We start from the raw sequence: 57,671 nt of genomic DNA, 5'->3' as shown, positions 1-57,671 counted from the left end.
GGTGCAAGAAGCTTCCATTGCCGCGATCCGGAAGGTCACGTCATCCAGCCTCTTTATCATCCCGAGATTTCACACCAGACCATCATTTAGTTTTGATCAACCCCAATGCTTTGAGCTTTCGATAAACGGTGTTCCGGCTGATTCCCAGCACTCGGGACACCTTGCTAACATTACCATTGTGCGCATGGTAGGTATCAACCAATGTGCTATTCAGCGTTGATTTCAAATCCTGTTCTACCACTTCACTTTGCACCGGAGTGTTTTCTAACAATGGCTGGGCAAAGTGAGTAGGTACGTGCTCAATGCTGATTTCTTCTACATCGCTAGCAATCAAGCTGGTGACTTTGAGAAGGTTATCCAACTCTCTCAGATTGCCTGGCCAACGATAATTGAGCAATAACTGCATTAGCGACGCCGAGATTTGTTGAGAGTTTTGTTGGTGTTTTGCGTGAATTGCCCGAATCAATGCGGCTTTGTCTTCGCGCTGATACAATGAAGGTAAAGTAATCACTAAGCCATTCAATCGATAATAGAGATCCTGCCTAAAGCGTCCCTGAGCGACCAGTTGGTTTAAATCCTGATGCGTTGCGGCAATCACCTGAATGTCCACTTGATAGGATTGAGCCGAACCCACAGGCATAACCACTTTGTCTTGCAGGACAGATAGCAAACGGCACTGCGCATCAAGCGGCATTTCTCCAATTTCATCCAGAAATAAGATACCTTTATCCGCTTGTCTCACCCGCCCTGAATAGCCATGCTTACTCGCCCCAGTGAACGCTCCAGACGCATGACCAAATAGCTCAGATTCAATCAAATCTTTAGGTAGTGCCCCGCAATTAACAGTGACAAGCGGCTGCTTACATCGGGCACTGTGTTTGTGTAGCGCTTTAACGAATTCGCCTTTACCTACCCCCGTTTCTCCGAGAATTAACAAATTAATATCACAATCCAGTACTTTATTTACCTGTTGCCACGCCTGTTCAACTTGGTGATCACCATAGTGAAGCTCACTCGATACGCTGAGCCATTTTTTCTGGACCGGCTTCTGGCCTAAGGTCCGTTTTTCGAAGACGAACTGCGTGCTCTGCTCTGGCTGCTTGAGAAGGCTCTCGACATGCTCTCCGACAAGTGCAGCCTTAGGAATAAGTTGAGTAGCAACCTGGTTGTGTGCCACCACCTGACCATTTTCATCAGCAATCACTATGCCTTGCCAACCACTCTTCAAAACTGACTCATTGTGCGCAAGGTTGATTTGCAAAACCCCTTCAGGGATTTGCGTCAGCAGGTAGTTTTCAATCAGCTGCACCATGTTCTGGACCAACAGCTGCGTAGTCACATCATGTTTGCTTTGCTCACTGGTTATATCGAGAATGCCAACCAGCTCACCACGATGGTTAAATAACGGGCTCGCCGAGCAACTAATGAAACGATGCTGTTTGATAAAGTGCTGCTCACCAATAATAGACACTGCTTTCTTTTCGAACAGTGCCGTTCCAATCGCATTCGTCCCTTTCAGCCTTTCCTGCCAGCAACTGCCTGAATCCAGCGCTATCGACATCAACTTTTCTCGGAATCTTTCCTGCCCCCAACTCGCAAGAACGACCCCTTCATCATCCGTCAAAATCAACCGGCTATCTGTTCGAGAACGAACTTGATTAAACAAAGGCAAAGCGCACTGCTCCACAGCCTCAATCACGCCTTGAGCTTTATAACGTCGCTCTTTAAGCAGCGCATTAGACACATTAATGTCTTCAGGTTTCTTTACCTGTTTGAGGCCCGCATTCGTACTTCTCTGCCATGAGGACATGAGCCAGCTGTCTGGTTGATGGGTTTGTAGTTCCATACCTGTTCCACTCTTGAGCATTTGGGGTGTGCCATTTTGGAACAGGTGAACATTTTGTTAACACCCAATTCCATCTCCATGCGTTTAAAACAACACAGTCTAAGCCTTGAACACTCTAGCGCCAGAACAAAGTCACAACAAGTTTTTAACAATTGGTCTGTGATTTGCGTTAGTTAGATGAATGGTAACTGAAGTGTTCACCTGTTGGTGACAGCTTCAAACATAACTTGAACGAGAAAATAATAAGGATATTTCTATGATTTACGCACAACCAGGCAGTCAGGATTCGGTGGTTAACTTCAAAACCCATTACGACAACTACATTGGTGGAGAATGGGTGAAGCCTGTGTCTGGCGAATACTTTGACAACACTTCACCAGTCAATGGGCAAGCTTACTGTAAGGTGGCTCGTTCAGGTGAGGCAGACATCAACCTGGCACTTGATGCGGCTCATAATGTCAGAGCGAGCTGGGCAGCCACGAGTGTAACAGAGCGTTCCAATATTCTCCTCAAGATTGCCGATCGCATTGAGCAGCACCTTGAAGAACTTGCTGTGGCAGAAACATGGGAAAACGGCAAACCAGTGCGTGAAACCCTTGCGGCAGATCTTCCTCTTGTAGTCGACCATTTCCGCTATTTTGCGGGCTGTATCCGCGCTCAAGAAGGCAGCGCAGCCGAGCTTGATGTGAATACCGCGAGCTACCATTTCCCTGAACCTATTGGTGTTGTCGGCCAGATCATTCCGTGGAACTTCCCTATGCTGATGGCAGCATGGAAACTGGCTCCAGCGCTCGCGGCAGGTTGTTGTGTGATTTTGAAACCGGCTGAGCAAACCCCAACTTCTATCTTGCTTTTGATGGAAAAGATCGGTGATTTGATTCCAGCAGGCGTGGTAAACGTCGTCAACGGATTTGGTAGTGAAGCAGGCCAAGCGCTTGCCACCAGTAACCGTATTGCCAAGATCGCTTTCACAGGCTCGACTCAAGTCGGTAACCACATTCTTAAATGTGCAGCCGATAGCCTAATTCCTTCAACTGTGGAACTGGGCGGTAAGTCACCTAACATCTATTTCCCGGACATCTTCGACCATGAAGACGAATACTTGGAGAAGTGTATCGAAGGTACGCTATTGGCCTTCTTCAACCAAGGCGAAGTCTGTACCTGCCCTTCACGTGTATTGGTGCATGAGTCCGTGTACGACAAGTTCATCGCCAAAGTGGCCGAACGTGCAAAGAGCATCCAGCAAGGTAATCCGCTGGATACAGACACTCAGGTAGGTGCACAAGCTTCTCAGGAACAATTTGATAAGATCCTGAGCTACCTAGAGATAGGCCGCCAAGAAGGCGCGAAAGTTGTGTTCGGTGGTGAAGTCGCTCAGCAAAAAGACGATATCGAATCGGGTTACTACATTCAGCCAACGCTTCTTGAAGGCAACAATAAGATGCGCGTCTTCCAAGAAGAGATCTTTGGCCCAGTTATCGCCATTACTAAGTTTAAAGACGAAGCCGAAGCACTGGCCATTGCGAACGATACCGAATATGGCTTAGGCGCAGGTGTCTGGACGCGAGATGCCAATCTAGCCTACCGCATGGGTCGCAACATCGAAGCGGGTCGTATTTGGGTGAACTGTTACCATGCCTACCCAGCACACGCTGCCTTCGGTGGTTATAAGAAGTCAGGTATTGGCCGTGAAACACATAAGATGATGCTGGATCACTACCAGAACACCAAAAACTTACTTATTAGCTACGACGTTAACCCACTCGGTTTCTTCTAAACATAAAGAGCGCCCTAGGGCGCTCTTTTACTATCAGGCTTCTTCGTGTTTGTCGCTTTCTTTACGCTTGTCATTCCAATACAACATGCCACTGGCGATCAACGCTACCACTGAAACGGTGAACAAAGCCGGCATCTTTAAAATCCAGGCAAAGGTTGCCGCCAGAAAAGCAATAAATGTTACCATTCTGCTGCCTGACATCACACGACCTAGTTTTCTGTCCATAACTCCTCCTACCAAGAGAAAAGAAAGGGAAAAAGTGAGGTAGGTAGAGCGCGCTTTTTCTACACAGTCATTGTGGCACTTTCGGGCAAAAATTAACCTAAATCCTTATCAAAACATCTAACAATGTGATTCATAATTGCGCTTCGATCACGAAGCCATAGCGTCTACCGCTTCGGCTCGATCAACATAAGCGGCACGAATATCGAGAAACAGATCGAGGTTAGACACTAAAACCCTGACACACTGTGGATCGAATATAACGCCCTCATTTTCTTCGATATATTCCACTACTTGCTCCACAGACCACGCTGGCTTATAGGCTCTTTTACTGAGCAACGCATCAAAAACATCCGCCAGTGTGACAATCCGAGCTTCTAGCGGAATCGACTCACCTTTCAAGCCATCAGGGAGCCCTTTTCCATTAAAGTGTTCATGGTGATGACGGACAATATTCTTGATAAACGCGATTTCTTCACTCGAAACGGAGTTCACACTCGATAACGAAATTACATCGTCGATAATGCCTTCACCATAAACCGTGTGGCGGTTCATTATTTCTCGCTCCTGAGGTGTATATCGACGATTGCTGTACAGAATCTCATCAGGAATCATGTACTTGCCAATATCATGAAAGGGCGCATACAAACGGATACGATGAATAAATGGGTGTGTCACTTCAGCAACGGTTTCTGACAGTAGACGGGCAATCAACTCACTGTACATTCCCATCCGCGTCAGATGCTCTTGTGTTTCGGGATCACGAGCGTGCCCCATATTCAACGCAACCGCCAAGGTAGACTGAAAATGTTTCTGGTTTTCATACAATTGGACAAACAAGCCTGCAATGAGCTGCGACAGGTAGGCAAAGTCTCGTTGACTGTCGCTAAGGCTGAAAAAACCATCTTCAGAAGCATTGAAAAATATGAAGCCAATCGTTTTTCCCTGATAAGAAATGGGAAAGGTGTAGCTGCTACTATGACCGAGTTTAATCAGCTCCTTGATTCGCTCTGTCTGAAGCATGTCGCGCAAACAGTCGACAATTCGAATATTGGCGGTAAATGCAATACTGGTAAGTGACGAGTTTTCTCTTAGTTCTTGCTCAAGATAATCATATCGACCGATGTCTGCCAGCTTGTCTCTGACATAATAATTAGACACGGTATTATTACCAATCAAGGCGATGGAAAAACGGGAGAGCGGTGGGTAAGACTTCATTGCCAGAGCATAGATTTCGTTCAGCTTGGAGATGATGTCCTGATTTTGAGCAGCCGTCTGGTTGAACGCTGTGTAATCAAACATGCAATGAGTAACCTTTGTTGTTGTGATAATTTGAAGCAGTTTCTCAGTATAGAAACTAAACGTATCAAATATTTAACAACTTGCTTACCAACACATCAGCAAACTTAGAATTTCATCATAATTTATGTGGTTATTTATGAGACACAACATGACTAACTATGATCTGTCGATTCATTCACGCCCAATAAACATCGTAGAAAAAGTATGTGGTCATCAAAACGCTCGATATCGCCACAAAACCTTTGACGTACTGCTGAGGCACATTACGCGATACCCGTGCAGCGGCGTAACCTCCAGATAGCGTCCCTAGCATCACGACAATCCCTCTAGGCCAGTCAATTGAGCCATCCAGAACAAATACTAAGATGGCCGTTAGAGAAACGCAGGAAGACACCAAAAGCTTAAGGCCATTCATTTGGTTAATGTCTTTGTACCCAGCAAGAACCAAATAACTCAGTACGATGACCCCTAGCCCAGCGTTGAAGAAGCCTCCATATGCGGAGACCAAAACCAAAAACAAGGAAAGTGCGATGGTCGACCAAACGGGGCTTACAGAGCCCTTACGAACCAGTTTTCCAGACCACTCACTGATTTTGTTGCCGAATAAGAACAACACTGTCGCAAACAACAGCAACCAAGGGATCGCTTCTAGAAACAGAGATTCAGACACGCTCAGCAATAGGTAAGCCCCTAAAGCGCCACCGATTAAGCTCAGGATAACTGTAAACAGAATGGTTTGAGGATGTTTACCGATGTCTTGACGAAACCCGTAAGCGCCACTGACGTAACCAGCACAAGCGGCAAAAGTATTAGTTGCGTTGGCGATAACAGGAGGCACGCCAACAAACAGTAAACTAGGAAACGTGATGAAGCTACCACCACCTGCAACGCTGTTAAGAATTCCGCCAAGCACTCCGGCTACAAACAATAGAATCCATTCCATCTTTTTGATTCAGTTGAGGATTATTAGCCCAATGTAGCGGCGTTCTCTCCTCAGGTAAACTAAAGGGGCAAATTTTTTGCCCCTTTGGAATACGATGAAATGGCTTACTACGCCAACTAGATCACTGAATATCGAGTGCTATGTTTTTCCAATCACGCAGCTCTTGGCGGTAATACGCGGTCTGTTCGTCTGTCACTGAGTTTATGATTTTAACCAAATACTTATCGGCGACCGCCTTGTTATGGCCGATCTTTTGCTCCAACTCCGTCGAATAAAAACTAGCGGGATTAAACATCAGTTGCTGGAAGTGAGGTTGAAAATATCCAACTTGCATACGATTGGTAAGCAAAGCATTCATTTCCACTCGCATTTTGGTTTGATGGTCTATCCAATCATATGAAGTTACATAAAGTTGGGAGGTCCACTCCTGAATCATCCTTTCTTGTTCCGGCGTTATAGAACCTAGCCAGTCATCAAAATTCTCAGTGATTTTTTCTTCATAGTTTTCACGAATTTTGTCTTCAGTGAGCTTCTGATATTTCTTTTTATAACGTGTATGTCGAACACGAATATTATCCATTAACTCTTCCGCTTGGTCATCAGACAGCTCACTCGCTAAAGTGAACATTTCTGGCGCTATCTGACTGACCAGCCTTTGAGTATGGTTCTGGAATTGCGCTTCTTGCTGCTTTAAGTCATCTTCAGTAAACGATTTAGGATCAAGCGCAATGAGCTGATCCAAATGCTGGATATAATTTGGAATCTCTTCCCGTCGATGCCAATCGCTGAGCACTTCAATTTTTTCACTGACCAGCTCTTCTTGCTCGTCATTTAATTCAACAAAATCTTCCAGATACTCTACCAACAACCAATCCATATTGTTATAAACAAACTTGGTACTACAGCCAGTTAAAGCAAAACAGAGCGCTGTTAATAATCCCCATTTCTTCATCATCCATTCCTCTGCCCAACACTGCTGAGAACATTATAATTATAGCTCTCACACCTGTAGAGAAGTGTGCACTGATTAAATTACCAGCAAATTAAATACCAGAATTTTAAAATGCGCTTTAGCTGGCTGATATTCCATAGAAACCTCTGACAACCATCTATCCTGACTTCACGCATTAGCTCGTATCGCACTTAAAAGCGGCAACACCTTTCCTCATGCCCAACTCTGACCTAAATTTAACGTATTGAACGTCTAAATATCTATGATTAATTGAACGGAAGCCACGCACTCTAAGTAATAGATTGACCCAAGCTTCGCTTACATTCTTAACATCAAGGCACAATAATAATGAACAGAACTTTTGCTTCGTCAGTGATCTCTGTGTTGGTACTTGCAGGCTGTGCTACACAATCGCAGCCCAAGCCGGAACAGGAACTCGCTCAAAATCCAATATGCATGGAAAAAGGGTTGCCTGGTGGATGGTCGACCTCAAGCATAACGCCTGAAGTCATGAGGGCGATGGATACCATTCTGGGCCAGATGAACACCGAGTCCCCCGTCAAACAAATCAATCAGGTGAGGACCCAAGTGGTCAGCGGGATGAATTACGCCATTGAATTTACCCTCGAAAATGGCGAAGTGTGGCATGCCGTGGTCAATCGCAACCTTCGGGATGATTATATGATTGAGCGAATAGCTAAACCTGGGCCGCTTTGCCCATAACTTCATTACATAAATCAAAAAAGCGGAGCCCATTACCGGCTCCGCCTTTTGTGATTATTAGATAACCTGAAGCACTACTGCTTTACTCAAACTTCTCTTCTATTTTTTTGCAAATATATTCGCCAATCGGAATGGCTGAGGTAGCTGCAGGGCTAGGTGCGTTGCAGACGTGAAGGCTTCGAACACTTTCAGAAAACAAAAAGTCATGTACCAGAGTACCGTCTTCTAGCACAGCCTGAGCACGCACACCTGCTGTATAGGGTTGCAAATCTTCCAATACCACTGCAGGACAATATTTATTGATTAACTTGAGATAGCCCGGCTTCCACCACGAGTTTTTAAACTCTTCTAGCCCAGTATTTAAGTGTTTCGCTGAGACACGCCAAAAACCTTTAAACAACAACATTTGCAACGTATCACGTAGGCTGAAGTTAAACCTCGAATACCCTTCTCTCTTCCAGCCTTGCACCGCATTGGGCCCTACCGTCACACTACCATCTATCATGCGAGTAAGGTGTACCCCAAGAAACGGTAACTCAGGGTCAGGAACGGGGTAAATCAGGTGATTAACGATTTGATTGTGTTTCTCAGGTAATTGGTAGTATTCGCCTCGATAGGGGATGATTTGAAAATCAGTTTTAATCCCCAACATTCGCGTCATTCTGTCTGCCATTAAACCACTGCAAGTGATCAGATGTCGGGTATTAAGCTGCATTGTTTGCCCATCTGCGACACACGTAAGCTGAATCTCCTCTTCAAGCTCTTGCGCGGCTACGACTCTCGTTCTCAACCCAATCAACCCACCAGAGGCCGTGAATTCTTCAACCATGCATTGAGCAACTTTCTTGTAATCGACAATGCTTGTCTGCTTAACGTAGATAGCACCTAAGCCCGTAATGTTGGGCTCTGCCAACTTCAGTTGAGCTTGGTCGAGCAATTCAACATCAATTTCGTTTTGCTGGCAACGTTCAAAAAGCGCTTCCATCCGTTCTAATTCAGCGTCTGTCGTTGCGACAATGAGCTTCCCGCAGTTTTCTACGTCGATACCGTGACGCTGACAGAAGTCGATGGTCGCCTGCACACCACGCTTACAGAAGTCCGCTTTGAGACTTCCGGGTTGATAGTAAACGCCAGCATGAATCACACCACTATTGTGCCCTGTCTGATGCTGCGCAAAATCAGCTTCTTTCTCTAGCAGAAGTATTCGTTTAGCTGGGTATTTTTGTTTTAGTTGCCATGCAGTAGACGCCCCCACTATGCCCCCACCAACAATAATATAATCGTGCACGACGTCCCTTTCTCTTAGCCCATATCAAGACAGCATCTTAATCACAATTGTGCCTAATTGCGCATAGGTGGAGCACAGTCACAGCAATGTCTAATAGTTAAGCCAGATTAATCGTGCGATTTGTGACTTGCCATCCAATATATTGGCAGAAGAAAAGTAATGAATGGATTGAAACATTTGACCAATAACGTAGGGGTTGGTCATCTTGAACGAAATGTGGGAATAGCAGAAACAAAAAAGGAGAGCCGAAGCTCCCCTTTTCTTAATCCTAATAACTAACTCTAATTAAAGAGCAGCTTTCGCTTTTTCAACTAGAACTGCGAATGCAGCTTTGTCGAATACCGCGATGTCAGCAAGGATCTTACGGTCGATCTCGATAGATGCTTTCTTAAGACCGTTGATGAAACGGCTGTAAGATAGACCATTCTGACGAGATGCCGCGTTGATACGTGCAATCCATAGTTGACGGAATTGACGCTTCTTGTTGCGACGGTCACGGTAAGCGTATTGACCAGCTTTAGTAACTGCTTGGAAAGCTACGCGGTAAACACGTGAACGTGCACCGTAGTAACCTTTAGCTTGTTTTAGAACTTTCTTATGACGTGCACGAGCTTGTACACCACGTTTTACGCGAGGCATTATGCTTCTCCTAAACTAAACGATAAATAAACTAAAAAGAATTAAGCGTATGGCATCATACGAACAACTGCAGCCACTTCACACTTAGGAAGGATTGCGTTTGGACGTAGTTGACGCTTGTTCTTAGTAGTACGCTTAGTCAGGATGTGACGTTTAGTAGCGTGCTTGAACTTAATACCACCAGCAGTTTTCTTGAAACGCTTAGCAGCACCTTTGTTGGTTTTCATCTTAGGCATGATGAATAACTCCGCATTGTAGTAGTTTAATAAACATGTAATCAGGGCGAATAAAACCCCGCCGTTTAAAAACGGCAGGGTTTAATTACTTGTAAGCCGTTAATTACTTCTTTTTAGGGGCAAGAACCATGATCATCTGACGACCTTCGATCTTCTTAGGGAAAGATTCCACTACTGCTAAATCAACAGTGTCTTCCTTAAGACGATTTAGAACGTCAACACCGATCTCTTGGTGTGCCATTTCTCGGCCACGGAAGCGAATTGTTACCTTCACTTTGTTGCCTTCTTCAAGGAAACGCGTCAGGTTGCGTAGTTTTACCTGATAGTCTCCAATATCAGTTCCAGGACGGAATTTTACTTCCTTAATCTGAACCTGTTTTTGCTTCTTCTTCTGCTCTTTAGCAGATTTGCTCTTCTCAAAGAGGAATTTACCGTAGTCCATTACTCGACATACTGGTGGCTCAGCGTTTGGACTGATTTCTACTAGATCCATACCCGCTTCTTCAGCTGCTGCTACTGCTTCTTGAATAGAAACAACGCCAACTGATTCGCCATCAGCGCCAGTCAAACGAACTTCACGAACGCCACGAATTTCACCGTTTAAACGATGAGCATTTTGTTTGGCCGGTACTTGGCCGCGTCTTCCGCCTTTAATAGTTTATTCCTCCAGATTGAGCTTACGGCTTGAAATCTCGTCTTGGATGTATGAAACAAAGTCATCCACTTTAAACTTGCCGAGATCCTTACCTTTACGAGTACGTACTGCAATCTCTCCAGCTTCCATCTCTTGGTCGCCACAAACCAGCATATACGGTACACGCTTCAAAGTGTGTTCGCGGATTTTAAAGCCAATCTTCTCATTTCTCAAGTCTGCTTTAGCTCTAATTCCACATTTTTGTAGTTTTTGGGCCACTTCCTGAGCATAATCCGATTGCTTATCAGTAATATTCATAATTACTGCTTGCTCCGGAGATAGCCAAGTCGGGAAGAAACCGAAGTATTCTTCAATCAGAATACCAATGAATCGTTCTAGTGAACCTAGGATAGCACGGTGAATCATTACAGGAACTTGACGTTCGTTGTTTTCATCCACGTAAGTCGCCCCTAAACGGCCTGGTAGGTTGAAGTCTAGCTGAACCGTACCACACTGCCATGCACGATCTAAACAGTCATGCAGTGTAAATTCAATTTTAGGGCCATAGAATGCACCTTCGCCTTCCTGAAGCTCATATTCAATATTCATTGCTTCAAGAGACTGCTTAAGCGCTTCTTCAGATTGGTCCCAGATCTCATCTGAGCCGACACGTTTTTCAGGGCGAGTTGATAGTTTAACGACGATGTTATCGAAACCAAATGTTTGATACGTATCGTAAACCATCTTGATACAGCTAGTCACTTCCTCTTGGATTTGACTCTCAGTACAGAAGATGTGTGCATCATCCTGAGTGAAGCCACGTACACGCATAATACCGTGTAGCGCACCAGAAGGTTCGTTACGGTGACACGAACCAAATTCCGCCATACGTAGCGGTAGATCACGGTATGATTTAAGACCTTGGTTAAAGATCTGAACGTGACCTGGGCAGTTCATTGGCTTGATCGCGTATTCACGGTTCTCAGAAGAAGTCGTGAACATCGCATCTGCGTATTTGTCCCAGTGACCAGAACGTTCCCAAAGTACTCGGTCCATCATCAATGGGCCTTTTACTTCTTGGTAACCATATTCATCTAGCTTAGCTCGGATGAAGACTTCCAGATCACGGAAGATAGACCAACCATTGTGGTGCCAGAACACCATACCCGGTGCTTCTTGCTGCATGTGGAACAGGTCTAGCTGTTTACCGATCTTACGGTGGTCACGCTTCGCCGCTTCTTCTAAACGAGTTAGGTGCGCTTTCAGCGCTTTTTTGTCGTGGAATGCAGTACCGTAGATACGCTGAAGCATCTTGTTATCGCTGTTACCACGCCAGTAAGCACCAGCTACGTTAAGTAGTGTGAAGTGCTGACAGAAACCCATATGTGGTACGTGAGGACCACGACACATATCGATATATTCTTCATGATGGTACAAGCCTGGACGATCGTCACGCGATACGTTTTCGTCAAGGATTTCAATCTTGTACGTTTCACCGCGAGCTTCAAATGCATCGCGAGCTTCCTGCCAGCTAACCTTTTTCTTGATTACTTGGTATTTGGTCTTAGCCAGCTCTTTCATGCGCTTTTCGATCTTATCCAGATCTTCTTGCGTTAGAGAGTGCTCTAGATCGATATCGTAGTAGAAACCATTGTCGATAGTTGGACCAATCGCCATTTTCGCTTCAGGGAAAAGCTGCTTGATCGCGTGACCAAGTAGGTGAGCACAAGAGTGGCGAACGATTTCTAGACCATCTACTTCGTCTTTAACTGTGATGATTTCTAGGCTTGCATCTTGTTCGATAAGATCGCATGCATCAACACGGTTACCATCTACACGACCAGCGATGGTTGCTTTCGCAAGACCAGGACCGATAGATTGAGCGACTTCAAGAGTAGAAACTGGGTTGTCAAATTGACGCTGACTGCCGTCAGGAAGAGTAATAATAGGCATTTAACTGTCCTTTACAGTGGTGTTGCACACCAAGCAACACATGCAATTTAAAATCATGTCTTTAACTGAGAAAACAATAGGTTAAAGACGAGAGTTTTGTCCTTTTCTGCGCAAATACGAATGCACAATTCAGGAGCGAACGAGCATTGTAACCAAATCAAATAAAATAACAATCCATGTCACAGAAATGTCTTAAATAAGAAGAAGGGCTGATGATCGCTCAACAGCCCTTTGGAATGAAAACAATGACAACTTAAAGCTTGAAGAAAGAAAGCTGCGCTTTCTGTTTTTCTGCCAACTGTGACAGCTCCGAGCTAGCACTCGCGCTTTGGCTAATGCCCGTTACGTTTTGGTTAACCAACTCAGACATGTTCACCACGTTTCGGTTGATATCCTGAGTGACCTGAGACTGCTGCTCCGCTGCTGTGGCCACCTGAGTATTGGTATCATTGATATTGACAACCGACTCGGTAATACCGACCAGCGCTTCGTTGGCTTGTTTCGCAAGCTGGTTGTTTTTATCTAACATTTCCAAACTCACCTGCATACTGTCATTCGCTAAACCAGATTGCTTCTGCAGCTCTTCAATGATTGCCTGAATTTCACCAGTCGATTCTTGAGTACGAGCTGCTAACATTCGGACTTCATCCGCGACTACAGCAAATCCTCGGCCTGACTCCCCTGCTCGCGCCGCTTCAATAGCTGCGTTCAGCGCTAGCAAGTTTGTCTGTTCAGAGACGCCACGAATCACTTCAATCACATCACTGATTTGCTCTGATTGCTCTTTAAGAGTCAGTACAACCTGAGCCGCATTATTCAGTGCATGACTCATCTGTGCGCTGGCTTCACTACTCTCTTGGAAGATTTGTAGCCCAGATTTTGCCAGTTGATCAGCTTCACGTGCCGTGGAGTCAGCGAGCTGAGCATTGCCACTGACATTATCTGCTGTACTAGCCAGTTCGTTGACAGCAGAAGCCACTTGCTCAATCTCCGCCAGCTCTTGTTGAGCATTACCTTCAGCTTGCGTCATCACTGCCGCTAGTTCAGTAGATGCCGATGCTACTTCTTCACTAATACGCATCAACTCGTCTACCGTCATGTGCAGTTGTTCAGCCGTGGAATTTACATCTTTGCTTAGCTGAGCGACTTCGTTTTCACCTTCAGAATCCGCACGAGCGCTCAAGTTACCTTGAGCAATTTCGCGCATCACCGATTGTAACTTTTGGATAGGCGTTACGATCATGCCTGATAACAGCCAAGCGACAAAAAGAGAAGCCGCCAAAACAGCCAATACCGTATACATCGCAGTGTTCTGAACTTTCTCGTTATTACGAGTGCTCTGTTCCATTGCTTTACCAGCAAATTCATTCACTTTTTGAGATAATGTATTGATTGCACCGACCATTTCATTACCAGCGTTACGGTACTGAGCAATGAAGTTGTTGTATTCCTGCTCACTGACCGCACCGTTATCACGACGAGTAAACAATTCAACCGAGCGATTGGAAAAACTGACGTAATTCTCAATGGCACGGCGTACCACATTCACATCATCACGAAATGTTTTTCTTGATGCCATCATGTCGAGGTCTTTTTGAATCTGAGCCATTCCAGCTCTCAATTCGTTCAGGAAGACTTCGCGACGAGAAGCATCATAAATCGCATACACGGCACTGATTCTCAGCGGGTATACCTGATCATCGATATTTGCCAGCGTATCTTTATAAAAGATTAGAGAATCTGTGTTAGAGGCAGTCGTTGCTTGCTCTTCTTGCAAGTTGTTCTTTGTAATCCAAAGGGCAACGAGCAGAGTAATCGTTGTTAGTAAGACAGGTAATAAAACCTGACGGCGAATAGACAAGTTCTTTAATGATTGTTGCATTGAATTAATCTCAATCAATTAGTTAGCGTCTTCCTTGATTCGGGAATATTCCCATATAAAATCAGGCGGCAATTCTAGAGATAAAATGTGACCAAGTCCACACTATTATTTGTTTAATTTCATATAGTTACAGACATATAAATCAATGATATTTAATTAACAAAACAAATATATCTAGTTAAAGAAAACGCCGAGATTAATTAATGTTTATTTAAATTATCTGCAATAAAAAAAGCCAAGCTAATGCCTGGCTTCGATTCAGATGAAGACGTCTGATTCGTGACAATAAAAATAGCCAACTCATAGCATTAGCTCTTCATGGGGTGACTTTTACAGCTTAATGAAATTGGTGAGTGGTATTATTCGGAAAAACTGATGTTATTAGCGTTCATCTTTAGGTGTATCCATCACCACCATAGTGGTAATAGAGTTCACCTGTCGGCACTCACCAAGCACATCGGCGTGAAACTTCTTGTAGCTAGGAAGATCCTTAGTCTCAACTCTAAGCAGGTACTCGTTTGAGCCAGTAATGTTGTGGCACTCTACGACTTCGTCAACAAATCTGACATGCTCTTCAAACTCTAACTGAGCTTGTTTTCTGTGACTCGCCAAACCAATGGAAACATAGGCAGCAAATCCAACACCCAGTTGGCTGCTATCCAATACAGCACGATAGCCTTTAATAACGCCTTGTTTTTCTAATTCCTGCACTCTTCGCAATGTTGCTGAAGGTGATAAACCAATCCGTTCAGCGAGCTCAACATTGGAGATCCTTCCGTCCAATTTCAGCTCGTGCAATATTCTTTCGTCAAACTTATCCATGTCGCCTCTATATTGTGCAATTTCAGGTTAGCCTTCGAATAAAAACACAAAATTGCGCCCTAATCCACCTAATATAGAACTCGACCGGTCAGACAATTCATTCAACGCAATAATCTTGCTTCTCCAAGCAAGAACAGGAGTCCATCATGGAATTAGAACAACTTGGCGCTCTGGTGCTTTTTGCCTTTGTCTCGACTTTCACTCCGGGGCCTAACAACATTATGCTGATGACCTCAGGAGCAAATGTAGGTTACAGACGAACTCTACCTCATATGTCAGGAGTAGCCTTTGGGTTTGCTTTTATGGTGATGTTGGTCGGTATTGGTCTGACGGGCATTTTTGAAGCTTATCCAGTGACTCACCAAATTCTCAAATATGTTAGCCTAACTTACCTTGGCTATCTGGCTATTAAAATTGCCCTTAGTGGTAAAGCGAAAGACGTCGAAGACTTCAAGCCAATGACCTTTTTGGGTGCAGCCAGTTTCCAGTGGGTAAATCCCAAAGGCTGGTCAATGGCGCTAAGCTCAGTCACTTTGTACAGTAACGGCGGCGGTTGGTTTGAGCTCTCGATCATCGCTTGTACCTTCTTATTGGTAAATTTTCCATCGGGAAGCTTCTGGATCATTGCTGGTCGTGAGCTCCAGCGCTGGTTAACAAGCAATATTAGAGTGAGAAGTTTTAATGTGCTTATGGCGGCATTGTTGGTCGGTTCAACCTTGCCGATGCTGTGATCAGGCGCTTCAATGTAAATAATGTTAAAGATGCTGTCTCGCTGACGAAAGTGCTGTTAATCTAAATGCGAAAGAGAATAGTTATCGAGTAGAAGTATGAAGAAGCCATCAGCAAAATCACTTACCGTCCAGTCAACACAAGCAATCACTCCGAACATGCAACGTATTTCGCTGCATGGCTCAGAGTTAGCTGAATTTCCAGCCGATTGCACTGGCGGCTACATCAAGCTCCTGTTTAATCGAGAAGGTGGTACAGATTTAAGTCAACTAGGTGAAGAAGAACGCCCCGTGATGCGAACTTACACAATTCGCCATTTTGACCCAGTAGCCTGTACAGTTGAAGTCGATTTTGTTCGCCACATCACTCAGGATTTACAGTGTGGTTTCGCTGCACGTTGGGCAATGCAAGCTCAGGTTAATGACAACATCGCTATTGCAGGGCCAGGTTCCATTTCGGCCTTAAATCTGGAAGCAGATTGGTTCTTTATGGTCGCCGACATGACGGCTCTGCCAGCTTTAAGTGTTAAAGTTCGAAGCCTACCTGAACAGGCAAAAGGTTACGCTGTTATTCAGGTTGAATCAGAAGCAGATGTTCAGCCAATTGAGGCTCCAGAAAACGTCAAGGTTATCTGGCTCACTGCGTCACAATCTCTTGAAGATCAAGTACGAAGCCTGCCTTGGTTAGAGGGCAACGCTTCCGTTTGGTGTGCATGTGAATTTGATTCAATGCGCAAACTAAGGAAGTACTTCCGTAATGAAAAGGAAGTGGCTCGCGAGAATATCTACATCAGCAGTTACTGGAAACAAGGTGTGTCAGAAGATGGCCATAAGGTAATCAAGCGACAAGACGCCGACGAAAATCAATAATCAAAAAAGCGAAGCTCGATAGCTTCGCTTTTTCGTTTTATTAGATTTCGTAACTCAGACCGAAATTGATTTTGTAGTCGTCTTTTTCTGGTACGACGCCATCCGAATCAGCCTTGGTTTGCGAGACGTGATCCCAAGTGGCTTTGATACTGAATTCCAGATCGCCGACTAAGTCGATATCAAATCCAAGATCATTTTTATGGCGCATACCACCCGCGTCATCACTTGCCCAATCTAGGTTATAGGTGTAGCTAAAGTCGATGTCCTTGGTCAACTCGTATTCGAAGTTTGATTCTAAGGTCAAAATCGTACTGCTGGCACTTGAGTCCTCGCCCTCTTCTACTGTTGAAAACTCACTGTACTGCATACCCGGACCAATCGATACATCCCACTCTGTATCAGAGTTGGCGATAAAGAAGTAACCCACCTGCATCGAAGCGTTTACCTGATAATCCAAGTTCTGAAATTCGTCACTCAACGCTGAGAACTTGATCGGCCTGAAAAACAGTCGATTGTTGATATAAATATCGTAAGAGCCGTCAAACTGACTCTTCTGAGCCGTTTTCTCTTTGTTGGATTCAGACACTTCATGGCGTGCATTAAGCTTGGTTCTAGACTCCACCGTATTTCGCTCAGCCTCGACTTCACCCAACATCGAAAACTCATCAGTGTTCCCTTTGCTGATATCTAGACCAAAGAATAAATCCGCAGTCCAATAATCCGAATCTTTCTCAGAGCCTCGGTAAATAGAAACCACCTGAGTAACCGGGAATGATTGTTCCTGATCGCCTTTTTTCAGATAGAGCTTGTTATCTCGGATTGATAAATAGCCGTCATGAATCTCTCCGCTAGCCGTGCGGATAGTGAAATAACTTGCTGTCTCAAGGACAGAGACATCTTCAAGTTCAATTTCCTGATCGCCAAGGTCATCGCTGTCGAATTCGATTTCCTGATCGTATGAGTTAGATTCCTTTTTAACAGTTCCAGTCAATTCACCTTTTAGCACTTCACCGGATTTCAATTTCACCCAATCGTCACTTTCATCGATGTAAACAGTTTGGCTATTAAGCTCTTCTGTCACTTCTTCGGCCGCAAAGGCATTTGGCTGGGCAACAACAGTGGCAATACAAAAAGCCGTTACTTTAAGTTTCATCTGTACCTTTTCTGTCTGGTAGGAACCAATCGCATTGCGCATAAGATAATGAGGCAATAAACACTCAATGTCAGAAGCGAGACAGGCGATTGTCAATGTTAATTGGCATGATAATTAAACAAGATGATGTAAAAAAGCGAAGTAGTGCAATCTCGATATGCGAGATTGGTCATATAAGCATTGAGACAATAAAGCAACCAAACCATAACAATCCATTTACAACCCTCTTGTAAATGGCTCTTTTTTGCTTTTAAATCAATTGTTATGACTATCGCAGCGACACTCCGGCCACTAGCACTACTTTTCATCAGCTCATTCTTGCTGATGAGTAGTCATGGCTTGAGCGGTATCCTACTCCCGGTTTCACTTGCGGAAGCGAATATCAGCATCCAGTCGATAGGTTTCGTCCTCTCAATGTATTCCGTCGGATTTCTGCTCGGTGCAATCCTAGGAAAACGTATTCTACGTAACATAGGCTTAGTGCGAACTTTTGCTATGTGCGGCAGCCTCGGAGCCAGTGCGATTCTTATCATGGGGCTAAATTCCGATGTCTGGATGTGGGCAATAATGCGGGCTGTGATGGGCTTTTGTATCGCTTGTGCAACGACCACTTTAGACACTTGGTTCAATAGTGTGTCGACCGAATCCAACCGCGGGAAAATTCTTGCGGTCAATCAGGTGGTTATTCTCAGCGCAATTACACTCGGCCAGTTTGGCCTCGCCATTGCACCGCCAAATGAAACCACCCTGTTTATTTTATGCGGTGTGCTTTTCAGTATTTCAGTCACCCCAGTGGTCTTCATTTCCCAGTTCGAGCCACAGATCGAGCAATCGGACTCCATCCCCCTCAAGTCCATTTACATTCTTTCTCCGCTGGGCTTTGTCACCTGTTTCGTGTGTGGCATCTTATACTCCACCATTGCCAACATGCTGCCGATATACGCAGACGGCTTAGGTATCACTGGCTTCCAGCTTTCTGTCTTTATGGGCGCAGCGACAGCCGGCGGGATCTTATTACAGCTGCCAATGGGGTATTTATCTGATCGATTTGAGCGGCGCAAAGTTATTCTTGGCAGCTGTTTTGTACTCGCTATTGTCAGTTTTGCGCTGCCTGTTTCGATTGAATGGCAATGGTCGATCACTCCACTGATTTTGGTCGCGCTGACCATGGGCCTCATTGCCTGTCTCTATCCTTTGAGTATTTCCGAAACCTTTGACCGAGCTACGAAAGCGCAGCTTGTGCCAGTATTGTCAGGTTTACTTTGTATCTATGCGATCGGCTCCATTGCTGGCCCCTACACTGCCTCCATATTAATGGAGCGACTCGATAACAGTGCACTATTTACGTTCCTAATCATGGTGGACTTAGGCCTTATCGTATTCACTATTTATCGGATGTCAGTTCGCGAGGCACTGCCAGTGGAAGAACAAGAAAGCTTTGTCATGCATACACCCGCCTCTATTCATGGTGAACTAGACCCTCGAACTGAGTATCAGGAACACTCGTTGTATGTAGAAGAGGCTTTAGAACAGGTAGAAGAACTAGCAGCATCACACCCTTCCAATGCAATTACCTTTATTCGCAGCCTTGCTAACAAGCAACCCGAATGGGCTGTGACAATTGCAGAGCGTGCAGCACAGATCGAAAGTATAGACACCGTCCTGCTTTTCAGAGCCATGACTCTGACCAACCCAGAGCTTTCAGTGGATATAGCGAAGCGCCTGGCTGAGTCTGACGACAACCAGATAGAAGAGCTCGTAGAATGGCTGGTTGAGAAAGAACCGGAAAATGCCATGTCGATCATCGCCGCCATTACCGAATCAATGGAATCAGACCCAACCAAGGTAATTGAAACGCTCGCAGAGCATGACCCTGACAAACTAGTCGAAGTGAGTCAGGAGCTGGTGGCCAACATGGTAGAAAACAGCAGCAATTTGAGACCCGCTGACCGTGACGACGCTAACCTGACGGAATCGGTTGAAGAATGGGTCAATGCAGTATCTGAAACAGCTCCTGAACAGGCCGAGGAAATAGCCGAAATGGTCGAGCAATCCATTCAAGATGCAGACTTAGATTCCAGTACTCCCACCTAGCTTTTCGGCCAGAAAATCAATCAACAGACGAACTTTAGGTGACAGGTTTCTGTTTTGAGGATACAAAGCCCAGATCCCTTCTCGATCATCCCGATAGTCAGACAATACTTCAATCAGCTCACCAGAATCCAAGCCTTCTCGCACGTAATAATCGGGAAGCTGCACTAGCCCCAACCCTCGTTTTGCAGCATCCAATAAAGCGGAGCCAGAATTGCAATGAATACGGCCGGAAACTCGTAGAGATTTTTCACGCTTGCTCTCTTTGAAGCGCCAATAATCAATAGAGCCAACTAAACACTGGTGATTCTCCAGTTCAGATAAAGTATGCGGTTCGCCATAGCGCGCTAAGTAATCAGGACTGCCACAAACATACAATTGGCGACTGGATAATCTCTTGGCTACCAAACTAGAATCTTGCAAACGACCCAATCGAATCGCCACATCCACACCCATTTCTATCAGATCGATTTTTTGGTTCGTCAGGTTAAGGTCCAAATCAACCTGAGGGTAAGACTCTAGAAAGTCGAGCAGTAACGGCGCTAAATGCGTTTCACCATATGTCACCGGCGCCGTCACTTTAAGCAGCCCTTTGGGTGTAGATTGCATTTGAGTCACAGCCAGCTCCGCCAACTCTAAGCCTTCGACCAAATGCTTACACTGTTGGTAGTAAACCTGCCCCGCTTCGGTAACTGAGACTTTTCGCGTCGTGCGGTTAAGCAGTTTGACAGCCAGCCTCTCTTCCAGCGCAGAAACCCGCCTGCTGATCTGCGCGACAGAGGTATCTAGTTTCTTTGCTGCTGCGGTAAATGACTGTGTTTCTACGACTGCGACAAACTCACTCACTCCGTCCCAATTGGCCATACTGTTTCCCTTAGTAAATCTAACCGTGACACTCTACCATTATTACATATACGTAAAAATCATTTTCAAATTAATGGGATTATCAAATTTTAAGAAATATTTAGAATAGTCACCAACAAAGCGAAACAGCGAGAAGAGAGTTCCTCGTCTACGCTTAGAACGACAAAAACAATTACACATAAAGGAACATCCAATGGCACTTGATATCAAACCAGGTCAAACATCTATCAAATCAAAAGCAATGGTGGCATGGGCTGCTGGCGAGCCACTAAAAATGGAAGAAGTTGATGTACAACTTCCAAAAGCAGGTGAAGTGCTAGTACGCATCGTAGCAACCGGTGTTTGTCACACGGACGCATTCACACTATCAGGTGACGATCCAGAAGGTATCTTCCCTTCAATCCTTGGTCACGAAGGTGGTGGTATTGTTGAAATGGTTGGTGAAGGCGTAACAAGCGTTGAAGTTGGCGACCACGTTATTCCTCTATACACCGCTGAGTGTGGCGAGTGTAAGTTCTGTACTTCAGGTAAAACTAACCTGTGCCAAGCAGTGCGTGAAACTCAAGGTAAAGGCCTGATGCCAGATGGAACAAGCCGCTTCTCCATCAATGGAGAAACTATATTCCACTACATGGGCTGTTCGACTTTCTCTGAGTACACAGTTCTCCCAGAAATCTCACTAGCGAAAGTAAACAAAGAAGCACCGCTTGAGGAAGTATGTCTTCTAGGTTGCGGGGTAACAACCGGTATGGGTGCAGTTCTTAACACTGCTAAAGTAGAAAAAGGCGATACGGTTGCTATCTTCGGTCTTGGCGGTATTGGTCTATCTGCAATCATCGGTGCTCGTATGGCTGGTGCAAGTCGCATCATTGGCATAGACATCAATGAAAGCAAATTCGATCTAGCGAAGCAGCTTGGCGCGACTGACTGTATCAACCCGCAAAAATTCGACAAACCAATCCAAGAAGTTATCGTTGAGATGACAGACGGTGGCGTAGATTACTCATTTGAATGTATCGGTAACGTTAACGTAATGCGTCAAGCGCTTGAATGTTGCCACAAAGGTTGGGGTGAATCGGTAATCATCGGTGTTGCGGGTGCAGGTCAAGAGATCTCAACTCGTCCATTCCAGCTGGTAACCGGTCGTGTATGGCGTGGCAGTGCTTTTGGTGGTGTTAAAGGCCGCTCTGAGCTTCCTGAAATTGTTGAACGTTACATGGCGGGTGAGTTTGGTCTTCAGGAGTTCATTACCCACACTATGGGTCTTGATGCCGTCAATGACGCCTTTGACTTAATGCACGAAGGTAAGAGCATCCGTACTGTTATCCATATGGATCAGTAATCCTAGATTAAGCCATTAATAAGTCGCCACATCATCCGATGTGGCGACTTTATCTGAGAGAGTATCAATGAGTTTATCCAACATCAGTCAGAATAAAGTCGCAGGCGGTTGGCACAAGCAGTACACCCATGATTCTGCAACACTAAACTGCACTATGCGTTTTGCTATCTTCCTGCCGCCAAATGCAAGCAAGGAGTCTCCCGTTCCTGTGTTGTACTGGTTATCCGGCTTGACTTGTAGCGATGAAAACTTCATGCAAAAAGCAGGAGCTTTCAAGAAGGCTGCAGAACTAGGCATAGCAATCGTTGCTCCTGACACTAGCCCACGTGGTGACGACGTTGCTGACGACGAAGGCTATGATCTGGGCAAAGGCGCAGGGTTCTACCTCAATGCGACCCAGAAGCCGTGGTCTACGCACTACCGTATGTACGACTATATCATTCAAGAGCTACCTAGCGTCATTGAAGCTAACTTCCCAGTCTCAACTGTCAAGGCCATCTCTGGTCACAGCATGGGCGGGCATGGTGCGCTAACTATCGGCCTGAAAAACGCAGAGCAATTCACGTCAATTTCTGCCTTCAGTCCAATCTGCAATCCAATCCAATGCCCATGGGGTCAGAAAGCCTTCAATGCTTATCTGGGGAACGATTTTGAAAGCTGGAAAGAATACGACTCTAGCGAGCTTCTCAAACTAGCCAAGTCATCTTTACCAATTCTTGTCGATCAAGGTGATGCAGATAACTTTCTTGTTGAGCAGCTAAAGCCCGAAAATCTGGTAGTCGCATCGGAAACCCACGGTTCAGACTTAGAACTGCGTATGCAGACTGGGTACGACCACAGCTATTATTTCATCTCTAGTTTTATTGATGAACACCTGATGTTCCACGCGAAACACATGTTCAAATAAACATAAATCACCAAATAAAAATCCCCTCAACCTTCTAAGTTGAGGGGATTTTTCTATTCATATCGCTATATCACCAAATTTAGCTTTGACGGTGACACGTAGCTGAACGTGAATGATACGTCTAAATACCGAGCTTTCCACCATCATAACGAGAGATAACCACAGTACTTGAACGCGCTCGCCACGTACGACCGTCTTGTGGCGTCTCAACCGAAGCGTTCATTGCTTCATGCGGCCAGTTCGCGGGGTGCTGAACATTGGTGAACATATGACGGTAATCTGGAGTGAACGTAATCCCCGTCGACTCTGCCCCTTTTGGTACCACTGCAAACCGTTTTAGATGGTCTTGGTTACTCACATTGAGCACGGGCGCCCCATCAACCGATTGACCCAGGCCGTCTGGAACGACAGCAAGAATCTGGTTGTCCACACTAATATCCTCTTTGCTACTGGAATCGGTCTGTAGCCATAAGATACCTCGTTGATCAAAGCAAATACCATCAGCTGACGAAAATTCATTATCATCCGTTAATCCTGACATATTGATACTAGAAGCATCCGCTTCTGCGGAGGAACCAAAGATAAAGAACTCCCACTCAAACTCCGTCACGACTGCGCCCTCCTTCCAACGAATGATATGGCCGAACTCATTGTAAGGACGCGGGTTGGCGGCATTCACATCTTGGTCAGTGCGATCGGTATTGTTGGTCAGAGCCAAGTAGACTAGCCCTGTGTCATAATCAACCGCCGTCCATTCCGGGCGATCCATCGGTGTAGCGCCCATAGCGTCAGCCGCACCAATCGTGTTTCTGATGATGTTAGCCTGATTACCAATAGTGTCACCAAGGCGATTTCCACTTAAATCGATCGAGTCTTCTGTCAATGGCAACCACTCACCTTTCCCCTGCTCATCAAAACGCGCAACGTAAAGTGTGCCGTGGTCCATATACTTAGCACCAATCGCCATGCGATCGGTACCAACAGGCAAGTTTTCACTCGCGTCGTTCTCGTCCCACAATGCGTCAGAAACAAATTTGTATACGTACTCATATCGACCATCATGCCCACTGTAGAATACAACGGGTTTACCTGGTTCGATTGCACCATAAGTACAATCTTCATGACGGAAACGCCCTAATGACGAACGCTTAGCGGGTTTAGCATTTGGCGAGTACGGATCGATTTCAACAATGTAACCAAAACCATTATCGTAGTTTCGGTAGTCCTCTGCAGGGCTAGCCTCTAGAACGGAAATATCCCAACGTTTAAACTCACCGATAAAGGCCTCATCACTCTCATCGGGTGTATCCCAATCATTAAAAGCCTCATCTGTAGTCGTGCCATAACGAGATTGAACATCATCAGGTTCCGACGTAATTTTAAAGTGTCCCGGCCAGTTTTCTTCACAAGTTAGGTACGTGCCCCATGGAGTAAAACCATTACCACAGTTGTTGTAAGTACCGTGCGTCACGTTAGATTTATTGTTTTCAGTAGTAAACTTAGTTGTGAGTAAATCACCGTCGGTAATAGCGCCTGTTACGTCCATTTCGGTAGATAAATGAATTCTTCTGTTGTATGGACTATCAATTACTACCTGCCAAATACTTTGCTCAAGTTTAATATGAACAACCGAAACACCATGAGCATAATATTCTTTACGGACATAATCAGGCAATCGGCGACCTTGCGCATCTACCTCTGGATAACCATCTTCATGGAGAATATCATTTTTTATGAATTCGTGATTCATACATAAAATACCTTGGGTATCATCCAGCGGGAAATAATGCATTCCATCGTGCATTTGGCCAACCGAGTGAAGCTGATCAATATGACTGTTCGTCCCGTCCTGTTTAAAGGGATGAATAATGTCACCATGTGAGGAAACTGAAAATAATCGAGTTCCCCATGGCGCTAATACCTGTGCAAAGTGGCCTTCCGGCACAGTAAACGCATCCTTACTTTCTGCGCTTATGGAATCGAAACCCAGAGAGTTAACACGATCAGACACATCTACTGTAGCTTCGTCTGTACCACAACCCGTCAAGCCTATAGAGCTCATGGCGCCAAATGCTGCTACCCCGCCAGTCCCTTTTAGCATGGTTCGTCTTGATAACGCTTTCGACATAATTTCAGAAAGTGTTGTTTGCTTACTTTTATTAAAAATCTCATCAGTAGTTGTACAACGACTCATAATACGGCCTTTTATTTCCTATCTATTACTCGAGCATCTGCTCCCTGTGTGGAAATTATTAATAGGCATGAATTGTTAAGGTTTCGTTTAATTTAAAAGAAAGAAATAAAAACCAAGAAAGCTTTGGAACCAAAATGAATAATTAATTTATTAATTACTTTTTGGAAAATAAAAGCATAAAACTCGTTAATTTAACTATAGCTTACATTTGCCACCACAATAAATAATACATTCAACAGCAAGGAGGATTGGTAAATAATTATTTTACGTATATATAGGTTTAAATAATCACCAATTGAGATTTGAGCCTAATTCAGCCAAAGGTTTCAAATGCTAGCTTTACTTTGTTTAATCTACATCAACGGAGAAAGTGGAGTTTCAAGCTACTATCCACTCATTGTCATTGTCTGTGCTAAGCTATCGCCTCAACTTGGATAACAAATAACACCATGTCTAAAGTCAAACTTTCACTACTTTCCTTGGTAACTGTACTAGGGTTACTGCTTGCCTATGTCTTTATTCCTACCCATGTACGCCTTGGGCAAGAGATCCTCAGTCAGCCCATCGGCGATGGCTTTCAGTTAGTCGGGTACAAAGCCATCTCTACTGAGCCAACAGATGGCAAACTCAACCACTACTATCTCGTCGCACAGGGTGAATCAGTGAAAGAAGCACAACCTTTCCTTATTTCTTCGGATCCATTTATCCGCGTGGAAAATGTTGTCGGCAATAAGCTGGACGTCACCATCGTTGGTCGCGTAAAAACCTTCGACAACGACTTATGGATCACCAAAGCTGACGGCACAGCACATCACTGGTTGATCAGCGCCACCATCAAGTACGTTCGATAGCCTTTCAGTGTTTTAGCTTCAGCCTGAGTTGGGCTGAAGCTTCTTCCCCTTTCCACACTGGTAATCACACTCCAAACAGGTACAATCTCGCCTTCTGTTTTTTCGTCACGACGGCAAGCTGAAATGCATCAACCTGAAAATTTGTTTACTCCGTTCAACACCCCAATTGATGGTTATAGCTTGCCTGACAAGTTCACCTTCCCGTTTTTCTATCAGCCGCATCCCCTGTGTGAACTTGCTGCACAAGAATTGCAGCAGCACTTAGTAGAGCAAACTGATTGGAAGCATGACTTCGGTATCGATGGAAACCAAAGTGGTACAGGCAAAATGTTCGGCGTATTGCTAGTCGAGTCCCCTCAGGGTGAAGTGGGTTACCTTTCAGCATTCTCGGGCAAGATAGCAGACCAAAACTTACTACCTGGCTTTGTCCCACCCGTTTTCGATATGCTGGCAGAAGAAAGTTTCTTTCGGGCAGAAACCGCTGAGATCATGGCGGCAAATCAGAAGTTCAATCAATTAAAAAACAACCCTCGCATTGCCGAGCTGACCGACAAGATAAGCTTGCTGAACTCTGAGTATCAGCAGCAGGAACAGTTACAACGCGAGACTATGATTGCAGGCAGAGCAGAGCGCAAAGCACAACGTAAACTCGCTGAATCCTCATTGGCAGGAGAAGCGCTAAAAAGCAGGCTCGATGAACTGGCGAAGCAGAGCGTTGCGGAAAAAAACGTACTTAAATATCTCAAGCTTGAGTGGGATGAAAAAATCGCCGTCTTACAACGCGAGCTAGACGAATTAAATACCAACTTAAATGCATTGAAAGAGCAGCGTAAAACCCTGTCTAATACGTTGCAAAATAAGCTGTTTGATAACTACCGCTTTCTGAATATCAGAGGGGAAGAGAAATCCCTCAACGCAATATTCAAACCGACCAGTGCTCCCGTACCACCAGCAGGCGCTGGCGAATGTGCCGCGCCAAAGCTGCTGCACTTTGCCTTTAAACATGGCTTTAAGCCGCTGGCATTAGCCGAGTTCTGGTGGGGTGTCTCGCCTAAATCAGAAGTTCGCCAGCACGGAAAATTCTACCCTTCCTGCCATAGTAAGTGCTTCCCTATTTTGGGCCACATGCTGGAAGGAATGGCCGTTGATGATAATCCGCTGGAAGAAAACTGGGCAGAAGATAAAGAGCTAGAGATCTTATTTGAAGATGAAGCGATGGTGGTCGTCAACAAACCTTCAGGGCTATTGTCAGTCCCTGGCAAAACCATCAAGGACTCGGCGTACACACGCCTGCAGCAACGCTACCCAGATGTAGAAGGCCCCTTCGTGATTCATCGACTGGATATGGCGACATCAGGGTTGCTGGTTTTCGCTCTGACAAAACGTGCGAACAAGAGCCTACAGAAACAATTCATTTCGCGTTCAGTGCAAAAGCGCTATGTAGCATTGCTTGAAGGAGAGGTAAACCAAACCAGTGGTCAGATAGAGTTACCAATGCGTGGCGATCCTGATGATCGCCCCCGACAGCTCGTCTGTTTTGAACATGGGAAACCAGCTGAAACCTATTGGGAACTGATTGAATCTCGTGATGGTCGCTCCAAGCTCTACCTTTACCCAAAAACAGGTCGAACGCATCAGCTAAGAGTGCACTGTGCTCATCATCTTGGGCTTAATTTACCTATGGTTGGCGATGGTCTCTATGGTCAACGTTCCGATAGATTGCACTTACACGCACAGCGATTAGAGATCGAACATCCTTACAGTAAACAGCCCATGACTTTCGAAGCGGAATGCGAGTTCTGATCCTTCCAAAAGCGTCATATAGTGGCGCTTTTTTGGTTTGCCTTCCTTAATAGACCTTAGGTTTACCAGCACAAATACCCTTAAACTTTTTGGTGATATCTTTATCAGCAACTATTCTTTTATTGAATCTATTTGCATGTTTAAGGAAGAAAAAATGCGCAGCTTAATTAAAACCTTTTTATGTCTGACCGTTTCTCTGCTCTTTGCCAGCCTTGCTCAAGCTAACACCGTTAAACTCGCCAATGGTGAGTGGGCGCCGTATCAATCCAAATCACTTAAAAACGGCGGCTTCATGACTCAAATTGTCAGAGAAGCCTTTGAAGCAGAGGGCTATCAAGTTGAGTTTACTTATATGCCGTGGAAGCGTGGCTTCGAAGAATCCAAAGCTGGTAACTTTGATGGCTCATTGATATGGAGTAAAAACCCTGACAGAGAGCAGTTTTTCCACTATACCGACTCCGTTATTACGTTAAGTACTGGCTTGTTCCAACAAAAAAGTAAACCTGTAAGCTGGAGCAGCAAAGAAGACCTTAAGAACTTCAAAATCGGTGGTGTAACAGGTTATGCCTATGGGGTCGAGGATATGGAAAAAGCCGGAGAAATCAACATACAGCGTATCGCCAGTGCTGAAAACAACTACAAAAAACTCAGCGCAGGCCGACTAGACATTGTATTGGAAGATATGGATGTTGGTATGGAGACCATCACTAAACTCAATTTAACCGATAAAATTGAGCCGAATGCCAAAACACTGTCGGCAAGAGACTACTTCGTTATCATTTCAAAAAAATCCCCACGTTCACAGGAACTGGTTGATGCCTTCAACCGAGGACTAGCGAAACTCAAAGCGGAAGGCAAACTGGATGCTTACCGCGAAGCCTCAATCCGAGGCGAGTATAAATAGTGCTTATTGACTGCAATACGAATCGATATTTCTAAAAAGGGATGGCTAGTGCCATCCCTTTTAGTTTTCTTTACCTTTCACCCAAAAACTCGTTTTTGACTATTTATTCACCTGATACAGCTTTCAATTTCCTTGATGCATCAAGCGTAAACAAACACGATAAATGTCAGCAGTCCTGACGCCTCGCCTCAAATCTCCAAAAACAATCTCAAGCCCACTTAATGATTATTAATCATCTAGAAAACAATTTATATGCAACTAGATTTAAACGCATGTTCGACGCGTCCTGAACTAACACTCAATTTTAATCAACTTTTTAAACGAGGAACTAATGAAACCTACACTACGAACTCTCTCCGCTTTAGCGCTTATTACTTTAAGCTACAACGCTCTCGCGAAAGACCTTTACTTAGTCAGCAGTTATGATGATAAGCCTTACAATGAGCTGCAGATACTCGATCTCGATACCAAAGAAACGAGTAAGTTAGCAGATATTAATTATGGCGGTCGTTTGGCAGTCACAGAGAATTCAATCTATGTGACGACAAGTTCTCCGAGTACTCAAGCCTTGTCGCGTGTCACTTTGGACGGTCAAAAATACCGGATGGTGAACAGAATTCCTATGACTGGTGACATTCCGGTTGTGGTCGATAAAGAAACTGGGCAAGTGTATACCTCCAGTATCACTCAAGACACTGTGGTTGAGGTTTATCCGGACTACACAGACTCGCCAGGAGCGCCAATTGAGGGAGAAGATTTCCGGTTTATATTCGGAGATACGATGGAAGAGTGTGGTATTGCCTACTGTGCGAACAACACTGCATTGGCTATCGATAACGCTAACGAGCGGATGTACATGGCACTAGGCGTTAACCAAGAAACGGAAGTCATCAGCTTTCCATTAGGTGAACACTCAACTGTAGACAGACGCCAAGAATTATCGGTTGAAGACGGTATCGACCACTACGAGGATTGGCACAAAATCATCGCAATGCATTTAGATCCGAAAGACAAGTTCCTTTACTTTGCTAATGAACATGGCATTTATCGCGCAAACATCAAAGGAGAGTCGAGAAAGGTCGAAAAAATCCTTTCAATTGACGAAAGTAACGGATTTGAAGGCGTTGTAGATATGGAAGTCGATTTCGATGCAGGTAAGCTTTACTGGGTACAGATCGGAAAGCCAGAAATCTACTCTGCTGATCTCTCAGGCGAAAACGTAAAAGTTGAGTACGTTACTCAAGGTGGAACCACATTTGAATTAGCCTTTATGGACTAGTACTTTCACACAAACCAAAAGGCCTAACATATGTTAGGCCTTTGATTGTTTCGGTTAGTCTCCCCAAACCATGTTGACGAACTCTGGGTGGTCAACATATGGGTTACGGTTACCTTGGAAATTGTACACCGCGTTGTTGCGATCAATTTCCTTCTGGTCGACTGGGTCATTGGCATGCCAACGTTTTAACATAGCCAAAACCCAAGGTTCAAATACCGTCGTATTAGTACCGTTGAGCACAGCGTTGGAGTTATCACTATTCCCTTCCCAATTAGCGATTTCGTTTTCGTAGCGTGTCGCCATGTAGAAGTACGCACGGGCCAAATCACCTTTGAACTCATCAATAGGTTCAAACACAGTACCAGAGTACCCTAGACTAGAAGCTGCAGAACCAACTTTTGAGCCGTTAGAAGACGTGTACGTCGCGCTGCCAACTTCACCGAATGGCCAGTTGCTGCGTTTCGCATTCACGTAACCATCTGTCGCATACAAGTGGTGACCATCCGAGTTCATTGGTTCCACTTTTCCACCAAACCAACTCTTAGGGAAAGAGTGTTCGCGGTTGTAACAGTCACCTTCTTTACTGTACTGGCCGCATTGGTCTGTCACTTTAGTAAAGTTAATCGAATCACTGCCAGATACCTTCTCTGAGTAGATATCGAGAATCGTCCCGTCCTTCTCATAGTAGTTGTCGATATCAGCGGTTTTGACTAAATCCCAAACAGCAGAGTAGCCTTGCGAGTTGTGGTTATTGATGATGTTATACAGCGCAGTCTTCAACGTATAGCCTGTCTTACCTTCGGCTGATTTGTAGTAGTCACCGAGCACTGGTGGTTCTGGATCAGGGTCGCTACCACCAAGCGTAAAGGAGTGCTGAGAAGAGTTGGTAAAGTCGCCACCAGACGCAAGAGTTTGACCGTTAGACGTTAGCGTGTAAGACCCATTTCCAGAGCTACAGCAGATGCCATCGCCATAGGAATCAACTATTTCAAACACATACGGGCCTGATTCAACACACATCGCCTTTTCATAGCTGGTGTTATTACCGTAGTCAGAGCCAGAGAATAGAGTCTGATTGCTGCTGTTTTTCAACGTCCAGCTTGTTTCAGATCCATAACTGTCCGTCGTCAGGTTGAGTGTGACTTCATGATTGCTACAAGTTGTCGGAGGCGGTGTTACAGCACCATCAGATGGCTGGAAGTTATCTATGTAGACGACTTCGGAACCATCAAATCCAGACTCGTCATAGAAGCGCAGCCCAACGTTTATGCTCTTGGTGCTGCTGGCCGTGTACGAATAAGCAATATCCTGCCATTGACCGGTTTGGCTAGGTACGCTGTAATTTTGGTATCCATCCACATACAGGCGTGCTTTAACATTGCCTTCAGTGTGATAAACAGACACAGAAAAATTATACGTCTGCCCTGATACCACACTTACAGACTGCTGAAAGTCCGTGTTGCTTTGCGTACCGGTATTGACCGTCACTTTTGCTGCATTGCTACCACTTTTTACAATGCTGGTTTCCTGTGACACCGAAATGCCACTATCGATTGTGTTCCACCCTGTTGGAGAGGAACTGCTCCATTGTTCGAAATCACCATTGGTCATTTCAGCCAGAGCAAGCGTAGGGGTAAGAAATAGAGACGCCAGTAAGACGCTTTTATTCAACGGAGAACTCATCTTGTTTCCTTTTTATTTTATAAGTCCGAAATATAGATTAAATTTTATCCATTGAAATACTAAAACCTGTGTCGCAATTTTAAGCAATAGCACTAATAAGAATTCAAGAAAGTTTAATATTCCGCCCACTTTCAACAGATTTAACAATAAAATCCAATGAGAGATTAATTCCAAAAAAATAGGGATAGAAAAAGAGAGATATAAACAGTTGGTTAAAATATTTAGATTCCCATGGGGAAAATAAAAAACCACCAGCGTGATGCTGATGGTTTTATTGTTTATAAAGTGTAAAGATGGCAGTAGCTATTCTATTGTCTGCTAATCAGTAAATTGGCTCCTGAAAAAGCAAGAAACGCAGCACACGCTCGATTAAATCGTTTCGCCATCGCTGGTCGTGAAAACCAATTTCTCAAATACAAACCAAATAATGCATAGATACTGATTGCTGCAAGCTCTAGAGTTAAGAACGTAATACCTAACGTAAAGAATTGCTGATCCACGTTCGCCGTCACATCGACAAACTGAGGCAAAAACGCAGTAAAGATAAGAATCGCTTTCGGGTTTCCTGCTGCCAGTGCAAACTCCTGCTTCGCGAGACCAAAGTGGCTACGCGTCTTATCCAACTCTGCGACTGGGCTGGCTTCAGAGCGCCATAGGTTAAACGCAATCCAGAGTAGATACAGAGCGCCCACCAGCTTGATGATGAAGAATAACGCCTCAGAGGTGTAGAGAATCACGGCTAACCCAGACGCCGCCAGAGCAATCATAAACGAGAAAGCGACAATGCGCCCAAACCCAGCAACCAACGCTGCTTTAAAACCATAACAACGGGCATTGTTCATCGACAATAAGTTATTTGGCCCTGGTGTCATATTGAGTGCAAAGCACGCAGGGATAAATAGCAGTAACTTCCAAAATTCCATGTCGTATCTCTTTCCAGTTATCTCTTCTATACGCTCGAAACATGCGCATATCGAGAGAACTTAAATTCTTCCGGTTTATTCTTATTCGCCCAAAATGCAGGGCCACCAAAGTTTTCTACTGCTCGATAATACAATCTTGCACGACGTAAACGAAGCTTTCTCAGAAGACAGAACCCGCCCTCATCTTCGATAGTGCGAATCATGTTATTCAGAAAAACTCTATCTGCTGTATTTTTGTCGTTAATATCTTTGCCATGATGGTACATCCAATCATGGATATTGCAGCTCTCGGATACCGACAATCCATATAAGGTCTCCGGTACTAGCTTCCCTTTCCAACCGGACGTACCACATCCATTCACAATTTGCCCGAGCTCATCTTGTGTTGCCGCCCAGTAGCTTTCAGGGGCATACAATTCCAAGTTTTCTCTATTGCTTTTATTACTCATTTCAAATCCTTTTTAGTCTCTAATCTTAGCTGATTAAGCAGGCCTTAAAATACAGCCTTAATCACTCAAAGCTACGGTTGCCTCTATCTCTATCTTCAAATCGGGATGAATCAATTTGGAGACTTCAACCAGCGAGCAAGCGGGTAGCTGCCCTTCATAGAAGGTAAAGAGCTGCTCACGAATTGAAGGGAGTAAGCTGATGTCAGTCACGAAGATTGTTAGCTTAATTAAATCGCTTTTAGTACACCGCTCGTGATCCAGTATCCGCGAGATCTGGTCTAATACTTCAGCACTTTGCTCAATTAAGCCTCCAGATTGCGATTCAGTGCCAAATGCCGTCAGTCCGGAAATGTACAACGTCTTATTGTGTTTGACTGCATGAACATAGGGACCAGAAATCGGCGGCAGAAAATCATAATTAAGTTTTTGGGTCATAAAAGGAACATCCTGAGTAACCGGCTAGAAAGGAAGATCTAGATAAATGGAGAAGCACTAAGACCGCTAAACATACTCAACGCACTGAATTGAATCTATCAAAATACAACAGCTAACAAGCCAGTGTTTCACTTAAAGTGCCAAAGGAAAGGTGCGTTAGCTGTTGGTTTAAACGGTTAACTAAGTTTTGATCTAATAATGCTTGCTAACGGCTTAATCACGCCTTTATCACCCCAATACTGGCCATGGCTGAATGGGTTCCATGATGCAATAAGGCCTCCAGCATTGATCGGATGATCCCTAACTAACAAATTGTAGGAATCACCTAATTGTCTCAAAGGCCAGCCAAGTACATCGTCTGGGTCATAGTAGTTATCCCATCGGAATGAAGGGTGTGGACTTGGGAAACATTTTCTTTCTTGTAATCCAGCGTTAAACAGAGGGATGTTACAACCTGTGGTGACGAGGTTCTCGCAAGTTTTCAATTTCATGAATGATTCCTTGCGTTCTTCGTCACTGTAATCCTTGAAAATATTGAGACCATGCTCTGCGTCCCATATGTAGTTTGAGATAACCTGACAACCAAGAGACTGAGCAATAATGATGACTGGCCTATCTTGATTCCCGCCGATATCAAGATAGGCGTGTTCAAGGGTTTTGAAGATTTCCTTCTGAACTGCAAGATACTTATCTTTCCGTCTGTGTGAGCTGTGTTCAAGCGAACCAGCATCACCAAATCCATAAAGGAAAAACTGCCTCAATCGAGTCGCATCCAAATCGTTACTCGGCTCTGACATCATTGCTTGCCATAGTTCATCTTCTGGCTGCTGCAAAATAGGCGCGTATTGAACATTCTGAAATGACACCTTCGTCCATTCAGAACCCAATTCCTTTTTCAGTTCTTTCTCTAGCTCATCATAATAATCTGGTTTTACCTTTCCCATTCCATGTAATGTTATTAACGCTACTTCTTTCATTATGATTTCCTTCTATAAAGAGCCATTAACAACAGCAATTCAACTGGCAAGGTTGATCGCTACTACTGCTAAGAATAACGTCTATGTGAAACTATGCGTCTGGTGACGGCCCACTTACTTCAAAACACCGAGTGTATGTAGTCAGCACTTTCCAGCTAGCTGCAATGTGAGCTCTTTTGCTGAAATCTCTTTGCATCCTTGCGTATTCTGGCCACACCATAGTGGCGAAAAGTCATTAAGCCCCTGCTTTTCTGCGCGGCTACGTAATTGAGACATTTCGATTGAAGCGTATGGGAACTCTGGTGCTAGCTCTGTCATACATCCCAGCTCATCCATAACGCGGTTCATAATCCCTCTAGCGGGTTTACCCGAAAAGATATTCGTTAATGCAGTATGAGAAGACTTTTCGCTCTTTATTGCCCGCTTATGAAGATCTGATGTGTTAGCTTCTGTGCATAGCATGTAAGAAGTACCAATTTGTACTGCCGACGCGCCTAATTGCATGCAAGCAAGTACTGAGTTGCGGTCACTAATGCCGCCAGCGGCGATAACGGGCACCTTCACATGATCAACCACTTGCGATACAAGTGACACTAGCCCCATTTGAGTAGAGATATCACTGGATAAGAACATGCCTCTGTGCCCTCCAGCTTCTACACCTTGAGCGATGATTCCATCCACGCCATGTGAATCCAGCCATATCGCTTCTTCTACTGTGGTTGCAGATGAAACAACTTTGGTTCCCCAGCTTTTCACACGTTGTAATAAGTCTTTGTCTGGAAGGCCAAAATGAAAGCTAATGAACTCTGGCGAAAAAGGCTCAATTGCATCAGCGATATCATGGCTAAAAGGCACTCGACTGCCACCAACGGAATGTTCTATTTGTAATTCCAGTTCTTCAAAGTAAGGCTGAAGTGCATTTCGCCACACCACCTGGCGACCTTCATCGTAAGGTTTAGGATCATGACAGAAGAAGTTCAGGTTAAAAGGTTTGCTCGTGGATGCTTTGATTAACTCAATTTCACTGACTATGCTTTCAGTCGTCAACATACCGCAAGGTAGGGAACCTAGCCCACCAGCCTCACTAACCGCAATAGCAAGGGCACTTCCTTGTACCCCTGCCATCGGAGCCTGAATGATCGGCAGCTCGGTTCCTAAAAGTTCTTTAAAATCTCTATTCATCGTCATCCTTTGCTGAATTTGAGTTTTAAGATTAGGCCTTGGGAATCAATCTTAGACGCTTTGTTAGATGCTAGTTTCAAACTCTTCAATTAACCCCTGCTTTTTTAATTCAGAAGTAATTGCACCGCTTGTACGACCATGAATTTCAGACAGTTCGTCGATTGACTTGTTTGCATCAAATGCGTGCACTAGCCTTTCTCGCTCTTCTTCTGACCAAGGAAGTCCAGCATTCTTAGGAAGACCTTTCAAAATATTTTCTTCCTGTTTTTGCTCAATTGATTTTTTACCTTTCTTTGGTTGCTTTACTGCTCCAATAACTGTAAACAAAGACCGTATAACTTCTGGGTTATTATAAAGTGAGCACTCAGGTAAGGCTTCACCTGAAGTCGGGTCGATTCCATTTGCTAGTGCTTCAACATTTTTTAACGCAGCCAAAATATCCATATACACTCCAATTTGTTATTCGCATTTAACGCCTATTCAAGGTGTGAGCAACGCTATACAAAAGCCTCCGCAGATCACCTTAAACACTAAACACAACGTATAGTAAAAATGCCATGCGTTGCGTGCCCCTCTTGAGCAGGTTGTTACGTATATGTTGCATAAATCTCGGAGCACAGAGCATCAGCCCACATAAAACATTTGCTACCACTCTCTAAGCCTTCAGATTCAGCAATATCTCGCCCCATATTTGTAAGCTGAATTAAACTAGACTCAAGAGAAAGGTATAAGTCTCGCCAAATTTGATATTCCATTTTGGATGGTCGTGACTTATTTGGTTCAGGTTCTTTGTAAAGAGCCAACTCTTCATTAGCTAAAGATATGTTCCCTTTATGCTTGATGATTAGATGAGTGTAAATTGTCCTCACATTCCCAACCCAAAATTCATTTGGATTAAGCATCATTGCGATCTCAGAGCCAACACTAATACGCAGATATGGCAAATTTGAGTCATAAATCGTTTTCGGTACGTGGTTCACGTCTGGCGCTGATTTCAGTTTGCTAGCTAATTGAAAAACAGAAGAGGCTGGGCTGGAACTTAATACTTTAGGACCAAGAAAATGCTCAGATGCACTGTAATTACCTTCTGGCATTTCTATTCCTAAAGCCAACTGACAGTAATCATTTACTTTTTCGTTTTCAAAATGTCTTGTGAGTAATTGATGAGCATTTTCTCTCTTATTATAGTGCTCAACTACATTTCGAATGTTGATTCCTTCAAACAATTTATTCTCCTTAGTCAATTAATATACATAACGCCCGCGTAATAGGCGTGAGCTTGCGAACGTCCTGATTAACCTGTTTGTTATGTTCAACTGTCTACGAACTAACTGCACAAGCTCGGGTGACATTTTTTGACCATTCCACTGTATCGCAACTAGGAATGGAAAGCCCTTGTGGTAAAGTAACCTCATCTCCACATGCTTTATTTAATTGTTCTTGAGTTAAGCCTTTTACATTACTCATATCCAAAATAGATAATTGCGTTCTGACTAAAGTCGCGTCAGTAAAATCAGCACCATCAAGAGTAGCGCCATAAAAGTCAACGTCAGTTAAAAATGCTCCTTTAAAACTCGAATTTCTCGCCTCAATACCACTCAGATCTGCACGGTACATAGATGCATTCGAGAAATTCACCGAGTCAGCTTCAGCAGCGCTCAAACAACTATTGTCTAGTTTTGCTTCGGTAAAATCGCTACCCACTAAGTCAGCAAAAGCAAAGTACATATCTGTTAATGGAGCATCTCGTAGATAAGAATATCTGAAGTTAGTATTAGACTTGGCGGTTAACTCAGTTAAATCGACGCCGTAATTATGTAGTGTAATTAATATTTGTCCTCGTTCTGGGCTTAATCTTAATTCTGTAACCAACGGAACCGGGTCTTGGGCTAACAATTGTCCAGAAGACCCGGAGAGTAACTTCGAATTGATCATCTCACCAGCCCACAATGCTAACCCAGAATCACTACCACCCGCAGAAAGAATCGACTCGACAGATGTTTCCTCACTGTTGACCCAACGATATGGCGATAGTGCATTTACCAATCCGATAATGCGACTATATAGACGTTTACTAAGGCAATAAGTGTCGCCCCTCTGCGCAAGAACCGGATACTGTTCCGGTGCACATACTTTTGGATCTCCACTTGTTTCTTTCTCGATAGATCCAACAATAAGGGGGAACAACTGAAATAGTTGATTGTTACGTTGAGACTCCACCAAATAGCTATCAACGATCGCTAAGTGGTTCTGCAAGTCTAGCTTCTTATTCTGTTCAAAGAACAGAAAATTGGCGTGTAACGCTAGGAAGCCACCTACTCCCAAGGTTAATACGATGGCTGGACGTCCGAAGAAGACATAACGAAATAGTGCGCCCCATGCCCCCATTTTACGATTAGCAGTCCATTCATTATTTACTGTTGCACGATATACATTTCGAAAAACTTCCAAAAGGCGGTGTTCCTGCCCAACTATTTCATCTTCACAGTTTTTTAACCGTGAGTCCAAGGAGGATATTTCATTAGTGTTTAACGATGCTTCAGAGTTATTTGTTCCATTCATAGCGACTCCTTTCCCTACTCCGAGAATTCGACTACATATATATAATGCCGCATTAAGGTGTGAGCAACGCTGCCAACAAACTTAACCATACCACCGAAAACACAGAGCAAAACGTTGAGAATCACTCTTAAGTACTTTGTTAGAAAAACTAGAATACTCGTACATCTCCATCTAAAAAGGTATTGGAAAAACTAGTACTCTTAGTAACATGATCCCCAAATATGGTATCGTACTTAAGAAGGACAAATGTTCCTTTTGTGAATGAATCAAATCTACAACTTTGATTTTCTAGCTTTCCACACAATTTTTCTTGTAAGGCAAAGGGGAGTTTTTCTTCATTTGAAACTGTAAAATCTACCAAATCTTCTGGTGACGAACTTTCACTAATTTCTTGCACATATTTAGACAATGGTGCTATCGGAAAATCATGATCCTCACCAGAACGAATGATCAAGTTATCTATATGATACTGCTTACGAATACTATCTTTTGAAATGATTTCTTGATCTGTTCCTTTCCAGAAAGTGGCAGTTACATTTTTAGCAGACACAGTAGAGCCATTTTTAACAACAGCAACCACGTAAGGTTCATCAATTCCCCAGTAATTTTTTAGTTCGATAGATTGAATTTCTATTTCTGTAGGATTCTGGTCTTTAATAAGAGCTTCACTATTTTTCATAGAACTAGGTGTCTCAGGTGGCAATACGAGCTTATTTTGGAGGTCTCTCCAGACATCCATTTTACAATTAGCCGACTTGTTGACAATTGAAGCAAGATCTTTTTGAAGGACACCTTCATATTCATTGCTCTCGTATTTTACCGCTCCTTCTAGTCCTAAATCAGCTAACTTTTTTACTATGCCACTCACCTTCGCTTTTGCTTCTCCAGTAAGTTGTACACCTTCTGTTCCTCCTGATAACGGAACATTGTCGCAAAGTTCTTTTGCTGTAGTGACTATTAAATTAAGTGCCTCTTTTTGTTTATCTAGTTCATAGCCGTAGCTACTCCAAGATAGTGCCATTCCTGTAGCTAAAATACTGATTAATGAAAATTTCAAATTAAACTCCTTTTCTAATATTTGTATATTGTGTGAGCTAACTCTAGCCAAAAGTATGCATGCTCAATTTCACCACGCAATAATGTGCTAAGCACCTCTGTTAACCCTATGAAAGGCATGGAATATAACAAACATAACCATGGTGAATGAGTGTGGAGATCTCAAAAATAAGCAACTGATAACATGCGCATCGAGTTGAATTTAAAAAATGTGAAAGAAAGCGGGTTTGGGGGGATGCAAAGGATCATGAGAGCAGCTTGCACAAGCATCAGCTCAAGGCGTCGTAACGCTAAAGTAAACTCTATAGCTTAACCAAGCGTTCAAATTTTATATAAATATACGCTTATAGTTTAGCTCTATTTAATTCAAACATTTACTCTTAAATAAGTAATTTTACGTAAACAAATACCTTCTGTTTATCGAGTAAACATCATCGTAATAATATTTCCACCATTTGATATTTACGTTATTAGTTTACGTTGAAGATAATAAAGAAAAGGCCGCGTAAGCGGCCTGATTAGATTGAGTAAAACCTTAGCCACCCCTTATACCACCTAATGCGTAGCACATATTCGGTTGGAGCATGATAGCTTTACCATCAAGATAGCAGAGCTCGTATCGGTCTGAGCTTGGAAGCGAGCTATTCGATGAAAATACAAATGGCGAAAACAACAAAGCTAAAGAAATAAATATTCCCCTCATATTACCTCCTATATTTATTCAGCAATTTAAATATAGTCAAATAATATTAATATTACTTATTTTTATTGCTCTATTGGTTTTATTACTTTACAAGGGTTACCCGCTGCTACCACATTAGGTGGAATATCTTTTGTGACAACACTACCTGCGCCCACCACACTGTTTTCTCCTATAGACACGCCCGGACAGACGATAACACCACCGCCCAGCCATACATTGTCACCAATCGTGATAGGCGTACCGAACTCTACGCCCTCTTCCACTCGACCTTTAACATCTAATGGGTGACCAGCGGTGTAGATTTGTACATTCGGTGCAAACAATACGTTGTCACCGATATGGACTTCCGCTACGTCTAGCACAACGCAATTAAAGTTAGCGTAGAAGTTTTTACCCAACTTAATGTTGGAGCCATAATCACAGCGAAACGGTGGCTCTAAAAAAGCACCTTCGGAATCTGGAATTAAGGTGTCTATTGCATCGCGCCATTCATCCGTATCAGGAATGCTATTGTTGAGCTTTTGCAGCACTTTGCGACATTCAATACGCTCGCCATAAAGTTGCTTGTCCCATGCATCATAGGGCTCACCAGCGAGCATTTTCTCTTTTTCACTTCTCATTACGCACTTACCTTTAACCACAGCACATCATAGGCTGATAAAACAATCTCATCGCCGAGGAAATGCTTTCCAGAAAGCAGATCCTTCGTCTGTCGAGTGCCCAAAATATCGCATATTGACGCTGGGATTGTTTGCTCCATTTCACCAAAATTGCAGAGAGCGAGAAGTTGCTCACCCTTTGCGTTGGTTCGGCAGTAAGCAAAAAGTTGCGAACGATAAGTTTCAAGAATTTCAGTCTTTGCATTACCCAATTCTGGATGAGATTGGCGTATTGCCACCAGCTGATTTAAATCAGTCCAGATTCGGTTTTGATACGTGCCTTTTTCTCTGGCTTGTTCAATCGCCTTATCGGTAATCGATGGGCGGTTCACCCAACGTGCGTCATCGCGTTTGAATTCATCACCTAGGTAGCTGTGGTCATTTAAAATGCCGAGCTCGTCTCCCTGATAAATCAACGGAATACCACCGATGCTAAGGTTGATACTGTTCAATAGACGAATACGTTTAAGTGCAAATTCGATTGCTTGTGAATCGTCGGCTTCAATCGCTTTTTCTAAGCCCGCTAGAGATGCTAACGAGCCGCACACTCTACAATCTCCCGTAGTCGGGTTTTCTTGAAACGGCACGCCCTGAGAGAATGAACCCTCAAACTTGCCGGTGTAAAACTGATTTAGGAAGCGGCGGTGATCATAGCCGTTAATGCCAAGCTGCTCAGCTACAGCATCGTCAAACGTCCAACCAATATCATCGTGACAACGAATGTAGTTCACCCATGAACACTGGTCTGAGATCTCGAAGCTTTTCTTTAGAGACGCTGTCAGTAGCTTGGTTTCACGCGTAGCTAAGCTCTCCCACATCAGCGCCATCATTAATGGGTTGTAGGACAACTGACATTCTTGTTTGTCGATATACTGTGCCACTTCATCTGGGTGCACAATCGCTTCTGATTTGAACAACACAGCAGGCGCTGCGATCTGCAAACAAGTGTTGAAACACTGAATCAAGGTGTGTGCCTTCGGCAAGCTCTCACATTGAGTCCATTTCTCTTTCCAGATGAACGCTAATGCATCAAGACGTAACCCTTCACAGCCGATGTTGGCGAGGAACAGCATTTCATCGGTAATGGCGTTAAACACCGCTGGGTTTGAATAGTTGAGATCCCATTGGAAGCTGTTGAATGTCGTCCAAACGTACTTCTCTACATCCTCTAAGAATGTAAAACTGCCACGGCGAACGGTCGGGAAGATCTCGCGACAAGTTTGGTTGTACTCATCCACTTCCTTTTTATCGGTGAAGAAGTAGTAAAAGTCTTCAAACTCGGGGTTACCCTTACGTGCTTGCTCTGCCCAGTAGTGTTCATCTGAGGTGTGATTGAACACGAAATCCAACACTAGGCTAATGCCTTCATCACTCAACGCCTCAGCGAGCTGCGCCAGATCTTTCTCCGTGCCCAGTTTGGGATCTACCTTGCGGTAATCAGACACTGCATAGCCGCCATCGCTGTCACCTTCCGGCGCTTTGTAAAGCGGCATCAGGTGCAGATAATTGATACCAAGTGACTTGAGGTACGGGATCTTCATTTGCAGATTTTTCAAATCACCAGCAAACAGATCCACATATACAGCCATGCCAAGCATCTTTTCACTGCGATACCAAGCTGGATCTTTAAGTCGTTTCTCATCAAGGTTCTTCCACTTACGTTTACGACCAGAAAAGGCCTTGGCAAGCACTACCACCAGATTTTGTAGGTGCAAGAAAAAATCATAACGCTCGCCATAAAGCGTGTGCAGTTGCCCGACTAAGGATGGAAAATGCTGCGCCAGACGTTCAAGAAACACCTTCTCGTCTTTTTTAGTTAGCTTTGGCAGCTCTACTGAATCAAGCACTTGTTGTAGTGCTTGCTTAGTTTGTAATTCGTTTAACATGTTTTCTCTCCTGCCAAGCTAGAGACTTGAACGTTGCGAAGTGCTAGCGAGCCGCTATCCACGCTTAGAGCGACACTTGCTTGCGTCTCTTTGGCATAAACAAGGTTGGTAAAGCTGAATTGGCCAGCGTTGATCAGTAGCTCGACTGAGCCTTTGTCTATCAACACTTCGACTTGGAATTTGTTATCAATCGGTAAAGTCACCCGATAGTCATGTGGGAAGTGCTCATCAATCCGTTCAGTGCCAAACTGACCACGGCGCACTGATCGCACCTCAACCCCTTGTTCTACAAGAACAAACTCAAAGTAAACCGGATTATCTTGGTAAGCATTCAAGTGCAACGTTTGTGTATCTTGTAGAGCCACATCCGCGCTGAACTTCATGGCTTCTTGTTGGCTGTAAAGACTAATCGCTTGTTCGTCACTTGGCTCTGGCGTTTGCACATCAAGACTTAACGCCTGATTAAGCTCTTTGACAAAGCGTTGCCCTACACGTAACCCTGCTTTACCTTCAAACAGGAACAGCTCACGAGGCATAGCCATCGAACTGCGAAACTCTTGGGTTGGTAACTCAAGCGAGTACTGATGATTACTCATCCATGTACTGACGATACGGCGGCCATCTTCAACTGGGATATCAGAGAAAGACTGAGTCGCGTAGTAATCACGACCGAAATCGAGCCACAATACGGTCTCAGGATGGTTATGATTCACAAAGGTTTCACCATCAAAATCACCAATGAAGTACTGTGTACCTGCACCGCCACAGTGTGCGCCCTCACCAATGCCAACCACCAGCACCCAACGTTTTTCTTGCAAGCCTTCGATCGGCAGTTCAAACAAGTCTGGGCATTCCCAAGGGCCTTTGCTATGGGCACCGTGGCGGTAACCAAACTCGCTCACCAAACGCCAGTCCAATAAGTTAGTTGAACGGTAGAACTCAATATGTTGACCGCAAGACACCACCATCACCCACGCTTGGCTTTGCTCATGCCAAATCACCTTAGGATCACGGAAATCTGGGTTACCACGTGCAGAGATGATCGGTGCTCCATCAGCGTATTTTTTCCACGTTAAGCCATCTTGACTATAAGCAAGTGACTGCTGCTGAATTGGGTCTTCCATTTCAGTGCCATCAGCCAATCTCACTTTGGGTTGAATAAACGACGTGTAGAACGCCAATAAGCCTGGTTTGCCCGCCTCGAATAAGCCTGAAGTGTTATGCCAATCAACAATCGCACTTCCCGAGAAACACATGCCAGATTCATCGGGATAGAGCGCTGGCTCAAGCTCTTGCCAATCAATCAGGTTGGTACTGATTTTGTGCCCCCAGTGCATTGGCCCCCAAACGGTGTCGCTCGGGTAATACTGGTAGAACTGGTGATAATGACCATTGAAGAACACTAATCCGTTTGGATCATTCATCCAACCCGAATCCGGTGTCATGTGAAGGTATGGGCGGTATTTTTCTGTCATTTTCCAACCTGTAAAGTCGTTGAATACGTCTGGGTTTGGTTCAAAAAAAGGAGCCGGACAGGCTCCAAACGGACTCAAAGCTGCCAATGTCAGTCCAAAACCAGAAATATTGATTGCAGTGGAAACTCTCCTCCTGAGCATCAGGAGGAGAGGTCATTTTAGAAGCTGTAGTTCACGCCAATCAGACCAAATGGCAGGGTGTTTTCGCCGTCTTGACCATCGCCGAACACCACATCAACTGTTTTGTAGCTGAACTCGCCAAATACGCTCCAGTTTTTCGAAATAGGATAGTTAGCCGAAGCACCTAGCTTGACGTAATCTTCAGAGTGTAAGCTTGCACCAGTACGGTCATTTTCTTTATCGAACTTGCCGATTTCAGCGAAGAGAGCAGCGCTCCAGTGACCGAAGCTGTACCACATCCCCGGTTTAATGATGGTTTCCGTTTCAACTTCTTTATCGGAGTCACCTTTAGCATCCCAAACACCTTGCTGGTAGCGGAAGTTAATCCATGCCCCCATGTTTTTCGCGATCTTGAAGCCAAAGCCTGGTTCTAGTTCGTAGTAGTCAAAGTTTCCGAGGTTTTGCTTAATCTCGACGTGATACAGAGCGTAGCCATGAAAATCTAGCCAATCGTTAATCTGGTATGAGCCAAATACTTTACCTTCAGGCGTGCTTCGCTTATCCGCGCTTTCCTGAGCGTATTTCACACCCCAACCGATGCTGCCATTGTCAATGGCGTAAGATTTATTCAGGTATATCTCTGTAATGTCATTCACTCCGTCATGATCGGCACTAAATAGCTCTCCTGAGTAGTTAAACTCTCGAGCCATGTAGAAGCCAAAGTCCACACCCGCCCAGTCTTCGTGTCGGAAGTTGCCATTCGCTAGTGAGTATTTGACTTTGCCGCCATTGTTCAGCACTTCGCCGTTTTTGACTTCTTTCCACTGCTCGATTTCAACGTTGGTGCCAATCGTACCGTGCAGTTTGCTGTCTTCACGTGGCTCAGCATTCAGTGCTGTTAACAACTCAGCTTTCGAATACTCGTTTTCTAGCGCGCTCAGCTTGGCTTTCAGCTCAGCTTCTTCAGGGTTAATTTTTTCGTTGGCGATTGCCACGCCGGAAATTGTTAGTGCAAGAAGTACAGAGGATGCCACTACTGTCTTTTTCATGAGGTATACCTTATTATCTCAGTGTTACTGTCTGTCCCGCGCCAACGGGATAGTTTTTTTGATGCCTGCGCCAACAGGCATTAAGTGCACATTCAAATCAGTCGAAAGCTGAATTTTGAATGCAGTAATCCAGAGCCCGCCGCCAAGCGGGCTTTTTTATTGTTGTTATGATTTAGGGGTAACTAGCTGGCTTGCTGAATTTGCGGTGGAAGCGTTATCAGGTCATCAATGGTTTTACCACGCTTAAACGCCAGCCCTTTGCTATCGAAAAGATGACACTTCTCAGCAGGAATTCGGATATTTAGCCTTTGACCGATTTCAACGTGGACAGTCCCCGGCACACGCACCAAGACTTCCTGACCGCCACGAACCAGTGTGGTGTAAAGCAGCGATTCCGTTCCCAGACGCTCTAGACCTTCAACAATAACGCCCACTCCCTTCTCATCGAGGTGGATATCTTCTGGTCTGATGCCCAAAGTCATTAGCGCGCCCTGAGTTGCAGCAGTCGCGTCAACATCGGCTTCAAATGTGTAATCACCCACTTCTACCCTTGCCTGATCGCCAGTCGCCTCAACCAATGTTGCTGGCAGCAAGTTCATTTTCGGTGATCCGATGAAACCGGCGACAAACAGAGTTTGTGGGAAGTAGTACAGCTCCAGAGGCGAGCCGACTTGCTCTACCACACCGGCACGAAGGACAACTATTTTGTCCGCCAGCGTCATCGCTTCTACTTGATCGTGCGTGACATAAATAACCGTCGACTTCAGTTTCTGGTGATATTCCGCCAACTGTAGACGCATGCGAACACGCAGCGAAGCATCTAAGTTTGATAGCGGTTCATCTAGCAGGAACAGCTTAGGGTTGCGCACAATCGCTCGGCCAATCGCCACACGTTGACGTTGACCGCCTGATAGCTGACTAGGTTTCTGCTTCAACAGGTTAGTCAGTTCCAGCATTTCCGCTACCTGGCGAACTGCTGAATCAATATCTTCTTTGCTTTTCTTCGCCAGTTTCAGGCCGAAAGCAATATTTTCGTAGACCGTCATATGCGGATAAAGCGCATAAGATTGGAACACCATGCCGATGCCACGGTCTGTAGGCGAAAGGTTGTTCACCACTTCACCATCTAAGCACATCTCTCCTGATGAAATCTCCTCCAAGCCAGCCACCATACGTAGCATGGTTGACTTACCACACCCTGATGGGCCAACGAATACCGTGAACTCTCCGTCTTCAATGGTCAGGTTGGCATCCTTGATGATGTGTGCACCATCAGGATAGATTTTATTGATGTTCTTCAGTTCTAAACGTGCCATTGTTCTACCTACGTCTTTAATGAGGGCGAGCAAGCTCGCCCATTGTTATTGTTGCTACAGGATTTCAGCCAAAGTCAGCTTGGCAGTATCATCGAAGCGCCATGTCGCGTGACCAACACGGTCGTTAGGACCAATACCGACAACACGCATTCCCGCTTCTTTTGCCGCATCTACACCTGCTTCTGCATCTTCAACCACGATGCACTCGTCAGCGTTTACACCGACTTGACCCGCCGCGTGGATGAACACGTCCGGCGCTGGTTTAGAGCGCTGCACTGACCAGCCGTCACCAATCGCATCAAACAGAGGCGTTAGGCCAAGGCGATGCAAGATAGGACGTGCGTTCTTACTTGCTGACGCCAACGCGACTTTTATGCCACGTGCATTTAGCTCAAGTAGAAACTGCTCAATACCCGGTAGAACGTCTTTTGCAGAAATCGTATTCAGCAGATCCACGTAGTAATCGTTCTTTCGCTTCATCAGCTCTGCAAACTTCTCTTCGCTGATCTCTTTACCGTTCAGGATGATGTTCAGAGACGCCTGACGAGACACACCACGCAGCTGTTCGTTGATTTCGCGGTCGAAGTAGTAACCTTCTTCGTTCGCCATACGTTGCCACGCTTGGTAGTGCAGCTCTGCGGTATCGGTAATGACGCCATCCAGGTCGAAAATGAATGCCTTACACATTGAAAGTCACCTCTGTTGAATCGATAACTCGTGGCTCGCCTGCAACTTCGATGTTTAGCGCTTGGCCGTTGAATTCAGGGCGTTCAATACGAACTTGCTCTTGATCTACCGTTACTTCCAAACGCTCACCTTTCCAGTAGATTGGGAAGTTCAGGCTGTCCCACTCTTTTGGAAGGTTAGGGTTAATACGAAGGTTGCCACCTAGCATACGTACGCCACCGAAACCGTAAACTACACACTGCCACATGCCGCCAATAGACGCCGCGTGAATACCGTGATCAGAGCTCTTCATGTTCTGGCCGATATCGATAGATGCTGCCTGTTGAAACAAATCGTAAGACAGCTCTGGGTTACCCACATCAGACGCCAATACCGAGTGCGTAGATAAGCTCAGCGATGAATCGTGTAGCGTCTTCGGCTCGTAGTAGTTCCAGTTTGCTAGCTTAGTTTCAAGGTCGAACTTATCTTCTTGCTGAAGGAACAGCACCATGATGTCCGCCTGCTTAGAAACTTGCATCTCGTTAACCTGCTCTAGGTTGTAGTCTTGGAACAGACCACCAACGAATGGCTGCTCTTTGTACTTAGTCAGGTCAATGATTTCTTTCTGCAGGTAAGTGTCATCCTGTGGGATAACCTTATCTTCTTCACGTGGCTGTGGCAGATAGATGTTGTCTACGCGCTCTAGCCACATCTTGCGAGCTTCAATTAGGTTTAGCTTGTCAGAAAGCTTAGCCAGTAGTTCTGGGTTAGACGTTTCTAGATCTTCGTAGTAACGAATCGCCAGCTTGATGTTCTCTACTGCCATGTAGTTAGTGAACGCATTGTTGTCGATGTGCTCTTTGTACTCATCAGGGCCGATAACATTGCAGATACCCCACATGTCGCGATCTTCTAGCCACTCTAGACGGCTAGTCCAGAACGTTGCTGTGTCGAACATGATCTCGTAGCCCATGTCGTCCATGAACTTCTGGTCACCTGTGATTTGGTAGTACTGCCACAATGCGTAAGTGATGTCACATGTGATGTGCTGCTCGATAAAGCCAGACCAGATCTTGGTCGACTTGCCCGTGATGATGTCTACTGCACCCCATACTGGCGTTACTTCTTCACCCGTTAGCGCTGATTCCCATGGGAACTGTGCACCGATGTAGCCGTTGTCTTTTGCTTTCTTACGAGCGCCGTCTAGCGTTTTGAAACGGTACTCAAGTAGGCTGCGCGCCACTTCTGGCATGGTGTAAATAAAGAACGGAAGCATGAAGACTTCTGTATCCCAAAATGAGTGGCCTTTGTAGCCTTCGCCAGAGAGACCTTTCGCACCGATACCGAAACGAGAGTCATGCATTGGTGTAAAGATGTTCAATTGGTATTGAGCAAAACGGATCGCAAGTTGGTCGAAATCGCTACCACCAATTTGAATGCTCATGCCTGCCCAACGTTTATCCCACTCTGCTGCACTCTCTTCTAAAAGCTCATCAAAGCTGCGGTCTGCATTGTTTTTAAGATTAGTCAACGCATGGTCACGCAGAGCCTGAAGTTCGTAGCCTTCAACATCGAACTGCTTATCGCGAGACGTATGCACCACACCAACTTTCTCTGTGCCGAACGTTTCACCCGCTTTCAGGTCGTGGTGGATGTTTAGCCATACTTTACGGCGGTCCATTTGCAGACCTGGATCAATCTCAGTTTCCTGACCATCCACAAGGTAGCGGTGAGATGTTAGGAATACAAAGTCTACTTTGCTTTCTGTAGTGTGCTGCAGAAGCTCGATAAAACGCTTGTCGTAAATACGCTTTTCACCTTCGTGGAAGTGCTGTGCGCCTGAGTTAGAAAGCTGCGCGTCCACACCAGAGCGGATTTCGATTTTCGCATCGCTGTTTAAAGCTTTAACTTGAACGTCGAATGCCATTAGATGAAGGTTTGCTTGCGAGAAGAAACGGCGGAAGCGCATTTCGAAGCTTTTACCTTCTGTGTTTGTCCAAGTGAATTCACGGATTAACTCACCGTTTTTCACGTTTAGACGACGAGAGTAGTTGCTTACCTCGCCTGTTTCTAGGTGAAAACGACGGCCATCAATGAAGATTTCAATCGCACTCATGTCTGCAGAGTTTGGCAGCTCGGTCACTTCGTCTGCGTCAAACTTGTTGTAAGTACCCGCAACAAAAAGGTTGCGAACCTGTCCCACGTATTTTTCTTCCGTTGCACTACGCGCGCCCATGTAGCCATTTCCTTGGCTCATTACTACTTCACATTTACCTTGGAAAGCTGAGTCAAAAGCCGTCTCTTCAACGATCCAGTTTTTTAGTTCGCCTTGACCAGCGTTGTAGTTCATAAACATCTTAAATATCCCCGAAATTTAACCTTTAACAGCGGAAGAAATGTCGTTACCCACGAAGTAACGTTGGAAAACCATAAATACAATTAGTACTGGGATTGTTGACAGGAAAGCCCCCGCCAAGATCAGGTTCCAGTCACCTGCTACGCCATAGGCGTTACGTAAACTCAATAGACCAACGGGAAGCGTGAATGCATCAGCTGGGCTGTTGATCACCACCAGTGGCCAGAAGAAGTCGTTCCACGCACCTTGGAAACCAAGGATGGTCACCGACAAGATGGCTGGCTTCGCCAGTGGCATAAATACCTTCCAAAGAATCACAGCGGGGCTTGCACCATCTACGATTGCCGCTTCTTCCAGTTCTTTCGGAATGTTCTCGAAGAACTGTTTCATGATCAGGACCTGACCCGAAGCAACGACCGCCGTAATGACCGCCCATGGCGTATTCAATAAGCCGATATCTTTATAAATTAGGTAGTTAGAGATGAAGGTTACTTGTCCCGGAATCATCATGCTGAACAACATGAAAGCAAACACAGCGCGGGCACCAGTGAACTTCAATCGAGCTAAGGCATAACCAGCAGTACATGCAAAGAACAGGGTCAGAATGACCTTACCAATCGCAATGAAGAACGAGTTGATGGTCCAGCTCATGAACAGGCTCTTACCGGTCTCTAAACTGACTGACTCGGTGTACACGCGAACGTAAGACTTAAACACGTAACCAATCACACCCGGTGCCGCGTTATCCCATGCAGCAACACGGCCACGACGTTCCATCTTGCTTGGTGCTAGTGTGCTATCAATCAGAACCTGCCCGCGCGGCGCTTCTATCGTCAGTGGTAGCGTTGCAATCTCAGGACCTTGACCTTGATACTTGATGGAAAATGCCCACGTTTGGCTGTGGCCTTGCTTAGTAAGTTCACGGCGACCACGTTTTTCTATAAACGTCACGTTGTCATTGGTGTCTACCAACACTGGCTCGCTGACTTGTGCGTAATCAGCAGCAAAGTCGGTCACGATAGCCGCAGCCATACCTGTACCAGGGCGACGACGTGGCACTTCAATTTCAGGTATTTTCAGTTCCTTGCCGTCTTCCACCGCGTAAGTCACGGTGAAGTTCACTTCTGCGCCCGGAGCGAAACCACCGAACATTGGCGCATCGTTACCTTCTTTACCGAGCTGGTAAGCCGCGCCCCAGTTACTAGGTTGAACCTGAGCAAAGTTGAACTTAAATGGCTGCTCCAACGGGTCATCTTTCAGACTCGCCAAGAACGCCACCACGAAGGTCCCTAACATCACTGTCGCCACGAGTAGTAAGGCACTGTAAACCCAGGCTACTTTTGCCCAGCGACGACGCGCTTGAAACTTTGAAATCTCTTCCATAGATGCCATAGGTTTTGCATCCTCATGGTTGATTGCTGACATTTGGTTAGCCATCTGCTTTCTCCTTCACTCCAAAGATTTTCTGCAGATAAACCACTGCCAGCGTGATAAACGCCAATACCAATGCCGCTGCGCTTGCCATACCAATTTGCGGAGTGCCACCTGGTGGGAACGCATTGTGATATACGTAGTACGCCAGAGTAATACGAGACTCTAATGGTGCTGCCGAGCCAAGCAGTGCCACTTGGTCAAACATCTGCAACGTACCGATAATCGAGAAAGTCACGACCACGAACGTCACCGGTGCTAACTGAGGAATCGTAATGTTCCAGTGCTGCTGCCATTTGTTTGCACCATCAATATGAGCCGCTTCATAAAGCTCACCCGGAATGCCTTGTAAACCGGCTAAGAACAACAACATGAATGTTGGAATCGTGGTGTAAATGTTCTGAATGACAATTGCCCACAGAGTCAAAGGCATTGGACCGACGTTATCACGAGTATTTAGCCAGTTGACCTCAACCACGTCTTTCGTCACTTCAATCCAACCCACTGCACTTGCCACAAAAGTCGCGACGCCCGCAATGATGAAGGAAAGTATCGCCCATGCAGGGTCAAACCAACCAACGGGCAGACCTTTCATTCGGTCTTTCGTCACCAAAACAAACTGAGTCACAATGGCCACAAGCGCAAAGCAGCTCAGGTGCGGGTAGTGATTGACAACATCCGTCACAAAGCCATTTAAGTAACCGTTCTTTTGGTAGAACCAAATGAAGATCAAGGTGACAGCGGCACTCGACAAAATACTCGGTAAGTAAAATGCCGTTCTAAAGAAGCTTTTGGCACGAATTTTTGAGTTGACTAAAATTGCTAAGCCGAGTGCTAAGACAGTTTGCACACACGTTACAATCAGAGAAAACCAAACGGTGTTAGCCAAAGAAAGTAAAAACAGATCATCGGTCAGCAGCGCTTTGAAGTTTGCCAGACCGACCCAGATTGCATCGCTGAATAAGTCGTACTCAGTAAAACTGAAGTAAACCGTTCTAACCAACGCGTAAAGAAAGAACACCACCAAAGTCAGTACAAATGGCCCAGCAAGGAGCCATCCATAAACTTGTTGGCGTAAACGTAAAGAGTTCATCACTCGCCCCGTTACTTCGCTGTCAGTGCATCGTATTTCGCTTGTGCCATTTTGATCGCTTCTTTTTGCGTCATCTGACCAAGCAACACTGAATTCAATGCTTCGTTAATCGGAGTCATCCATGCCGTGCCGTAATTTCCAAATGCGAATGGCTCTACATTTCCTTCAAGAGCACCATCAAACACTTGTTTTGCAAGTTCATTTTCTGCCTTCTGCTGTGCGAAGAACTCTGATTTACCAAGAGCTTCACGACTTGGCAGAGCAAGGCCTGAATCCAATACCCATTCCTGCGCTTTCTGGCTCGTCAAAATTTCTACCGCTTTTTGCGTTGCTTCGACGTTCTTACCATCTGCGTTAACGCCCCAAGCGACAGTGAACAATAAGTTGCCGCGTTCACCACTCACTGGATCTTTTGGCATCAAGGTCGTGCCGTAAGGCAGGTTCGGTGCCTTATCGCGTAAGTAGCCACTTATCCAGTTCCCTTCTAACGCAATAGCCGTTTCTTCGGTACCGAAGCAACCACCACCCCAACCCTGACCAAGGTCCGTTGCCAGAATGCCCACTTTGTCTTCTGTTACTAATCCAGTGTAGAAGTTAAATGCACGTTCGAAGTTTTCATCCAGAATGGTTTTGCCTTCTTCATTGAATGGCTTCCAACCAGTTGAGAGTGCAAAAGGCGCAAAACGGGCATAATCAGGCATGACACAAATGCCTGATACCTCATCCGCTAAAGCATCTTTCACATCAAGAAGTTTTTTACGTAAGTCTTCCCATGAATCTTTATTCGTTGGATAAGCAACTTCCGCATCATCAAAGATGTCTTTGTTGTATTGCAGTGCAATGGTGTTGAAATCTTTAGCGACGCCGTACTGCTTGCCTTCGAGAGTAAACGCGGAGTTTAGGCTTGGAATAATGTTAGTACTGACTTTGTCGAGTTGTGGCGCATTAACAGCAACCTTACCCGAGCCAACTAACGCGTTGGCCATTACAACATCGATGTAGAAAGCATCTGGCGCGGTTCCTGCGGAAAGAGAGTTAGTGATGAACTGAGAGAAATCACCTTCCACAGCTTGATACTTAACAGTAAGCCCTGCTTTCTTAAAATCTTCGGTCAGAACTTCGTTCACTAACTTGTTCAGAACCACAACATCGTTACCACCCCATCCGGCGATGGTCACTTCTGTATTTGCGACTACTTTTGCAGAAAGGCCAGCAGCAAGTAGGGATACTGCTAATATTGTTTTTTTCATCGTGCCCTCAAATCTCGTTTCTTTAAATCTGAGAGTATTATGCGCATTTTACGTAAGCGCTTACGTTAAGTTGATCACATTACGCTTTCATGACGTTTAAGAATAAAAAAAGCATGACTTAAGTCATGCTTTTTGAGTGTTCTGTTAATTATTTGATCTATTTTTACGTCGTTTTACCCAATTTTAAGCCTACAGGAACGATAGAACCTACAGGTTGCTCTCGCAAAATCGCTTGTTCTAGCATGCTCGCTACGCGTTCAGCAATTTTATCCGTATCTTGAACAACGGTTGTCAGCTCCTTCGAGATCCCCGGTAATCCGTCGTAGCCAACTACGGAAAAATCTTCAGGAATCGAGTAACCACGGTCTTTCAATGCCGCAATCACGCCCAAAGCGGTTTCATCACATTCACATACAAAACCTTGATAACCTTCAAGCTGTTTACGTTCCATTTGCGTAAAGAAGCGATACGCCGCGATTTCTCCCAACGGTTCTGCACCAGTCCGTAGCTCTCTGACAGGTAAAGCGTTGCTTGCCATGACGGACATGTAACCTTGATGTCTGAACTGATAACCATCGCCATAAGTGGTTGGTGTGACAAAGCAAATATCGGTCAGACCTTTATCTACAAGGTGTTGTGTCGCTTCTCGACCACCATTGAAGTCATCAGGTGCAACCCAAAACGAACCTTCACTCATCCCAATACAAACGAAGGGTAATTCCATTTTTTTACACGCTTCAATTCTCGGGTCGTCATTTGTGATACCAAGGAGCACCGCTCCGCCAACCTGTTCAAGCTCTACTTCGCCAAAGCTGACTGGTAAAAGATTCCGACCTGAATTACGAATAGCCGCCGACAACGATGGCCAAAGCATTCCGAGGTAACGAGACGCGTAAAAGTCATGTGGTCCCAGAGAAATAGCAATTGTATTCTTGTGGCTGCCGGTAAGTTCTCGCGCCGAGGTACTAGGGACGTAACCCAATTCTTTACATATCTCGAGTATTTTCTTTCTCGTTTTCTCGCTAATCCCGGGCTTATTATTCAAAGCTCTACTAACAGAAGCTATTGATACACCAGCGATTTTCGCCGCTTCATGTATCGTAGCTTTCTTGAGCTCTGCATCTGTTTTTGGTGCACTCACGGCGCTCTCCTACCACAAAACGTAAATTTTACGTTCATTATCTGAGCCCCAACGAAAATATCAAGGATGATTTACGTAATTTAAGCTTGTTGTCATAGAAATAATCAATACGCTCAGTTATTAAACTTGGGGCTTAATGCAATTAAAAAGCCCGCTTCAATAGAAGCGGGCTTGAGTCTTAGCGACGTTTTCAGGGCAAATTAACCAAAGTCACCAGAGATGTAGCGTTTCGTGCGGTCATTATCTGGAGCATGGAAAATCTTATCGGTTTTGCCAAATTCCTCCAGCTTACCAAGATACATAAAGCCGGTGTAATCAGAGATACGCATGGCTTGCTGCATATTGTGCGTAACAATAACAATGGTGTACTTCTCGCGTAACTCAGTAATCAGTGTTTCAATCGCAGCAGTGGCGATTGGGTCGAGAGCGGACGTAGGTTCATCCATCAGAATCACTTCTGGCTCCAACGCAATCGTACGTGCGATACACAAACGCTGTTGCTGACCACCAGACAAACCATGCGCATCAGCGTCCAGCTTGTCCTTCACTTCTTCCCATAAATGAGCACGCTTGAGTGCTTTTTCTACACGCTGTTTAATTTCATCTTTAGAAAAACAGCCCTGAATCTTCAGGCCAAACGCCATGTTCTCATAGATAGACATTGGGAATGGCGTCGGTTTCTGGAAGACCATACCGACTTTAGAGCGCAATTCATTTACATCGGTGTCTTTGAAGATGCTCTTACCATCCAGCAAAATGTCCCCTTCCACGTACTGATTGCCGTAGAGGTTGTAGATACGGTTCATGGTACGCAGTAGCGTCGATTTACCACAACCCGATGGGCCAATCAGCGCCGTCACACGGTTTTTGAAAATCGGCATAGAAACCGATTTCAACGCTGCGTCTAGGCCTTTGTTGTAGAAGAAGTTTAAATTTTGGATATCCATGCGATGTGTCGGGTTCGACACTGTTTCAAGAGATACCGAGTTATCAACCATTGTATTCATAGACGATCCGTTAAGCGTGTTGAGTGTTGCCGTGTTCATGCTTTTCTCGCTTTCAGTAACTGCGGCAACGACGTCGCCAATACATTAACTACCAAGATAAATGTTGTGATGATCAGTGCGCCTGCCCACGCCAGTTCTTGCCACGAGGCAAATGGGCTCATCGCAAACTGATAGATGGTAACCGGGAGGTTCGCCATCGGTTTGCCCATGTCTGTCGTCATGAAGCTGCTGTTTAGCGCAGTAAAGAGTAATGGCGCTGTTTCACCAGAGATACGTGCCACCGAAAGTAGTATCGCGGTAATAATACCTGGTGCTGCTGCGCGGTAACTCAACTGAGTGATCACTCGCCACTTCGGCGCCCCCACCCCACTACCCGCTTCTTTTAGCGTTGGCGGAACTAATCTCAGCATTTCTTCTGTTGAAGCAACAATCACTGGCAATGCCAACACAGCCAGCGCAATCGCGCCCGCCCAGCCGGAATAACCGCCAGTCGGTACCACAATAATCGCGTAAACAAACAGGCCAACCAGAATCGACGGTGCACTCATCAACATGCCGTTGAGAAAACGCAGTGATTCGGCAATCTTGTTGTCTGGTTGTGCTTCTGCAAGCCATGTCCCTGCCAGAATACCGATTGGCGTAGCGATCAGGATGCCTAATCCTGTGAGCATCAAGCTACCAATAATAGCGTTTTTAAGCCCACCCTCACTACCTGGCCCAGGAGTCAGCTCCGTAAACGTCATGATGTTTAGCCCTTTAACACCTTCTCCAATGAGTGTGTAAAGAATGCTGGCTAAAACGAAGACGCCAAACGCTGCCGACAATGCACAGAACACCAGAAACAGTTGATTCTTGAGTTTTCTCAAATTCATTATGAGTTCCTCAGAAGACGACGAGCAAAGCCCATAACAAAAAAGGTAATGATGAACAGAACGACACCAAGACCGATCAATGATGCAATATGAATCGGGTCTGTTGCTTCATTGAATTGCTGAGCAATCGTTGATGAGATTGAACTTGCTGGCATGAAGAACGAGAACTCAATACGGCTCGCACCACCAATGACAAACGCGACCGCCATGGTCTCACCCAGCGCTCGGCCTAAGCCAAGAATGCCTGCACTGACCGTTGCATTCTTCACTTTCGGGATAAGCACTTTAGTAATCACCTCGAACGGTGTTGCACCCGTTCCGTAGGCGGCTTCGCGCAGAACATCCGGAATCGATCTCAATGCATCTCGCGTCAGAGACGTCATGATTGGTAAGATCATAAACGACAGAATGATCCCCGCCGCTAAAAGACCAATACCAATCGGTGGTCCATTAAACCATTGACCAATCAATGGAATGTCCACCAGATGCGTGCCAGCCCAAAGCTGGAAACCCTCAGAGAACCAAGGAACAAACGCGAACAAGCCCCACATACCGTAGATAATACTTGGTACAGCTGCGAGTAGTTCAATAGCTTTGCTGACTGGTTGGCTTACCCATTTTGGTGCCAGCTCGGCAAGAAAGATTGCAGTACCTAGTGCAATAGGCGTTGCGATAACAATAGCGATGAATGAAGTGACCAGCGTGCCGTAAATCGCCGACGCTGCACCGAATTGACCCCCAATAGGGTCCCAAATATCTCTGAAAACAAATCCCGGACCAAATTCTTTAAATGCAGGCCAACCACCTTCAATTAAAGAAAGAACAATCCCCGTCAGAGTAATAAAAATCAATAAAGCGCTGGCAAAACTCAGTTTGCTGAAAATTGAGTCGCCATCGACTTTATTTTTTAACGTTAATGCTGTCATAACAATTTAATCAGCCCCACCAGCCGAGCTGGTGAGGCATAGGTTCATTAGTGAATGATCGTTTTACCGTCAGATTTCAGACCTTGCTTCCAAGTGTCGTTCACCATGTTCACAACCTTGGTTGGCATCGGGATGTAATCGAGTTCTTCCGCAGCTTTACCTTGTGTGTAGCTCCATTCAAAGAACTTAACGATTTCTTTCGCTTTGCCTGCATCAGCCTGATTTTTGTGCATTAGGATGAAAGTCGCA

General features: G+C 45.0%; 52 protein-coding genes (2 of these 52 only partly in view). 12 read left to right on the top strand and 40 right to left on the bottom strand.

All coding sequences use genetic code 11. From position 1 onward, the window contains the following. Nucleotides 1-90: the end of a VOC family protein gene (locus FIU99_RS24270; RefSeq protein WP_064486459.1), read on the top strand. The gene continues 315 nt to the left of window position 1, outside the view; 90 of the gene's 405 nt are visible here — the last part of the coding sequence; the start codon falls outside the window, past its left edge; it ends in the stop codon at nucleotides 88-90. Here the strand turns inward: FIU99_RS24270 and FIU99_RS24265 are convergent. Continuing rightward, nucleotides 83-1,846: a sigma-54-dependent Fis family transcriptional regulator gene (locus tag FIU99_RS24265; protein ID WP_152472590.1), complete on the bottom strand. Its 1,764-nt coding sequence runs from the start codon at nucleotides 1,844-1,846 to the stop codon at nucleotides 83-85. The two genes, FIU99_RS24270 and FIU99_RS24265, sit on opposite strands and share 8 nt — an antisense overlap. A 256-nt stretch (nucleotides 1,847-2,102) precedes the next feature. Between FIU99_RS24265 and FIU99_RS24260 the strand changes: the two genes are divergently transcribed. Further along, nucleotides 2,103-3,623 (top strand): aldehyde dehydrogenase family protein, encoded by a 1,521-nt coding sequence (locus FIU99_RS24260; protein ID WP_040121768.1) that lies wholly within the window; start codon nucleotides 2,103-2,105, stop codon nucleotides 3,621-3,623. 33 nt (nucleotides 3,624-3,656) lie between these two features. On the opposite strand, the gene FIU99_RS24255 is transcribed toward FIU99_RS24260, so the two are convergent. The 4 genes from FIU99_RS24255 to FIU99_RS24240 all read right to left on the bottom strand — a co-directional run bounded on the left by FIU99_RS24255 (nucleotide 3,657) and on the right by FIU99_RS24240 (nucleotide 7,045). Beyond that, a complete protein-coding gene (locus FIU99_RS24255; protein WP_006961283.1) occupies nucleotides 3,657-3,848 on the bottom strand; it encodes a hypothetical protein in 192 nt (63 codons plus the stop codon). A 147-nt stretch (nucleotides 3,849-3,995) separates the two neighbouring features. After that, entirely contained in the window at nucleotides 3,996-5,147 is a 1,152-nt protein-coding gene (locus tag FIU99_RS24250) for an HD-GYP domain-containing protein (RefSeq protein WP_152472589.1), read from the bottom strand. A 175-nt stretch (nucleotides 5,148-5,322) separates the two neighbouring features. Continuing rightward, entirely contained in the window at nucleotides 5,323-6,090 is a 768-nt protein-coding gene (locus tag FIU99_RS24245; protein WP_006961285.1) for a sulfite exporter TauE/SafE family protein, read from the bottom strand. 121 nt (nucleotides 6,091-6,211) lie between these two features. Next, nucleotides 6,212-7,045, bottom strand: a complete 834-nt coding sequence (locus FIU99_RS24240) for a DUF6279 family lipoprotein (RefSeq protein WP_253899454.1) — start codon at nucleotides 7,043-7,045, stop codon at nucleotides 6,212-6,214. A gap of 345 nt (nucleotides 7,046-7,390) precedes the next feature. Between FIU99_RS24240 and FIU99_RS24235 the strand changes: the two genes are divergently transcribed. After that, nucleotides 7,391-7,765, top strand: coding sequence for a cystatin domain-containing protein (locus tag FIU99_RS24235; protein ID WP_152472588.1), 375 nt, complete (start codon nucleotides 7,391-7,393; stop codon nucleotides 7,763-7,765). 82 nt (nucleotides 7,766-7,847) lie between these two features. Here the strand turns inward: FIU99_RS24235 and lhgO are convergent, their stop codons facing one another. The 7 genes from lhgO to FIU99_RS24200 all read right to left on the bottom strand — a co-directional run bounded on the left by lhgO (nucleotide 7,848) and on the right by FIU99_RS24200 (nucleotide 15,219). After that, nucleotides 7,848-9,053 carry an L-2-hydroxyglutarate oxidase gene (lhgO, locus tag FIU99_RS24230; protein ID WP_152472587.1) on the bottom strand — a complete coding sequence of 402 codons (1,206 nt, stop codon included), beginning with the start codon at nucleotides 9,051-9,053 and terminating at the stop codon, nucleotides 7,848-7,850. Between the two features lie 285 nt (nucleotides 9,054-9,338). Beyond that, nucleotides 9,339-9,692 carry a 50S ribosomal protein L20 gene (gene rplT, locus FIU99_RS24225; RefSeq protein ID WP_004401084.1) on the bottom strand — a complete coding sequence of 118 codons (354 nt, stop codon included), beginning with the start codon at nucleotides 9,690-9,692 and terminating at the stop codon, nucleotides 9,339-9,341. Between the two features lie 41 nt (nucleotides 9,693-9,733). Further along, nucleotides 9,734-9,928 carry a 50S ribosomal protein L35 gene (gene rpmI / locus FIU99_RS24220; protein WP_019275792.1) on the bottom strand — a complete coding sequence of 65 codons (195 nt, stop codon included), beginning with the start codon at nucleotides 9,926-9,928 and terminating at the stop codon, nucleotides 9,734-9,736. Nucleotides 9,929-10,031: 103 nt separating this feature from the next. Continuing rightward, the gene (infC, locus tag FIU99_RS24215) at nucleotides 10,032-10,583 is read right to left on the bottom strand and encodes a translation initiation factor IF-3 (protein WP_071881323.1); all 552 of its coding nucleotides are present in this window, start codon (nucleotides 10,581-10,583) and stop codon (nucleotides 10,032-10,034) included. 3 nt (nucleotides 10,584-10,586) lie between these two features. Then, nucleotides 10,587-12,515: a threonine--tRNA ligase gene (thrS, locus tag FIU99_RS24210; RefSeq protein ID WP_152472586.1), complete on the bottom strand. Its 1,929-nt coding sequence runs from the start codon at nucleotides 12,513-12,515 to the stop codon at nucleotides 10,587-10,589. A 253-nt stretch (nucleotides 12,516-12,768) separates the two neighbouring features. Further along, nucleotides 12,769-14,397, bottom strand: coding sequence for a methyl-accepting chemotaxis protein (locus tag FIU99_RS24205; RefSeq protein ID WP_152472585.1), 1,629 nt, complete (start codon nucleotides 14,395-14,397; stop codon nucleotides 12,769-12,771). Between the two features lie 381 nt (nucleotides 14,398-14,778). Further along, nucleotides 14,779-15,219, bottom strand: a complete 441-nt coding sequence (locus FIU99_RS24200; RefSeq protein ID WP_006961293.1) for an Lrp/AsnC family transcriptional regulator — start codon at nucleotides 15,217-15,219, stop codon at nucleotides 14,779-14,781. Between the two features lie 146 nt (nucleotides 15,220-15,365). On the opposite strand from FIU99_RS24200, the gene FIU99_RS24195 reads away from it, so the two are divergent. Both FIU99_RS24195 and FIU99_RS24190 read left to right on the top strand, forming a co-directional pair. Beyond that, nucleotides 15,366-15,950 carry a LysE family translocator gene (locus tag FIU99_RS24195; RefSeq protein WP_006961294.1) on the top strand — a complete coding sequence of 195 codons (585 nt, stop codon included), beginning with the start codon at nucleotides 15,366-15,368 and terminating at the stop codon, nucleotides 15,948-15,950. Nucleotides 15,951-16,046: 96 nt separating this feature from the next. Continuing rightward, nucleotides 16,047-16,817 carry a siderophore-interacting protein gene (locus FIU99_RS24190; protein WP_152472584.1) on the top strand — a complete coding sequence of 257 codons (771 nt, stop codon included), beginning with the start codon at nucleotides 16,047-16,049 and terminating at the stop codon, nucleotides 16,815-16,817. Nucleotides 16,818-16,857: 40 nt separating this feature from the next. Here the strand turns inward: FIU99_RS24190 and FIU99_RS24185 are convergent, their stop codons facing one another. After that, a complete protein-coding gene (locus FIU99_RS24185; RefSeq protein WP_172845118.1) occupies nucleotides 16,858-17,970 on the bottom strand; it encodes a YdiY family protein in 1,113 nt (370 codons plus the stop codon). Between the two features lie 264 nt (nucleotides 17,971-18,234). Here FIU99_RS24185 and FIU99_RS24180 point away from each other — a divergent pair, with 264 nt between their 5' ends. After that, the gene (locus FIU99_RS24180) at nucleotides 18,235-20,064 is read left to right on the top strand and encodes an MFS transporter (protein ID WP_152472583.1); all 1,830 of its coding nucleotides are present in this window, start codon (nucleotides 18,235-18,237) and stop codon (nucleotides 20,062-20,064) included. Here the strand turns inward: FIU99_RS24180 and FIU99_RS24175 are convergent. Next, nucleotides 20,041-20,925 carry a LysR family transcriptional regulator gene (locus FIU99_RS24175; RefSeq protein ID WP_152472582.1) on the bottom strand — a complete coding sequence of 295 codons (885 nt, stop codon included), beginning with the start codon at nucleotides 20,923-20,925 and terminating at the stop codon, nucleotides 20,041-20,043. The genes FIU99_RS24180 and FIU99_RS24175 overlap by 24 nt on opposite strands. Nucleotides 20,926-21,118: 193 nt before the next feature. On the opposite strand from FIU99_RS24175, the gene FIU99_RS24170 reads away from it, so the two are divergent. After that, nucleotides 21,119-22,267 (top strand): S-(hydroxymethyl)glutathione dehydrogenase/class III alcohol dehydrogenase, encoded by a 1,149-nt coding sequence (locus tag FIU99_RS24170; RefSeq protein ID WP_152472581.1) that lies wholly within the window; start codon nucleotides 21,119-21,121, stop codon nucleotides 22,265-22,267. 67 nt (nucleotides 22,268-22,334) lie between these two features. Next, nucleotides 22,335-23,174 (top strand): S-formylglutathione hydrolase, encoded by an 840-nt coding sequence (gene fghA, locus FIU99_RS24165; protein WP_152472580.1) that lies wholly within the window; start codon nucleotides 22,335-22,337, stop codon nucleotides 23,172-23,174. A gap of 121 nt (nucleotides 23,175-23,295) precedes the next feature. Here the strand turns inward: fghA and FIU99_RS24160 are convergent, their stop codons facing one another. Then, a complete protein-coding gene (locus FIU99_RS24160) occupies nucleotides 23,296-25,368 on the bottom strand; it encodes a PhoX family phosphatase (RefSeq protein ID WP_152472579.1) in 2,073 nt (690 codons plus the stop codon). A gap of 449 nt (nucleotides 25,369-25,817) precedes the next feature. Here FIU99_RS24160 and FIU99_RS24155 point away from each other — a divergent pair, with 449 nt between their 5' ends. The 4 genes from FIU99_RS24155 to FIU99_RS24140 all read left to right on the top strand — a co-directional run bounded on the left by FIU99_RS24155 (nucleotide 25,818) and on the right by FIU99_RS24140 (nucleotide 30,205). Further along, entirely contained in the window at nucleotides 25,818-26,219 is a 402-nt protein-coding gene (locus FIU99_RS24155; protein WP_152472578.1) for a hypothetical protein, read from the top strand. A gap of 123 nt (nucleotides 26,220-26,342) precedes the next feature. After that, entirely contained in the window at nucleotides 26,343-28,022 is a 1,680-nt protein-coding gene (locus tag FIU99_RS24150) for an RluA family pseudouridine synthase (protein WP_152472577.1), read from the top strand. A gap of 154 nt (nucleotides 28,023-28,176) precedes the next feature. Further along, nucleotides 28,177-28,926, top strand: a complete 750-nt coding sequence (locus FIU99_RS24145; protein WP_006961306.1) for an ABC transporter substrate-binding protein — start codon at nucleotides 28,177-28,179, stop codon at nucleotides 28,924-28,926. A 331-nt stretch (nucleotides 28,927-29,257) separates the two neighbouring features. Continuing rightward, nucleotides 29,258-30,205 (top strand): hypothetical protein, encoded by a 948-nt coding sequence (locus FIU99_RS24140; protein WP_006961308.1) that lies wholly within the window; start codon nucleotides 29,258-29,260, stop codon nucleotides 30,203-30,205. A 54-nt stretch (nucleotides 30,206-30,259) separates the two neighbouring features. Here FIU99_RS24140 and FIU99_RS24135 read toward each other — a convergent pair whose 3' ends face one another. The 25 genes from FIU99_RS24135 to pstS all read right to left on the bottom strand — a co-directional run. Continuing rightward, nucleotides 30,260-31,888, bottom strand: a complete 1,629-nt coding sequence (locus tag FIU99_RS24135) for an endonuclease (RefSeq protein WP_006961309.1) — start codon at nucleotides 31,886-31,888, stop codon at nucleotides 30,260-30,262. A 308-nt stretch (nucleotides 31,889-32,196) separates the two neighbouring features. Then, nucleotides 32,197-32,811, bottom strand: a complete 615-nt coding sequence (locus FIU99_RS24130) for a LysE family translocator (RefSeq protein ID WP_006961310.1) — start codon at nucleotides 32,809-32,811, stop codon at nucleotides 32,197-32,199. 26 nt (nucleotides 32,812-32,837) lie between these two features. Further along, nucleotides 32,838-33,260, bottom strand: a complete 423-nt coding sequence (locus tag FIU99_RS24125; protein WP_050778633.1) for a hypothetical protein — start codon at nucleotides 33,258-33,260, stop codon at nucleotides 32,838-32,840. A 57-nt stretch (nucleotides 33,261-33,317) separates the two neighbouring features. Next, nucleotides 33,318-33,695: a RidA family protein gene (locus tag FIU99_RS24120; protein WP_039952146.1), complete on the bottom strand. Its 378-nt coding sequence runs from the start codon at nucleotides 33,693-33,695 to the stop codon at nucleotides 33,318-33,320. Nucleotides 33,696-33,871: 176 nt separating this feature from the next. Continuing rightward, nucleotides 33,872-34,672 carry a hypothetical protein gene (locus tag FIU99_RS24115; RefSeq protein ID WP_006961313.1) on the bottom strand — a complete coding sequence of 267 codons (801 nt, stop codon included), beginning with the start codon at nucleotides 34,670-34,672 and terminating at the stop codon, nucleotides 33,872-33,874. 141 nt (nucleotides 34,673-34,813) lie between these two features. Then, complete coding sequence (locus FIU99_RS24110) at nucleotides 34,814-35,854, bottom strand: nitronate monooxygenase family protein (protein ID WP_006961314.1); 1,041 nt, start codon at nucleotides 35,852-35,854, stop codon at nucleotides 34,814-34,816. A 63-nt stretch (nucleotides 35,855-35,917) separates the two neighbouring features. Then, nucleotides 35,918-36,298, bottom strand: coding sequence for a hypothetical protein (locus FIU99_RS24105; RefSeq protein ID WP_006961315.1), 381 nt, complete (start codon nucleotides 36,296-36,298; stop codon nucleotides 35,918-35,920). Nucleotides 36,299-36,441: 143 nt separating this feature from the next. Next, the gene (locus FIU99_RS24095; RefSeq protein WP_006961316.1) at nucleotides 36,442-37,080 is read right to left on the bottom strand and encodes a hypothetical protein; all 639 of its coding nucleotides are present in this window, start codon (nucleotides 37,078-37,080) and stop codon (nucleotides 36,442-36,444) included. 94 nt (nucleotides 37,081-37,174) lie between these two features. Then, on the bottom strand, nucleotides 37,175-38,416 hold the full coding sequence (locus FIU99_RS24090) for a pentapeptide repeat-containing protein (protein WP_006961317.1): 1,242 nt from the start codon (nucleotides 38,414-38,416) through the stop codon (nucleotides 37,175-37,177). Nucleotides 38,417-38,564: 148 nt separating this feature from the next. Further along, nucleotides 38,565-39,473 carry a hypothetical protein gene (locus FIU99_RS24085; RefSeq protein ID WP_006961318.1) on the bottom strand — a complete coding sequence of 303 codons (909 nt, stop codon included), beginning with the start codon at nucleotides 39,471-39,473 and terminating at the stop codon, nucleotides 38,565-38,567. 764 nt (nucleotides 39,474-40,237) lie between these two features. Further along, nucleotides 40,238-40,795 carry a sugar O-acetyltransferase gene (locus tag FIU99_RS24080; RefSeq protein WP_006961319.1) on the bottom strand — a complete coding sequence of 186 codons (558 nt, stop codon included), beginning with the start codon at nucleotides 40,793-40,795 and terminating at the stop codon, nucleotides 40,238-40,240. After that, entirely contained in the window at nucleotides 40,795-42,720 is a 1,926-nt protein-coding gene (locus tag FIU99_RS24075; RefSeq protein ID WP_006961320.1) for an alpha-amylase family protein, read from the bottom strand. Before FIU99_RS24075 ends, FIU99_RS24080 begins: the two co-directional genes overlap by 1 nt. After that, complete coding sequence (locus tag FIU99_RS24070; RefSeq protein ID WP_039952243.1) at nucleotides 42,714-44,195, bottom strand: glycoside hydrolase family 32 protein; 1,482 nt, start codon at nucleotides 44,193-44,195, stop codon at nucleotides 42,714-42,716. The genes FIU99_RS24075 and FIU99_RS24070 overlap by 7 nt, the downstream gene beginning before the upstream one ends. Before the next feature lie 158 nt (nucleotides 44,196-44,353). Further along, on the bottom strand, nucleotides 44,354-45,364 hold the full coding sequence (locus FIU99_RS24065; protein WP_006961322.1) for an OmpG porin family protein: 1,011 nt from the start codon (nucleotides 45,362-45,364) through the stop codon (nucleotides 44,354-44,356). Nucleotides 45,365-45,546: 182 nt separating this feature from the next. Further along, nucleotides 45,547-46,680, bottom strand: coding sequence for an ABC transporter ATP-binding protein (locus FIU99_RS24060; protein ID WP_006961323.1), 1,134 nt, complete (start codon nucleotides 46,678-46,680; stop codon nucleotides 45,547-45,549). A gap of 54 nt (nucleotides 46,681-46,734) precedes the next feature. After that, nucleotides 46,735-47,367 (bottom strand): beta-phosphoglucomutase, encoded by a 633-nt coding sequence (gene pgmB, locus FIU99_RS24055; protein WP_006961324.1) that lies wholly within the window; start codon nucleotides 47,365-47,367, stop codon nucleotides 46,735-46,737. Next, nucleotides 47,360-49,702: a glycoside hydrolase family 65 protein gene (locus FIU99_RS24050; RefSeq protein WP_006961325.1), complete on the bottom strand. Its 2,343-nt coding sequence runs from the start codon at nucleotides 49,700-49,702 to the stop codon at nucleotides 47,360-47,362. Before FIU99_RS24050 ends, pgmB begins: the two co-directional genes overlap by 8 nt. Before the next feature lie 18 nt (nucleotides 49,703-49,720). Beyond that, entirely contained in the window at nucleotides 49,721-51,139 is a 1,419-nt protein-coding gene (locus FIU99_RS24045) for a carbohydrate ABC transporter permease (RefSeq protein WP_006961326.1), read from the bottom strand. Continuing rightward, nucleotides 51,132-52,226, bottom strand: a complete 1,095-nt coding sequence (locus tag FIU99_RS24040) for a carbohydrate ABC transporter permease (protein WP_006961327.1) — start codon at nucleotides 52,224-52,226, stop codon at nucleotides 51,132-51,134. Before FIU99_RS24040 ends, FIU99_RS24045 begins: the two co-directional genes overlap by 8 nt. 11 nt (nucleotides 52,227-52,237) lie before the next feature. Then, entirely contained in the window at nucleotides 52,238-53,476 is a 1,239-nt protein-coding gene (locus FIU99_RS24035; RefSeq protein ID WP_006961328.1) for an extracellular solute-binding protein, read from the bottom strand. A gap of 163 nt (nucleotides 53,477-53,639) precedes the next feature. Next, the gene (locus FIU99_RS24030) at nucleotides 53,640-54,617 is read right to left on the bottom strand and encodes a LacI family DNA-binding transcriptional regulator (protein ID WP_021457422.1); all 978 of its coding nucleotides are present in this window, start codon (nucleotides 54,615-54,617) and stop codon (nucleotides 53,640-53,642) included. A gap of 200 nt (nucleotides 54,618-54,817) precedes the next feature. Further along, nucleotides 54,818-55,624, bottom strand: a complete 807-nt coding sequence (gene pstB, locus FIU99_RS24025) for a phosphate ABC transporter ATP-binding protein PstB (protein WP_006961330.1) — start codon at nucleotides 55,622-55,624, stop codon at nucleotides 54,818-54,820. A 35-nt stretch (nucleotides 55,625-55,659) separates the two neighbouring features. Beyond that, entirely contained in the window at nucleotides 55,660-56,496 is an 837-nt protein-coding gene (gene pstA / locus FIU99_RS24020; RefSeq protein WP_006961331.1) for a phosphate ABC transporter permease PstA, read from the bottom strand. Then, complete coding sequence (gene pstC / locus FIU99_RS24015) at nucleotides 56,496-57,422, bottom strand: phosphate ABC transporter permease subunit PstC (protein WP_006961332.1); 927 nt, start codon at nucleotides 57,420-57,422, stop codon at nucleotides 56,496-56,498. Before pstC ends, pstA begins: the two co-directional genes overlap by 1 nt. A 47-nt stretch (nucleotides 57,423-57,469) precedes the next feature. Further along, on the bottom strand, nucleotides 57,470-57,671 hold the final stretch of the coding sequence (gene pstS, locus FIU99_RS24010; protein ID WP_006961333.1) for a phosphate ABC transporter substrate-binding protein PstS. 842 nt of this gene lie beyond the right edge of the window; the window shows 202 of its 1,044 coding nt (coding positions 843-1,044); the start codon falls outside the window, past its right edge — the gene reads right to left on this strand; its stop codon occupies nucleotides 57,470-57,472.

It is taken from the genome of Vibrio sp. THAF64, from assembly GCF_009363455.1.
GTDB lineage: Bacteria > Pseudomonadota > Gammaproteobacteria > Enterobacterales > Vibrionaceae > Vibrio > Vibrio coralliilyticus.
This window is presented reverse-complemented; position numbering and strand designations above follow the sequence as displayed.

Coding starts and splice junctions, on each gene's coding strand:
- FIU99_RS24200 (WP_006961293.1), bottom strand. CDS start 15,219: ATGGATAAGTTTGACGAAAGAATATTGCACGAGCTGAAATTGGACGGA.
- thrS (WP_152472586.1), bottom strand. CDS start 12,515: ATGCCTATTATTACTCTTCCTGACGGCAGTCAGCGTCAATTTGACAAC.
- FIU99_RS24240 (WP_253899454.1), bottom strand. CDS start 7,045: ATGATGAAGAAATGGGGATTATTAACAGCGCTCTGTTTTGCTTTAACT.
- pgmB (WP_006961324.1), bottom strand. CDS start 47,367: ATGTGTAAGGCATTCATTTTCGACCTGGATGGCGTCATTACCGATACC.
- FIU99_RS24150 (WP_152472577.1), top strand. CDS start 26,343: ATGCATCAACCTGAAAATTTGTTTACTCCGTTCAACACCCCAATTGAT.
- FIU99_RS24160 (WP_152472579.1), bottom strand. CDS start 25,368: ATGAGTCGTTGTACAACTACTGATGAGATTTTTAATAAAAGTAAGCAA.
- FIU99_RS24245 (WP_006961285.1), bottom strand. CDS start 6,090: ATGGAATGGATTCTATTGTTTGTAGCCGGAGTGCTTGGCGGAATTCTT.
- rplT (WP_004401084.1), bottom strand. CDS start 9,692: ATGCCTCGCGTAAAACGTGGTGTACAAGCTCGTGCACGTCATAAGAAA.
- FIU99_RS24255 (WP_006961283.1), bottom strand. CDS start 3,848: ATGGACAGAAAACTAGGTCGTGTGATGTCAGGCAGCAGAATGGTAACA.
- FIU99_RS24065 (WP_006961322.1), bottom strand. CDS start 45,364: ATGAAAAAGACAGTAGTGGCATCCTCTGTACTTCTTGCACTAACAATT.
- FIU99_RS24125 (WP_050778633.1), bottom strand. CDS start 33,260: ATGAGTAATAAAAGCAATAGAGAAAACTTGGAATTGTATGCCCCTGAA.
- fghA (WP_152472580.1), top strand. CDS start 22,335: ATGAGTTTATCCAACATCAGTCAGAATAAAGTCGCAGGCGGTTGGCAC.
- pstC (WP_006961332.1), bottom strand. CDS start 57,422: ATGACAGCATTAACGTTAAAAAATAAAGTCGATGGCGACTCAATTTTC.
- FIU99_RS24185 (WP_172845118.1), bottom strand. CDS start 17,970: ATGAAACTTAAAGTAACGGCTTTTTGTATTGCCACTGTTGTTGCCCAG.
- FIU99_RS24080 (WP_006961319.1), bottom strand. CDS start 40,795: ATGAGAAGTGAAAAAGAGAAAATGCTCGCTGGTGAGCCCTATGATGCA.
- FIU99_RS24070 (WP_039952243.1), bottom strand. CDS start 44,195: ATGACAGAAAAATACCGCCCATACCTTCACATGACACCGGATTCGGGT.
- FIU99_RS24155 (WP_152472578.1), top strand. CDS start 25,818: ATGTCTAAAGTCAAACTTTCACTACTTTCCTTGGTAACTGTACTAGGG.
- FIU99_RS24130 (WP_006961310.1), bottom strand. CDS start 32,811: ATGGAATTTTGGAAGTTACTGCTATTTATCCCTGCGTGCTTTGCACTC.
- rpmI (WP_019275792.1), bottom strand. CDS start 9,928: ATGCCTAAGATGAAAACCAACAAAGGTGCTGCTAAGCGTTTCAAGAAA.
- FIU99_RS24190 (WP_152472584.1), top strand. CDS start 16,047: ATGAAGAAGCCATCAGCAAAATCACTTACCGTCCAGTCAACACAAGCA.
- FIU99_RS24145 (WP_006961306.1), top strand. CDS start 28,177: ATGCGCAGCTTAATTAAAACCTTTTTATGTCTGACCGTTTCTCTGCTC.
- FIU99_RS24110 (WP_006961314.1), bottom strand. CDS start 35,854: ATGAATAGAGATTTTAAAGAACTTTTAGGAACCGAGCTGCCGATCATT.
- FIU99_RS24050 (WP_006961325.1), bottom strand. CDS start 49,702: ATGTTTATGAACTACAACGCTGGTCAAGGCGAACTAAAAAACTGGATC.
- FIU99_RS24140 (WP_006961308.1), top strand. CDS start 29,258: ATGAAACCTACACTACGAACTCTCTCCGCTTTAGCGCTTATTACTTTA.
- FIU99_RS24120 (WP_039952146.1), bottom strand. CDS start 33,695: ATGACCCAAAAACTTAATTATGATTTTCTGCCGCCGATTTCTGGTCCC.
- FIU99_RS24195 (WP_006961294.1), top strand. CDS start 15,366: ATGGAATTAGAACAACTTGGCGCTCTGGTGCTTTTTGCCTTTGTCTCG.
- FIU99_RS24250 (WP_152472589.1), bottom strand. CDS start 5,147: ATGTTTGATTACACAGCGTTCAACCAGACGGCTGCTCAAAATCAGGAC.
- pstB (WP_006961330.1), bottom strand. CDS start 55,624: ATGAATACAATGGTTGATAACTCGGTATCTCTTGAAACAGTGTCGAAC.
- FIU99_RS24105 (WP_006961315.1), bottom strand. CDS start 36,298: ATGGATATTTTGGCTGCGTTAAAAAATGTTGAAGCACTAGCAAATGGA.
- FIU99_RS24235 (WP_152472588.1), top strand. CDS start 7,391: ATGAACAGAACTTTTGCTTCGTCAGTGATCTCTGTGTTGGTACTTGCA.
- FIU99_RS24175 (WP_152472582.1), bottom strand. CDS start 20,925: ATGGCCAATTGGGACGGAGTGAGTGAGTTTGTCGCAGTCGTAGAAACA.
- FIU99_RS24090 (WP_006961317.1), bottom strand. CDS start 38,416: ATGAATGGAACAAATAACTCTGAAGCATCGTTAAACACTAATGAAATA.
- FIU99_RS24180 (WP_152472583.1), top strand. CDS start 18,235: ATGACTATCGCAGCGACACTCCGGCCACTAGCACTACTTTTCATCAGC.
- FIU99_RS24115 (WP_006961313.1), bottom strand. CDS start 34,672: ATGAAAGAAGTAGCGTTAATAACATTACATGGAATGGGAAAGGTAAAA.
- pstA (WP_006961331.1), bottom strand. CDS start 56,496: ATGAATTTGAGAAAACTCAAGAATCAACTGTTTCTGGTGTTCTGTGCA.
- FIU99_RS24075 (WP_006961320.1), bottom strand. CDS start 42,720: ATGTTAAACGAATTACAAACTAAGCAAGCACTACAACAAGTGCTTGAT.
- FIU99_RS24040 (WP_006961327.1), bottom strand. CDS start 52,226: ATGAACTCTTTACGTTTACGCCAACAAGTTTATGGATGGCTCCTTGCT.
- FIU99_RS24265 (WP_152472590.1), bottom strand. CDS start 1,846: ATGGAACTACAAACCCATCAACCAGACAGCTGGCTCATGTCCTCATGG.
- FIU99_RS24170 (WP_152472581.1), top strand. CDS start 21,119: ATGGCACTTGATATCAAACCAGGTCAAACATCTATCAAATCAAAAGCA.
- FIU99_RS24205 (WP_152472585.1), bottom strand. CDS start 14,397: ATGCAACAATCATTAAAGAACTTGTCTATTCGCCGTCAGGTTTTATTA.
- FIU99_RS24135 (WP_006961309.1), bottom strand. CDS start 31,888: ATGAGTTCTCCGTTGAATAAAAGCGTCTTACTGGCGTCTCTATTTCTT.
- FIU99_RS24045 (WP_006961326.1), bottom strand. CDS start 51,139: ATGGCTAACCAAATGTCAGCAATCAACCATGAGGATGCAAAACCTATG.
- FIU99_RS24035 (WP_006961328.1), bottom strand. CDS start 53,476: ATGAAAAAAACAATATTAGCAGTATCCCTACTTGCTGCTGGCCTTTCT.
- FIU99_RS24060 (WP_006961323.1), bottom strand. CDS start 46,680: ATGGCACGTTTAGAACTGAAGAACATCAATAAAATCTATCCTGATGGT.
- FIU99_RS24260 (WP_040121768.1), top strand. CDS start 2,103: ATGATTTACGCACAACCAGGCAGTCAGGATTCGGTGGTTAACTTCAAA.